This is a genomic window from Paenibacillus sp. MDMC362 (assembly GCF_003269305.1).
Classification (GTDB): domain Bacteria; phylum Bacillota; class Bacilli; order Paenibacillales; family Paenibacillaceae; genus Paenibacillus_AQ.
This window is the reverse complement of sequence record NZ_QLYT01000069.1, coordinates 1-57,671: the sequence shown is the minus strand read 5'-3', so window position 1 is coordinate 57,671 and position 57,671 is coordinate 1. Positions and strand designations below refer to the sequence as shown.

The following is a 57,671-nucleotide window of genomic DNA, read 5'->3' as shown; positions in this document are numbered from 1 at the left end:
GCAAGGACGCAAAGCTACAGGGTCTTCTTGACGAAACGTCAATGACAGCCAGCTACCGAACGAAGACGCTTTTTTTGTTTTTTTGGACAAACATCCACTGAATCCTGTGAAACTCTAATACGATAATGGCAAACTTGTCGAAAGACTAGGACGCAAAGCTACAGGGCCTTCTTGACGAAATGTCAAATGGCAGCCTGGCCACCGAAGGGGAGTTACAGCATGCGCAACGCAATGTTCGCGATAATTGGACTTTTTGCGTTACTGATATGGGCTCCGGTTGTACAAGCTGCACCATCTGAAGATTGGCTGGGCTTGGAGGAACTGGATCGTGGGGCAATCGTCATTCGGTATGACGTGAAAGCAGGCACCAAAACGAAGCTCATGATCGGAAAAGGTCAGGATCAATATACATATGGGCTTTCGAGGGCGAAGCAGCAGGAAGTTTTTCCACTGCAGATGGGCAACGGGAACTACAAGATTTCCGTGCTCGAACAAGTCAGCGGCAGCAAATACAAGATCGTACAGGAAGCGGCAGTTAAACTTCAACTGACGAACGGCAGCCAAGTATTTTTGAACTCTGTACAAAATGTCGATTGGAGCGAAGAGGGCAAGGCTGCTCAGCTTGCGAAAAAGCTAACCCGCACTGCTCACTCCGACAAGGAAAAAGTACAGGCTGTCTACGAATATATCGTCGGGACGGTTCGGTACGACAACGCTCTGGCATCCAGCAAGCTGACGGATTACCTTCCCGATAGCAACCGCACGATCGCTGGACAAAAGGGAATGTGCTACGATTACGCCTCCCTGTTCGCTTCCATGCTCCGAAGCCTCGATATTCCGGCAAAGCTTGTCATGGGAACCTCGGAATACGTCGATGTCTACCACGCCTGGAATGAAGTATATTTGAACGGGCAGTGGGTAACCATTGACACAACCGTCGATGCAAGCTGGAAAAGCAAAGGGGCCGGATACAAAATGATTAAAGATGCCTCCAGCTATTCAGCAACCAAATACTACTAATTAATGCGTAGCAATAAAACTAAGCTTTGGACGATTATGTCCAAGGCTTATTTCGGTTGTATAGAAATTGTATAGTTTTGGCCGATATAATGCAGGAAGCCCGCTGGGTTCTGAAGGAAAATACAGACACCAATGAATCGTGCGCCCGTAACAGGTCCTGAAGATGATGGCTCGTGAAGTCCATTATTGGCATGCATTTTGATAGAAGCATGGGACGAATCAGCGCACGAAAAAGTAAGATCGGAACCGAATATTACGAGGGTAATGATAAGATTGAGGGAGAGATTATGAAGAAAAAAGTAAGTGGAGTTGTTGTGGCGCTGCTGCTTCTGTTTCAAACCCTATTGGGCACATTTGCTTGGACGGCGAATGCGGCGGGTAGCGAGCAGCCATCAGCCATTACTGTGCAGGAATCAGAGACTGGCGTGCAGGAATTAGAAGTTAGCGAGCCAAAGACAGTCACGGATGACGTATATAACACGCCAGCACCAGCAGTCGACATGGAAGGAATACTCACCAAAGTCGTATTAACCGATGTGAACGGTACCGTGGTTGATGCGGTGTATAATCCGGACAGCAGCCTGGACATCGGTGCAGCGGTTAATCTCAGCTACGAATGGGAGCTACCGAACGGACACGGCTACAAGAAGGGGGATACATTCACTTTCGAGCTGCCGATGCAGTTTGAGATTTTTACGGACATTGACGCACCGCTCCTTGCCGGTCAAGGCGAAGTTGGCCGATTTACGGTTGATCGGAACGGGAAAGTTGTGATGACCTTCAACGATTACGTGGAGAATCATTCCAACATCAGCGGCAAGCTGGAAATTCGCACAGAATTTAAGAAGGAAGTTCTTAAAGGAAGCACTGAAATCATTATTGCATTTCCGATAAAGGGTGGGGTTCAGACCGTCGTCGTGAATCTGAAGCCGCAAGGCGGAAAGCTGATCGAGAAGCAAGGAAAAGCGATTGGCAAAGACCGGATCGATTGGACGGTACAGATTAACAAGTCGCTCAATAAGATCAAGCACGCGGTCATCACCGATGAAATGCCTGAAGGCTTGGAGCTCATCGGGGATTCCATTGAGGTATACAATCTGCAGGTTAACGGTGACGGCTCGGCGGTTCTTGGCGAACGGCTGGATGCCGGCAAGTACACCGTTCAAACAGGCGGTGGCGGCAAGCTGGAGCTTGCATTCCAGGATGAAACAATCAGCAAAGCTTACGAAATTCGCTTTTCGACGAAGCTTATCGGTCAACAGTCACGGTTTGAGAATACCGCCGTCCTGTCAGGCGAAGGGATGGAAAATGTGGAGTCGACGGCGACCGTAACGGTAGATCGCGGCCAATTCTTGAATAAGTCGTATCGCCAGGATAAGGATACCGGAGTCATTACTTGGACGGTGAAATACAATTTCAACGAAAAGAAGATTCCGAGCGCTCAAGCCGTAATTACGGATGAATTTAGTGAGAATCATACCTGGGTTGCCGATTCGCTGAAGGTGTATAACGGGAATTCGACGAATGCCAAAGACCTGGTTTCAGAAGAGGATTATAACGCTGTAGCGAAAGGCACGAACGGATTCGAGCTTCAATTCAAGCAGGATATCGATTCGCCTTATACGATCGTTTATCAGACGATGCCGGTTGACCGCTTGAGCTCCGAAGGTCAGGAGGTCAAGAACAGAGTTGTATCGGGCGAAGCATTCAAGGAAGTAACGGCTCCGGGCTACGGAAGCCGTGCCCTGGTAAAAGGATCCTCGAACGTCAATTTTGACACAAAAACCGCGAAGTGGAAAATTACGGTCAATGGCGATAAAAAGCCGGACGGCACCAAATACAGCATGGAGAAGGTAGTCATCACGGATACGTTCCCGCAAGGCGGACTCGAACTCGTTCCGGATTCAGTGACTGTAAAAGCGGACGGGAAAGTCGTTCCAGAGGGCGATTATAAAATCGTGATCGATGATGTACGCAGCGGGTTTGTCATCGAATTCTCCAAGATTGACGCCACTTATACGATTGAATATGAAACGAAGTTTAACATCGGCTGGCTGAAGGATCGCAAACGGGACTTTTTGAACAGAGCCTCGATGACATGGGTCGAAGAAGGCAAGAGCAGAGGGCCAATTGAGCGGGATGCTAGCTTCTCCGCTGACGATTATACGAAAAATAACGGCGGTAAAGGCGGCAGCTACAATCCTGTCGACAAAGAAGTGACGTGGAATATCAAGATGAATTATAATCTCGATTCGCTTAACGAAGCGATCGTAACCGATGCTCTGAAGCACCAGCAGAAGCTTGTGCCGAATTCGGTCAAGGTATACGAGATGGAGTTGACCGGGGGACGGAATGGCGCTCAGAAGGGCTCGCTAGTTCCAGCTGAACAATATGCAGTGACTGAACCATCAGAAGCTAACGGAAACCAGCTGTCCGTTCGGTTTACCAGCCCGATCTCATCGGCATACTGGATTGAATTCAAAACATCGCTGGAAGACACATTGATTGTCAACAAAATCGATAATACCGCCGTACTGCTGGATGGCAGCGCTAAAAAAGCGACATGGAACGCCAGCGTAACGATTCCTCACGGCGGCGAATATGTGAAGAAGAGCGGCTCCCAGAACGGAAACAAAATCGACTGGGAAATTCGCATCAATGAAGGTCAGTCGCATATTTCCAACGCAAAAATTATCGATAATCCAAGTCCGAACCAGATCTTGATCGAGGATTCCTTCCGCTTGTATGCGACCAAGATCAATGCAAACGGAAAAGCGGAAAAAGCCCAAGAGCTGACTAAAGGGAAGGATTATACCTTAACCATCCATAGGCTTGATGGTGATAAAGAGACATTCGAGTTGAAATTCACAAATGACATCTCGACGGCTTATATTTTGGAATATCAGTCGTTCATTATTGCTGAAGATAAAGAGGCTGTACAGAATAAGGTGGCTCTCGAAGGAGATCAGCTGAAGACGGAGATTCGGGAAACGACGGAAGAGGTTATTGTCCGTACTTCCTCGGGTTCAGGCTCCGGAGGCGGCGTAACGGGCAGCCTGGAAGTAACGAAGGTGGATCAGGACGATCAGACGAAGCCGCTGGCAGGAGCCAAGTTTGCGCTCTATGATAAGGCAGGCAAACGGACGCCGATCGTTAAAACCACGGATGATGAAGGCAAGATCCTGTTTACAAAGCTGCTGTACGACGACTATGTTTTGGAGGAACTGGCCGCTCCAGAAGGATATAAGATCGAGCAGGCGAAGTGGGACGTAACGATTGATTTCAGCATCAAGAATCAAGACAACGTTAAGAAAATGATCGTTACGAACCGCAAGGAAGAGCCTGTAATTCCTGGCGAACCGACGGATCCGACAGATCCGACAGATCCGACAGATCCAACAGATCCTGAAAACCCAACGGATCCTGGCAATCCGACCGATCCAGGCAACCCGTGGAACCCAACAGATCCTGGCAATCCGACGGATCCAGGAAACCCGTGGAACCCAACGAATCCTGGTAATCCGACGGATCCAGGTAATCCGGGGAACCCAACGAATCCTGGCAATCCGACAGACCCAGGTAATCCGGGGAACCCAACCAATCCGGACAATCCGACCGGTGAGGTAGAGGTGCCGGACGAGGATGTTCCAAGAGGTGAACCAACAACGCCTGAGACGCCTCAAGAACCTGAGACACCTCAAACACCTGAGACACCTCCAGCAGAGCCGGAAACACCTGCCATCGATATTGACGAAGAGGATATTCCGCGAGGAGGAGTCGATCCTGAGCCTCAAAAGCCGGATGCACCAACTCCGTCTGAGAACGCTTCGACACCGCAACCGACGGTTCCGATGCTTCCAAAAACGGGAGAATCGAGTCCTTATCCGTTCTATTTGGCGGGGCTCGGGCTGATCGCTTTCGGTGTATGGTTAGGTCGCAAACGGATAAAAATGAAACCATAACGTCTCACGCTATACTTCGGCTCTTCTTGTCCAATTACCTGGGCAAGGGGAGCCGTTTTCCATGTTGGGGATTCAATCCCGTCCATTAGGCTTGTTCGGAGATCAGATCATGGGGCGAGTTATATCCCCGTTTCTAAAATTGTCTCCGTTTGATTCAAACTGGTCAACGCTACACTAGCCTCCCATAACTGTTTCCTATTTTCATGGTTATAAGAAAGTTCGGATGATTTTATTTGTTTCGTACCTTCAAAATATTTCCCTGTCGTTTGGTTAAACCTGCTATCGGTTACTAGCGAAGCCAAAGCTTTCCCGGACTGACGCACCGTATTCACGTTAGGGTAAAATAGCGTTAAAACAGGCATAAGATAGTTCCAAACAAATCTCATAATCGGCGTATAGCTTTGAGCAAGTCCCGTGCCTGGCATCATTCCCGGATCGAAAGCATTAACGGTAATATTCAGGTAGCTCTCAAAAATAAGGAAGATTTGCTGGCGGCTGTTGCGGTTGAAAATTTTGAGATGCTGACCAGCACGATTCGAAAAACAATGGAGAGCATAAACGATTCGCGAAAACTTATATATGCTATTTTGTGCACGTATTTTGAATTTGGTAGTGTTTAGAAAAGGCAGAAAACATTCGGAAATCTCCAACCGAATTAACCGCCATCATGTATGCGTTCATCCATGGCTTGGTTGAATTGAATTCAGCCCAGCATACGGAATCGGAAAAGGGACTGGATCATCCAACCCATCTTCTCGATTCTTTTCTCGATCTGATTTTTATTTAGGAATCGTGTCTAAACCAATGTGCAGTAACATAAATACCAAAAGTACCTCTGATCGAGATCAGAGGTACTTAATGTGTGTTCATCTCACGCCGGGTTTAGTTTTATAAATCATGATCCTGCTGAAATGATTTCGTCAATTTTAATCCAACGTGATTCCTCTTCGGCCATGGATAGTTTGATCTCCCGTCTAAACGTATGGATCAGCACGACAATTCCTGTCAATTGCGTGTCCTCATATTCATCGAATAGCTTCACGGTAATCATGCGGTGTTCATGAAATGACTCGGCGAGCGCACCCTCGATTAATTCCATTTCTTGCGGATCCAGCGTCGGCCGACCTTTCCGTCCTTCTTCCAGTTGCCTGCGAATGATGGTTTCTTTGTGTTCCGGCAGCATCATCCGGCTGGATTCCCACAGCCCATTGCCCTCAAGCTTTTTTCGTGTTGTCATTTATAGTGTCCTCCTATCTTGGCTGATCGATCCAGCGCTTGGCCTGCGTCCGTTTTGGATACGGCTCGGATCACAATCGAATTCCCGTATTTATTTTTCAGGGCATCGGTCACCCGTTCCAGTGCCATCGACCGCTCCCGTCCGGTATCAAACAATGACAATTGGTATTCCGTATCCGGGGAAAACTGTGACAAGCTAATACCGACCCGCCGAATCGGCAGGCCGTCCCAATACGTTTCAAGCAGCCGGCATGCCCAGCGGTAAACCTGATTCGTAATATTCGATGGATCCTCCATCTTCATCTGTCGGCTAAATCCCGTAGGGCGGTCAAAGTCTGCCCCCATACAACCGACCGACACCACATGCCCCATAAAACCAAGACCGCGGCATCGCTGGCAAACCAACTCCGTCAGCTCCAGCAGCACGACCTTGATTTCTTCCAGCTTGGTATAATCGCGAGGGAGGGTCATCATATGTCCAACCGATTTAGGGTCAACCTGGTGCGTGCCTGGCCTTACCGGGCTATCATCGATTCCGTTGGCAATTCGCCAGTACATCTCGGCGGAGATATCGGAATTTTTACCGAATTTACGGCGCATCATCTGCTTCAATTTAGCAAGAGGCGTCTGAGCCACGCTGCCGATCGTGGGCAGGCCCATTACGTTAAAGTGGCGGGTCATCTTGCTGCCGGCCATAAACATGCAGCTAACGGGCAGTTTCCAGAGGGTCTCGGGAAGCGAGTCCTTGGACAACGTGTAGATGCCGGACGGATTTTTCTTGGCGTAGTTATCACAGGCGGTTTTAGCCAGGATTTTGGTTTCGCCGATGCCGAAGCGAGCGTATACACCCGTGGCATCCATGATATGACGCTGAATGGTTTTGGCTAACTCGTCCGGTGTGCCGAACAGATGCAGCGAACCGGTAACGTCTAAAAATTGCTCGTCGATACTGTAAGGCTCAACTAAATCGGTATAACTCTTGTATATCTCCGTGATTTGCATCGAAACGTCAATATACTTCTGCATCCTGGGTTTGATGACGACAAGATCCGGGCACTTGGATAGTGCCTCTCCTAATCGCTCTGCCGTCGTTATTCCTTTTGCTTTAGCAAGCGGACAAGCAGCCAACACGATGCCTGAACGTCTTTCCGGATCCCCTGCAACGACCAACGGGCGGTTTTTATACTCGGGGTGGTCTGCTTTCTCAACAGATGCATAAAAGGACTGGCAATCCCCTAACATGATCACTCGGTTAGATGATTTCACAGCGAACTCCCCTTATCTGCGATTTTTAGCCCCAGGTAGGTGTACGATCTCTGCTCGATCTCTGCCTCAATCAGCCCCCACAGTATAGACAGCTTGTGATGATACCCTCTGCAGATGAATTCAACCTCAATGCCAAGTTTTGTTTTTCGATCCTCGTAAACCTTAATGGCGTATTCACGCATTTTCCTGCGAGCCAGAGCTAAATCGGATAATGCAGCTGCCTGCAAGTGGTCGATCATCGCATTCGTTAGCTCCGGGGTCTTTAAATCTGCTCTGCATAGGACCGAACGGTCATGCTCTAACACATCAAGTAAAAGGGGTAATAAAATATAATCCTTCACCAGTTGGGTTTCATCTGGTTTCAACCCAATACTCAACATCGTTAACCACCTCATTGACGAGAACGTTTGTTTGTATTATATGCGAACATTCGTTCTTTTATCAATGTAAATTATACCCTTATGATGAGGAATCAGAAACTCACAAGCGGTACCTAGCATAATCAGTGATTAAAGACCCCCACCTGGAGCCTTTCAATCAACGGATGGTTTTTGTTCAGATTCACTTTCATTACAAAATCGGAAGGGATCTCTTGGATGCAAAACGAGATATCCTCCCGTAAAAATTCCGGTTTTTCAATATCGTAAAATTTTCCGGCCGCTTCTGACTTTCGAATTCGTTCAATGGTTTGCTCGGCAGATATACGATTAGTGTCTTGGAGAATCTCCGCTATATATTGTGCGCAGGCCAGATCATCATCCCCTGACGGATGCGAAGCAATTACATTAATCATCATGCCATCGTCTTTTAATAAATTCCTCTTTATAAACTCTGCGGTTGTTCTTGCATTTGTGAACCCGGTTACGAATAGATGCTCGGTGCTCAATGCGTTTAGGGTCGCTGTAACTCCATTGGTTGTCTTTTGGATCAGAAATTTCTCCCGAAGATCGAAGTCATGTAAACGCGCAGGCGAATTATCCAGCTCAAACCCCGGAATCGGCAGACCCCGTATCTCTCCCGCCAATAAAAAGTCAGGGTAGATTTTCTTTAGACGCAAGGCATCGTCCAGAGTTCCTGCCAGAATGATACCCTGAACCCCACGGATAAAGGCATAGTGCGCTACGGTAAAAGCCCTTATAACATCAATTACAACATTGATGTGTGATGCGCCCAAGGTGTGATGGTGTCCTTGAATAATCTGTATCGGCATGTCGTATCCCCTTTTAACCCGGTACAATGGGCTATTTTAGTAACAGTATATTTGCCCAAATCCAAGGAGTGCTCCAATCCTCTAATCGATTCGGCAGCTGATGGAATATTAAGTCCGGATGTGGTGATAATTAGGAAGCGTGGTAATAAAGATAATGTTCTCTTCTACACGAACTTCAAGTCCGAGGAGCGATACCATGGAGAAGACCAAAAAGCGAAAACTGAATATCAGCTTTCATAGCGATATCGACCTGCAGACCGGCTCCGCGGAGACACAAGACAGCGAATCCACCGGAAAATCGAAAAATTCTACCGGCTCAAAGGGTCAAGTGTGGGAATTTATCGCACTGGCGACGATCCCGATCGTGCTCGTTTTCGGCAATTCCATGCTAGTTCCCGGGCTTCCCGAAATGCAAAGGGAGCTGGGTATCAATAAATTCCAAAGCAGCTTGATCATCACGATTTTCTCCTTGGCAGCTGGCTTGTTTATTCCGATTATTGGTTATTTGTCCGATCGGTTTGGACGCAAAGTTATTATTATACCCGCCCTGATCCTATATGGAGGCGCCGGCATTCTGGCAGGATTCGGTGCCATTTGGAACTCTTTTGGGGTGATTATTACCGCGAGGGCGATTCAGGGGCTAGCGGCCGCCGGAACAGCGCCGATTGCCATGGCGCTCGTCGGCGATTTATACGATGGCGGGACAGAGAGCAAGGCACTGGGCCTAATCGAAGCCTCCAATGGCGCGGGCAAGGTACTGAGCCCGATCATCGGCTCCTTGCTTATGCTCATCGTATGGTATGCTTCCTTCTTCGCATTTCCCGTGTTCTGTGCACTATCGTTGTTGGCCGTCATTTTTATGATCAAGGAATCGAAACAACATTCAAAGCAAGAACTAAGGAAGTACCTCGGAAAAATCGGAGGCATCTTTAAAGAAAAAGGCCGCTGGCTCATCACTGCTTTTTTTGCCGGTTCGCTGGGGTTATTCATTTTGTTTGGCATACTGTTTTATCTGTCCAACATTCTTGAAGACAAGCCGTATAACATTGACGGGGTCGTGAAGGGCTTGATTTTGGCCATTCCATTACTCGGGATGGTTATCACTTCCTATACGACTGGAAGCCTGATCAAGAAGAATGGCCTGCTGATTCGTTGGCTGATGAATATCGGACTGATTGCCATGACCCTATCTTTGGCAGCTACACTTTTCTTTTTTAAGAACATTTACGTGTTTATCGGGTTACTGACAGTCAGCTGCATCGGAACCGGAATGCTTCTTCCTTGCTTGAATACGATGATCACCGGCGCTGTTGAGAAAAGTGAGCGAGGGATGATTACGTCCCTTTATAATAGCTTGCGATTTTTGGGAGTTGCAGCAGGGCCACCCTTGTTCGGGTGGATGATGGATAAATCGGATCAGGTTGTTTTTATAACCGTGTCTTCACTATCTTTGGTTACTCTAGGTTTGGTGTTCTTTTTGATTAAGCCGCCTCGGCAGATCGGATGACCGTGACAAATCCCTATGACAAAAGATGGGCACCTGTCAATGGGTATGAGCATATTATGCCAATGTCATTGGATTAAACGACTAAATCAAAAAGAATTGAGGAGATCCTAGAATGAACAGTTCCCTGCGAACAGTTTGGCCCATGGAGATATGTGATCCGAGCGGGCTGCGCGAAAATCCCGAACACGGCAAAAAAGACCACGACACCTACGGGGTCATGGAACGCGGGATGACAATGGTTATTGATAAAGGCCTGGGTAGAAACATGTTCTCGGATGTGATCGAAACAGCCTCGGATTACATCGATTGTGTCAAATTCGGTTTTGGGACGGCTCCGCTGTATAAAACGGAAATGCTGCTATACAAGATCAATCTAGCCAAACAACATGGAATCACGGTCATGCCCGGCGGGACCTTGCTTGAGACAGCCGTGCAGCAAGATGTCGTCCCCGCATTTTTTAATACCGTTTGCCGTCTCGGATTTAACGCTATAGAAGTATCTGACGGCACGATTGAAATGTCTCGAAAAAAACGAACGGAACTCATCCGGGAAGGTAAACAACGCGGACTTCGGGTTTATACGGAATATGGTAAAAAACAATCCGGTTCCCACATCGACGCCGAAATGCTCGCGTATACGATGGAAGCGGATTTGGACGTAGGCGCCGAGTTTATCATCGTTGAAGCGCGCGAGTCAGGACTGGGCATCGGTATTTACGATAAGCATGGCGAGTGTCAGGAAGAAATGATAAATAATATCATCGACAACGTGTCGGATGCAAGAAAGCTGATTTGGGAGGCACCTCTTAAGCAGCAGCAAGCGATGCTTCTCCGTAAATTTGGATCTCATGTACATTTGGGAAATATCCAACCCACCGAAGTGCTTTCCCTTGAAACGATGCGCCGGGGCCTTCGTCAAGATACGTTTGAACTTGGGGTGAGAGAGAATCAAACAGATGGATTTTGTTACGTGATTTAAAAACATAGACCAAACCACAAGAAGAATGATAAATACTAGCGGGCTGCTATGGATATCTCCAGAGTCAGCCTATACATATTTTCGTTAAAAAGATCTATCCCGGTATCCCCTTCAGGGAACAAGCATACACTTAAAAAAACAGGACTAGCTTGTTACTCTAATCGATGAAGGATGATTCCGTGTGAACTTACAGATCCTACCCGGGCGGAAGAGCCCCTTTTTCTATCGTCATGCTTCCAAGAAACTTTTCTACATTACCGCCGGCTCCATCATTCAAGGTTTTGCCATGGCCATGTTCTTGTTTCCTCACGCCATTCCTTCGGGGGGAGGAGCTGGAATCGCGGTGCTTCTGAACCATGCGTTCGAGATCCCGATGAGTCTCGGACTGTGGCTCGCTAATTTTATTTTCCTCGCCTTTACAGTCCCTTATCTTGATGGTGTCAGTGCCTTCGGGACCATATTTGTTATAACGGTGACGTCCGTTTCCGTTAATTTCTTCGAGGTGTTCCTAGAACCCCCGTTCGGCAACGTATGGATCGATCTTCTCTTCGGCTCGGTTATTCTCGGAACAGGTGTCGCCATCCTCATAAAGCAGAGGGTATCGAACGGGGGAATCGGTTACGTTGCCTTAGCCATCTATAAGTATAAAAGAATCAACCCGGGCACCTCATTGTTCTGGATGAATGGAATCATATTCGCCTTCGCTGCCTATGCGATCGATTGGAAAATTATTATCCTTGCAGTTATATGCCAGTGGATCTCAACCCGGATCATTAACTGGATTCACCAGTTCCCTCCCCCGAAATCGGTCTATCAACCCGCTTGGCGCAAAAAGTGATTCTGTATACGTGTAAGAGTGATTGACAAATATAACAAAAATATGGGAATTTGGGTCGTGCGACCTATATTAAATGAAAAACAATGTAAGTTATAGTTTGAATAAGTCACAATATGTTTGGATATTCGACAAATTCATACTCTTCGTACGACAATAGCAAACCCGCTGAAAAGCGGTGACGCAAAGCTACAGGGGCTAATGTGATCTTCTTCAGACCGCGATGCCAGCCAGTTGCCGAATACGACGGAAGCCTCCGTCACTTCTTACTAGTTTTGTTCACCTATGTCTTTAAGTTGATGGAGGTTATTTGTGTTGTTTATTAAATTTTTATAAAAGGGGGACCTGTACTAGTCTTAACGAGTCTTATCTACCTGAAAAGGGACTTTTTTAAATATATTGAAAGGCAGGTGAATCGTAGATATAATATTCGGTCACACAATCGAATCGTTTCGTACGATAATAGCAAACCCACTGAAAAGTGGCGACGCAAAGCTATAGGGGCTAATGCGGGTCTGCCTAAGACCGCGATGCCAGCCAGTTGCCGAATACGACGGAAGCCTCCGTCCTATTTTGCTATGGTTATCTTAATGGATGGTGGTTTTTTATTGTTTATTTTCGCTTATAAGCTACCGAATTAAGAAGCGGAGATGACTAGAAGATCGATTTCATTATTAATCACTTATTCTTAAAAGGAAGAAGGGAAAATAATGGGCCGTAGAACACTGCTGGAAGCAAACGATCATTTTCCTAATATCCTCAGTATATCTGAAATAAAAGGAAGGTTGATTGAACGGAAAGAAATTCTATATTTGCTGCAAGAGGAAACCAGGAATATGAACGATTTGCTGTCCATACCTTATTTATTTGTTATAACAGATACGGATGGTGCCGTTATCGATTATTGCGGAACAGGTTCTTTAAGAAGCTTTCTCGAGAGGAACAATATAAAAAATGGGACCTCGTTGGCAATGAAAGATGCAGGTAGCAATGCTATTTCATTATCTATGGAACAACAATCGCTTTCGGTCGTAGTCGGGGCCGAGCATAGTAATCGCGTGTTTTCAGAATTGGCGTGTGTTTGTACTCCCCTTCGAATAAAAAATGTGATCATAGGCTACCTTGGTCTTAGTTTTCATTATTTGCACGAGGTTACATTTGCCATACCGCTCATTGAACACCTGGCCAAGAATATTGAAGAAAAATTACCTCAAAAGGACCCCATTTTACAAAAAGAGCTGACTTATTCTCACTTTGACCAATATGAATTAACAAATCGGGAAAAAGAAATAGCCTATGGGTGGCTGGAAAATAAAAACGTACCTGAAATTGCAGGCATTTATGGGATTAGCCAAAGCACGGTCCGTACGTTTATAAAAAAGATATACGCAAAAACGAGAGTCAACCATAAAGGAGCATTTCTTAAAAAATTTACATAATCATCCTAAAACTTGTCTTAAAACAAAGATTACCCAATTCTGGGTATTTTTTTTATTGCTGTCGAAATTTATAATGATAAGTAAGTTATATAAACTGATTCGCGTTATCGATAACTGTGGCGACTGTCATCAATCACTTGTTACGACGGGGGTGGGTGAACAAGGTGATTTCTATCGAGAGTGAGCTCAAACAAGTATCGAAAAAACTCGAACTTCTCCGAAGAGAACTTGAGCGAGTGGCCAGCAGTTTCGAATTGGTGCATCAAGATGTTGTTGCAATTTCACAGTCGTTGGATAAGCTGATTATTCGTTACATGGAATTAAAAAAACAAGAGGAATATATCAAAAAAAAGTAGATTTTCTTCATATTTGACACATAAGGCACAGAAGATACCTTCTGTGCCTTATGTGTTTCTGTTTGGATTTCAAATGTCGGGGGAATAAGAGGGAAAACCCCTCGTTGTAGAGGGGGATTATAAAGTGGTTGATCATCGTACCGTAATGGAGTCTGGCAGATGTATGGAGTATGGAGCTAAGGAGATCGATGGGTTTTCATGCTATGAACTATTCGGTTTTCCGCTTGTGTGGGGAACTTTAGATCTATCAAAGCAAGAAGTAAAAAAGATGACCTCCGACATTCGGAGGTCATCTTCTGTTCATGGACGGTCTTCATGAATCCATGACCAGCACGCGAAGGGAGGTGCGGCGGAGCATTCGCGAAGCCAGCCAGCAGCCGCTGATGGCGATAACAAGCGCGATCAGAGTCAGCCCAATGACCAGCGGCCATTCCACGATGAGCGGCAGTTTGACAATCCCATAGGTAGAGAGCAGACCGCGCAGCACGGCTGGCAATCCGTAGACGCCGCAAGCGATGCCGGCCAGCGCACCGAGCGCAGCCAGTCCGGCAATGCCGCTTGTCAAGGCACGACGAATGTCGGTTGCGGTCAAGCCGAGCGAGGCATAAATGCCATATGTCTTCGTTTCCTTACGAATATGCAGCCGGCAAGTTGTATAAACAATAAGACAAGTGACAGCCATGAACAGTAGGGCCAGCATACTCATCGGAATGAGCAAAACCGCCGCGGCTTCTTTGAATACGGAATCGAGCAGCACTTCCTGCTTCAGCGCTTGAATGGAAGGGCTGTAACGTTCGTTCAACTGCTGCACAAACGCATCGCTGTCCGTATTGTTCTTAAGTTGAATAAACCCGGCGTCCGGATTCAACTGCTCGACAAGATCCGATGTGACCCTAGCGACGTTCGACATGTTGGAAATAGACTGAAAGGTGCCGGTGATCAGCAATTGATGCGGTTCTCCTTCGATGTAGACCGTGACTACGTCGCCGATGCCTTTTTGCAATTTACGGGCAATATTGATCCCGATGGAAATTTCATCAGGGAGTGCGGGATTACGGCCTGCAAGCGAGGCAAATCCGAGCTCGTCCATGCTGCCTTCCACGACCGTCAAAGGGAGACTGAATGTCTGTTGAGGATTGTCATCCTCTTTGGCCATGGCGATGACGCCGGTGGCTGATCCGGACCAGTTCAGACTGTGAACCCGTGGGTCGCTTTGGATATAAGATTGCATTTCCGCCCGATCTATACCTTCCGCATGGATAACCATAATCGCGATATCCGCATCGTCATAACCCCACTGGGCCGACGTTTCACTGATGCGATAGACGCTGGTTACCAGCACGGCGCCAAAGACGAGCACAGCCACCGTGATGCTCATCAACAGCAAGATCAGCGCTGCGCTTTTTTTGTTCCCGCTCACATGCTTCCAGCCGATAACCGTGGGTACGGACCATCGATCCAGCAGTCTTCTGCGGGCACCATGCCGATGAATGCGACTATGTGAAGACTCCGACATGCCGTAACGGATCGCTTGAATGGGCTCGATATGGCGTGTCTTGGAAGCATAAACAAGGACGCATAGAAGGATGATGAGCAGCAGGCCGCAGCCAGTCCAGATCGCAACGTCTGCCGCTTGAACGGGAACAGGAGCCGTGTCGGATTTGAGGAAAGACAGGGAATTCTGGATGATGACGCCTGAAAGGAAGTGACTTGCAATCAGTGCAGGGACCAAGGCGACAATCGTCATTAAACCGTACTGCAGCAAGTAGGTGCCGATGATGCGTTCGGAGGTCATGCCAATCGACTTGAGAATGCCGATCGTGCGGTAATTGGCAAGGATTGTGTCCGTGATCGTAAAGCCGATCGTGAGCAAGGCGACGAGGATCATCACCAGTCCGAGGAAACTCATCACAAAGCCGATCACCTTGTTCATGATGAAATAAAAGGCCGACAATTCGGCAAACGAAACGCGCTCCTCTAAAAACGGCGACCCGAGCGCCTGCTCAAAACGCTGCCAGTATTCCTCTGTTCAGGATACGCATAGCGAAGCGACAACATGTATTGCTCCTGAGTGGACAAGCTACCCATGGTTGACCGATAGTCGGCTTCGTTCATCCAGATGCGGGCAGTGGTCGAGAAAGGACCGCCATGGGATATGTCAATGACAATCGCACCGATCGTGAATTGTGCCGGTGCAGACCCTGAGGTGAACACCAATTCATCGCCGATCTGCATGTTGTATTTGTAGGCAAGCGAGGTGGGTATCCAGATTTCGCCGACTTCCGGAACCGTCAGATGCTCAGGGCCTGTACCGGGAAGAGGATTGTTGACCCCATGCGGCATCGGCGGGGTATTGATCATATACAGATAAAGATTGGGCAATTCTTCCCCGTTAAAGACCAGTCCGGTCCATGGCTTGTAAGGGATTAAGCTGGACGCGTCTACGCCTTCTTGGCTGGACCACCAGTCAGCTACCAACTGTTCGTCATGCAGTCCACGGGTCATATTTATGACTTCGTGCGCACCATGAGCAGCCGTATGGCGATCATTGAATACATTCTCCGTATTCATCAAGACCGTGAATGCGGTGCTGACGAGTAGAGCGGAGAGGGCAATAAGCAATGCGATCAGCGTATTTTGCAATTTTCTTTTGCGCAGGTTGCCCCAGCAGAGTGTGAATATGGCTCGCATCCCAGACTACCTCCTCCCGGTGACATAAGCGAAGATCATCGCTTCCCGCTCGGAGGCCTGTTCCGGATTGTAGGGCCCCATATCCAGCGCGCCACCGATCTTGCCGTCGCTAATGTAGATAAGGCGATTGCCCCGGCAGGCTGCCTTCATGTCGTGGGTGACCATGACAATCGATTGACCGTCCGCATGCATCCGGCTCAATATATCAAGCACCGTAACGCCTTGCTCGTAGTTCAGACTGCCGGTAGGTTCATCGGCGAAAATAATGTCCGGATTATTGATGAACGCCCTGGCGATTGCCGCCCGCTGCTGCTGCCCTCCGGATACTTGGGAAGGCAACCGGCTGCCCTGTTTATCGAGGGAGAGATTGACCATCAAGTCATTTGCCCGTTGCCGTACTTGTTCCTTGTCCTGATTTGCGATATATCCAGGGAGGGCAATGTTATCGAACAGCGACAGATCGGGTACAAGGTTGCTGTTTTGGTAGATAAAACCGATCCGATTCGCCCGAAAGCGTGCAAGCTCCTTGGCTGAAAATTGATCAAAGCGCTGTCCTTGCAGACAGACTTCTCCGGTTGTCACTTCATCAAGTCCGCTGAGCAAATACAGCAAGGTGGACTTTCCCGACCCCGAGTCGCCCATGATGACCGTAAAATCTCCTGCGTAAATCGACAGATCGACATTCCGAATGGCATGGTACTGCTCCTTGCCAGTGGTGTATGTTTTGCATAAATTTGCGGCTTGCAGCATGATGGTTTTGCTTGAAGGCATATTCTGATCTCCTCTCTTATCTTCCCATGCCACCAAATTATAGAGAACGATTCTTGCACATTTGTTATCAAATTATAAATAAAGTATGACAGGGGTCAACTGAGGGGCAGAGTCAAGTAGAAAGCCGTTCCCTGCTGCTGTTGGCTGTGAAAAGAGATCGTGCCGCCATGCGCTTCCATAATATACTTGCAAATCGACAACCCGAGTCCGACCCCGTGGCGCTCGGTCGGTTGGCTGGCCGTTCGTTGTGAAACGCTGCCTTGGTAGTACCGATCAAAAATAAAAGGCATATCCTGCGGGGAAATTCCGCTCCCTGTATCGGAGACGATGATCTGCAGGCAGGATGTTTCCGAGTGTTCTTCAACAGAGAGTCGAATCGTATCCCCGGGCTCCGTATGCTTCAGTGCGTTCGTGACGAGATTGGACAGAACTTGCTCGATCCGTATGGCATCGATAACGACAAGCACGTTGGGAATAGCAGAGGGTTCTTGGCAGCGTACGCCCATCGTACGGATATAATGGGCCATCGCCCGCAAGATCGGCTCCAGCGTTGGAGCGCTGTATTGCTCAATCGGATGTACGGCAATCTGCTCCAGATCACGCAGCGCGTGCAGCAGCAAATCGTCTACGAGCACGGTCATCTTGCTCGTATTCGCATGCACCACCTCAAGGTATGCCATCACACTCGGCAGATCCGGGCATATGCCTTCCCGAATTGCATCGATATAGGCTTTGATCGTTGCCAGCGGAGTTTTTAAGTCATGAGACAGATTGGAAATCAGCTCTTTGTGCGACTGGCTGTGCGCGGCTTGCTGCATATGTAAATTACGAATCTCTTCACGCATGAGATCAAATACGGCATAGAGCTCCCCGACCTCGTTATCGCTGGTCCATTCGGCACGCTGCTCGTAGTTGCCTTTCAATATGGCTTCGGCATAAGGCTTGAGCCCGGCGACAGGCTGAACCCAATCACGCTGCACCCGGCGTTTGATGGAGAAGAATAAATAAAGCAGCGTCAATAGGGCCAGAGATAGCAGCGCCCACGGCACATATAGCGGCAAGTCTGAGGAGGGGAAGGCTGCGGCTACGGCAGATGCAGGCACAGCAAACTGAGCGTAGCCCACAAAGCTCTTGCTGCCGGCGTCCAGCAGCGGAAAAGCCAGATGATAATAAGACGGTTCGCTGTCAGAAATACGCAGCGTGTAGTCGAGTTCAAAGCGCGGATGAATATGGCGCACGGATGAATCATCGCTGTCATAGATCATCGTTCCGTCAGGAAATACAACCTTGAGGCCGATCCCTGTCTCTTGACTCCAGCTGGTTAATTGCCGCCGAATCGGAGCATCGGCCAGCAGCAAGTCGGCATGCTCATTCTCAAGGTTATGGACAACCGTATTTGTCAGCACGCGAATAGGGTTGACAATGGATGACGAATCGGGCTGGTTTGAGGGCCAAACGAGCCAAACGACGGATAGCAAAATAACCATAATAGATAGGCAGGCTGCCCAGAGCCTTCTTGTTTGCCACGATTTCCAGTACATGGGAGCTACACCGTCTCATCGGGGGTGAATTTATAACCGACGCCCCAAACCGTTTGGATATAGGAGGAGTTGATCTCGGCCCGTCCCAGCTTCTCGCGGAGCCGCCGAATGTAGACCGTGATGGTATTATCCTCGACATAAGCTGAATACCCCCAGACCTGATCCAGCAGCTGCGACTTGGTAAACACTTGATTCGGGTTAGATGCCAGGAAGTAAAGCAGATCAAATTCTTTGGCGGTTAACGAAATTTCCTGCTGTCCGACCATGACCCAGCGGGCATTATTATCTATCGAAAGAGTGCCGAATTGCACTCGCTGCTGTAGGGACGCCGGGATTGCCGGGTCTGCAATTCTGCGCAAATGTGCCTGAACGCGGGCGACCAGTTCGCTGAGCGAGAAAGGCTTGGTCATATAATCATCGGCGCCGAAACCAAGGGCAAGCACTTTGTCCGTATCGCTGCTGCGGGCGCTTAAAATAAGAATGGGCGCAGTCGTCAACGTACGGAGCTTCCGGCATACTTCAATTCCGTCGGCATCAGGCAATGTCAGATCGAGAATAATAAAATCCGGCTGCCGGTTGCGGACTTCCTGCAATCCGTCGCCAGCATTTTCCGTGATGAATGTGCTGAATCCCTGAACGCGCAAATAGTCGTTCACGATGCGAGATATATCCTGCTCATCTTCAATGATCAGTACTGTTTTAGGAGAATTCATGAAATAGTCGCCCCTGTTCCGTATGCTTAAATAGTGAGTCCATTATAGCATGGGCCGGAATGAAGCATAGGGAAAATAAGGGGAACCTTACCAATTGAAAGGCTTGGTGTGAAGTGAAGTCATATCAGGAACACGGTTGCCTAAACTGTGGAGCACGCAGCCAGAGGGTAGCCTTATTAGATTCTTAGAAGAACAACAGCTATCGGGATATTCCCGATAGCTGTTTTCATAGTTTCGGATATCATTCTGCCGCTTTCGTTATTTTGTCCATGTACCGATCTTATGAGCTCCGTTTGAAAGACGTTCCGTTATAGCAAAATCAACCCCAGGTTGGTTTGTAGTCGGATCAAGAATAGCTATTGCCAGCTCATAGGTGCCGTTTGGCAGCACCGGACCCTTCCCTTAAGTAGAACTGCGTACGACCAAGCGGGTAGGCAAAATCACTTTCTTAGGCAGTAGTTGGTTTCCGTTCATTCTGTCGATCAGGTTGTCGACGGCAACCATGCCGATTTCTTTTGTCGGTACGTCGATCGTTGATAAGGGGGGATTGGAATATTTGGATACCTCAATATTGGATAGGCCTATGACAGCTACTTCATTAGGAACGGAAACGCCGTTGTTATACAAGCCGTTGAGGGCGGCCATAGCCATTAGATCGCTGCCTGCAAAGAAGGCGGTCGGGCAATTGTTGGTTTTGCATAAATGATTCACTTTTTCAATGCAGACCGCTTCATCCCACATGCAATCAATAACCCAATCGGGATTCACCGACATTCCGGCAGCATGCATGCTGGCGTAGTAGCCTCGATAACGGCGGCTGTCTTTCAAGTTATTGGTTAATCCGCTTCCCCCGATGTATCCAATCCGGGTATGACCTTTGTCAATGAGATGGTTGACGGCCATCGAAGCGACATTGTAATGATCATAGCCCACATTATCGATATCCCCGCGTTCGGTATCAATCCCCACGATATAAGGAACCTGCTTGCGGATATACTCATAGGTTTCACCGTTCAAGGATTCCATAAGAATCAGGCCGGTAATCGGTTCGCTGAATGTATGGAATAAAATCTTGCTGTCATTCAGTTCAATTCCAGTCCGAATAAAGGAAATGCTATATCCCGCACTCAGCAATCGCTCTTCCACGCCGGATAAAATCGACATGAAATAGGGATCGTTGTATTTATCCTTTGTAACGCTTAATACACACCCGATTTTGATGTGCGACTTGCTGTCGGGATGTTCCGTGGTTACCACTTTCCGCTTGGGACTTGAAGTGATTTTATAGTTGAGCTGCGTAACAGCCTGCCACACCCGCTCCCGAGTTTCGTCCGTAATTTTATATTTCGTATCATTGTTTAACACTCTGGATACGGTGGCGGTAGATACATTCGCTAATTTAGCAACATCCCGAATGGTACTCATAAATAAACACATTCTCCTTTTTAGTTACGAATAGTCACCATTACCATTTAGAGTTTATAGGAATGTTACATGGTAAACAATGATGGACTTGAAAAATGTATTGTTGCGTTATTTGTTGCGCGATTACGTTACGTTATTCAAGTGTATCTATATTCATGATTGAAATCAATCATAACATGTTAATGTCATGCTGTGTTACTACAAATTTTTTGAAAAATCAAAATTATTATTGCAAGAATATGCAAGGATGATATAACATGGAATCACGAAACAACACGAGTATTACGTGAAGTTGTTACGTTAAATTAACGTAACAAAACGGAGGTATTTGTTTAGCAGGCGACGGGGGGTGATATTAACATGAACAAGGCGGTAACGGTTTACCCCATGATGGTAGAAGACATCCTAAACAACCCGGGCATAGGTTTTACGGCAGCACCGGGGTTAATGGGAGACCTGGATCAGATCTGCGACAATCGAGGGGAAGAGCACAAGAAATATAAGTTCACGGAAGACAGCAGAACGTACAATCATCCCGACAGCAAAGTGTATTTCTGCAGCGTGCGCTGGCGGGACCTGGAAGTTCGCCAGGGAGAGTACAGGTGGGAAGTTCTTGAGGAGAGGCTGGACTACGCCAAATCGATAGGCTGTACGGCCGTGGTTCGCTGTTCCCCATACGCGTTAAGCGAAGAGGATGATATACCTGCCTGGTATCGTGAGGAGCATCCGGAGGAGCCAGACTTTCCGTTCTGGAGAGTAGACCCTGAGACAACACCCTATGTGTTGTATTGGTCTGACTTTATCAAAGCGTTTGCCGCACGGTTTGACGGACATCCGGTCATAAGCTCGGTTGATTTGACGATTGTAGGGGCCTGGGGAGAAGGCGGCGGAACGGAGTTTTTAAAGCCGGAGGCCATAAAACACATTACAGATGCCTACCTGGATGGGTTTAAAATAACCCCTCTCCAAGCATTGCTGCATGATGCCTTGTCGATCAGCATCATGAAGGGGCGCAAAGCCAAAGTGGGCTTTCGCGTCGATTGCTTGGGTGATATGGGCGGCTTTCATGGAAATGAGTGGTCACATATGACGGATTTCTATCCCCAGAATATTCAGAATTTCAAGATGGGCGAAGCCTGGGAGAAGGCTCCGGTTCTATTTGAAGCATGCTGGCACATGAATGATTGGTATCTTCAGGGCTGGGATATGGATTATATCATTCAAGAAACGCTGAAGTGGCATATTTCATCCTTTAACAATAAAGGAACGGTGGTCCCCGAACCGTGGAAAGAGAAGGTCAAGGCTTGGCTGAACAAGATGGGATACCGCTTTGAATTGAGAAAGTTCACGTACGATTCGTGGGTCAAGGCGGGCGGTCAGCTAAAAATCAGTGCATTGTGGGCTAATGTAGGAGTAGCGCCGATTTATAATCCTTATCCGCTGGTTGTGAGGCTTACTGGCCATGATCAAACCTATACGCTGCGCAGCAGAGAGGATATCAGGGAGTGGCTGCCGGACGAAGATATTGTGTGGGAAGAGTGTTTCGGTTTACCCGGTAATATGTCCGAAGGCGAATATCAGTTGGAGATAGGCATCGAAACCGGGGTTAAGGAAATCGGGAATATCCAGCTGGCCATCGAGGGGAACAAGGACGGCTATTACCCGATGGGCAAGTTAACAGTTGAACGGGGGAGACAAGGAAATGGAGAGCCTGTTGAAGTTTAACGAGTGTATCGCAATCTGCAACTTTGATTACCTGCCAGAAGGGCTGGAAGCTAAATATGATCGATATAAACCGGATGGCAAGCCCCATCTTATCCCGCGGGAGTTCTTGTCCGGAATTTTTGAGCAGTATCCAATTCCTGAACCTACCCGCCAATGGCTCGTTCATGGGATTGAGGCGATAGAAAAGGATGACGTACTATTTCATTTCACTCAATTTTTAGTAGAGGATATGTGCACTTTGCGCAATCGCTGTGACGAGACCCATTATACGAATATGACGCCAGGATGCATGGCGCAATACGGAGAATTATACTCCTTTCTATTGCTGCTGGCCTGCGTTGTTCCTTCCATGAACATGCTGGAGGCGCGTTCCATACCTAAAGCTTACTACGAGCAGATCCCTCAACAGCCCCTGAAGCTTCAATTGGAAAAGCTGGTGCAGCACGGCGATGCCAAGGTTCATGATTTTCCATGGGTGATGAATTTTTATACCTGCTCTATCTTTCTGTTAGACCGGTTTTATTTTATCCCCTACCGATTTGAGGATCCTTTCACCATGTTCCGTCATGTGAACACGCAGGAGGTTATTGCCCTTCGGCACGCAGGCGAAGAATTTCGCAGCGATGGTCAACGGAACGGAATCAATGATGTATATGATCTTCAAGGAAACTTCACCTCAGAATGGCACGAGAATGCCGAGTTTGTCATCGCAAATCGGATAAATCCCATGGGATTCGTTGAAAGAGAAACGATGCCGATCCTGAAGAAGGAATGGGAGCCGGTACTTCAAACAGGGGATGCGCTGTTAGCGCTCCACATTCCATCCGGCCCCGGGTACACGCCGGACAGGTTGAAGAATTCCATGAAGATGGCTGCTGCATTCTATGACCAGTACTTTCCGGAGTTACCCATCAAAGGCTTCTGGAGCTCAAGCTGGCTTTATGATACCAGGCTGTCGCTGATCCTGGATCATGATAGAAGCAATATTGTCCTCGTTCAACGACAATTCTATAATTATCCGACCATGGAAGGGGACGGCATGCTGCGTTATGAAGCCTTTGGGGACAGGGAGGCAGACCCGGTCCGAAACCCAGGCGAATATACAACCACCCTGCAAAAAGCAGCAGCGGCGTATATGGAGACGGGAGCCCGTTTTAACACATTAAGCATGATTGTATTGCGGGAGGATATCGACAAGATTGGCAGCCGGCCGTACATAACCGATGCAGACATCGAGCAATTCCATCGCACCGTTGACAGCCATTTGCAAGGGAGAGAAGAGGATGGGGAAATACTCGCTTGAAAATTACGAGAAGTATAAAACCGTGAAAATCCGACCCCAACCCTTATTGAACCGGGAGTTTGATGCAGGCCAGGGTCCATTCGAATACGTCTCCTTCTCCTGGAGAGCGCTTGAGCCGGTTCGAGGAGAATACAGGCTGGAAGCGATCAATGAAGCACTGCATACGGCCCATAATCCCATTCTTGTCCTGGTACCGGAATTGCCGATCTGGGTTCAGGGTTACGCACCTGGTTGTTTTGCGGCTTTGGTCCGAAAAGTCGGGAGTTATATCGACTTCGACAGACGCTTAACAGCCGTTCTGATATCAACCCTGGCTGACAGTAAGGAAGAGTGGAACGCTTATGTGGAATCGTTTGAGACGCAGACGCTGCTAGCCGAGCTGCAGGATGACAGATTGATTCAACATTTAAGAGACTGCGGCCGCGGATTTGGCCTGCTGGTGAAGTGCGGTGAGGAGAATTGGATCGAATGCTGTGAGGCTTTTGCCATACATAGGCTGCAGAAGGTGTGGAAACGCTGCCAGGTGGTCCTTGATGTGACCGATAACGTTTGCGGTCCTCATACCAGACGCGAGGCATATCGCTGGCACGCCGCTCTCTCCAATCTGAATATAGGACTTGGATATCATCTAACTTTACGCAGGCTGACGTATCCGGAAACGGTATATAGCCGTGGAAGCTTGCCGCTGCGATTCTGGTTTGTCAACGAGGGCAGTTCGAGAATTTACCAGGAGTTTCAGTTATGGGTGCAGTTAAAGCAGGGGGAGGTTTCCTGTGAATATCCCCTGCACGCCGCCACGCATTCCTGGTTAACCGGGGACCTTGTCCACAACGAGATGGTCCCCTTGAAGGATATGTTACCGGGAGAATATACGCTGAGTGTAGCACTCTTTTTCGAAGACCGGTCGTATATCCCTCTGCATATACAGAATTCGCAGCTGGATGGATATTATGAGGCAGGCGTGATTCGGGTCGAAATATGCGATGAGGATCCGCTTAGGCATATTTGGGATGACTATGATCCGGAAGGATATTATCCCTTGGAAGATCCCGTGATTCCCGAACAGCAATAGATGTTTCGAACAAGATGGTTAGGACAAATACGAGTTTGCTGGAGGTTATGGATTTGAAGTTAGCATTAATCGGCGCAGGACAAAGAGGCATGATCTACGCAAGGCATGCATACCCAAGCGAGGACATCGTTGCGGTCGTTGAACCGGATGACAGCAGAAGAAAGGCGGCAGCGGACGAGTTTCAGATTCCTTTGGAGAAACAATTTGAATCCGTAGATGAATTTTATCGGCTCGGCAAAATTTGCGATGCCGTCATTGTTTCTTCCATGGACCGCGATCATTACGCGCAAACGATGAGAGCGCTTGATCTTGGGTATGATATTTTGCTGGAAAAGCCCATTTCGCCAAGTCCGGAAGAAAGCTTGAGAATACAACGAAAAGCCAATGAAACAGGCCGGAAAGTGATTGTATGCCATGTGCTCAGATATACGAACTTCTTTGCGGAAATCAAGAAAATCATCGATAGCCAAGAGCTCGGCAAGATCGTGACCATACAGCACAACGAGAACATCGGCAATTTCCATATGGCACACTCCTTTGTACGGGGCAACTGGAGGAGAAGCGACCTGGCCAGCCCAATTATCATGCAGAAGTCCTGCCATGACATGGATATTCTGGCCTGGCTGGTGGACAGTCAAGCGAAACGGATCTCTTCCTATGGCAGCCTGACTTATTTCAAGGCGGAGAATGCACCGGCAGGCAGTGCGGAACGATGCCTCGACTGTAAGGTAGCAGCGAACTGCCGATTCGATGCAAGAAAAGCCTATTTGCCTATAAGGGGCCAATGGCCCGCTACCGTGATTTCGGCGGATCAGAGCGAGGAGGGACTGCTCCAAGCGCTCGCAACGAGTCCTTACGGACGCTGTGTTTATCGGCTTGACAATGATGTGTGCGACCATCAAGTCACCGTGATCGAGTTCAAGAACGGAGTAACGGCAACGTTTAATTTAAGCGGATTCACCAACAAAATGTACCGTACGCTCAAAATCATGTGCGAGCACGGGGAGATTCGAGGCGACGATAACATGAACATTATCGAAGTCACCCGGTTTAACTCCAATATGGCAGAACCCGTTCAGCAAACCGTCATTCGGCCAGCAGCGGTGAGCGGCGGACATAACGGCGGCGATACCGGTCTGATGAACGACTTTTTGGAGAATTTGGGGAATGCCGACTTCAGCAGCAGATCCTCCATCGACATGTCCGTCGAAAGCCATATCATGGCCTATGCCGCGGAAGAAGCGAGAATTACTGGTACCGTGGTCGATCTGGATCAACTTAAGGAGAGGCTGCAGAAGAGCATTTTGGCATAATCGTTTAATCACATTGCAAAGGTAGTGATGGAATGGGTTCCGTGGTTAAGGGGTTTCTATATGAAATAACGAAAAACCGAATACTGTATCTGATGTGCGTGCCTGCTCTGATCGTGCTGATCATGTTCTCCTATATCCCGTTTGCCGGGATATGGATGGCATTTACCGATTTTAATGTGGTTGATGGCATCTTCGGCAGTGAATTTGTGGGTCTGGACAATTTCAAATACTTTTTCTCGGAAAACAGCATGGGATGGAAGGTTACCTATAACACGCTGTACATCAACTTTTTCGGCCTCATCTTAGGCATTATCATTCCAGTCAGCATAGCCATTTTGATCAACGAAATCCGGCATAAAACCTACAAAAAGGTCGCTCAGAGCATGATGTTTTTTCCCTATTTCATCTCGTGGGTCGTCGTCGGGGCGATTCTGTATGGGATTTTCTCTACCGATGTGGGCGTTGCCAATCATATTCTGGAGTTCTTCGGAGCAGAGCCGATCAGATGGTACTCGGAGCCGAAGTATTGGAAATGGATCATCATTCTGTCGAGCGTCTGGAAATGGAGCGGGTACAGTTCCATTATCTATATGGCGGCGATGTCCAATTTTGATGGGAGCTTATACGAAGCGGCTAAGGTGGATGGCGCCAACAAATTGCAGCGGATATTTTACTTGACCGTGCCCATGCTGAAGCCGACGATCATCGTTTTGAGCTTGCTGAGCGTCGGACGAATCTTCTACGGGGATTTTGGGATGATTTACGGTATTGTCGGCAACAACCCGGTCCTGGCTGAAGAAGTCACGGTTATTGATACTTATGTTTACCAGTCGATGCGTACGCTGGGCTTTTCTTACTCTACGGCAATCGGGTTGTTTCAGTCCTTGATGGGATTGATCCTGATTACGGCTGCAAACCAATCGGCTAAGAAAATAAATGACGGAGAGGGTCTATTTTGATGAAACAAAAGAATAGATTGCTTGGCGATCAATTGGTGATAGCCTTTGCCTACGGTTTCATTGGCTTATTCGCGCTCGTGTGTCTGTATCCCCTGGTTTTAACGTTAAGCGTGTCCTTTTCTTCGGAGCAGGCCGTTGCGAGAAACGGGTATTCGATCATCCCACTGAGCCCCAGCTTGGATACCTATAAATATATCTTTGTTAATAGTGGAATGAAATTGCTCAAATCCTATGGCGTGACCCTGCTTGTAACGACCGTGGGGACGATGGGGGCGCTGCTGATTACCAGCATGATTGCCTTTTCCCTATCGATCAAAAAGCTGAAATACCGTAACGTACTCGCCTTCATTAGCAATTTTACGATTATTTTCTCGGCTGGCCTCATTCCGTGGTACATGGTCAGCGTCAATTATTATGGACTGAAGAACAGCATTCTGGCCTTGATCCTGCCGTCTATATTCAGCGTCTGGAACATGTTTCTGATGCGAACGTACTTTGCAAGCATCTCTCCATCTTTATATGAAGCGGCTGAGATGGACGGCGCCAATTATTTTACGATCTATGTAAAAATCGCTCTTCCATTAAGCAAGACCGCACTGTTGACGGTTGGTTTAATGTATGCGCTTCAATATTGGAATGATTGGTGGCATGCTCTGATTTTTATTAATGATCGTGATTTATTTCCGCTCCAGTATTTCCTCTACAACATCCTGTCGAACGTCAATGCGATAAGCTCCGGACGAATTCCATCAGGGGCATCAGGCAACATCACACTGCCTGCGGAGACCGTGAAGATGGCCATTACGGTCATTACGATCGGCCCGATCATGTTCCTCTACCCTTACATTCAAAAATACTTCGTGCACGGGATTATGGCGGGTGCCGTCAAAGAATAGACGCCTGCATGGGTTACTGGCCGATATCGGCTTTTAACATAGATAAACCATTTTATTAGGGAGGGTCTTTCATGAAAGCAAGGACAATGCTGATCTTGTTGGTCTTATTGTTGGCGTCCGTTTCGGTTATGACAGGATGCAGTGACAAAAAAGAGGGGGCAGCCAAGCTCGAAACCGTCACGATTCTGTATCCGGGGGAGCGAAGCGATCGCATGAGCGAATTTCTGGACAACGAGTTTGCCGAGAAGATGGCAGCCGATCTTGGTTTGAAGGTCGAAGTCACATTTGTGCCGTGGGCCCAGTATTGGGAACAAAAAGATATCATGCTGGCCGCAAATGAACCGATCGATTTATATTGGGACGGTCTCCCGGATCTGTCTACCATCGTCAACAAGAAACAAGCCATGGTATTGGATGATTTAATCGAGAAATATGGTCAGGATATGCTAAAGGTCCTGCCGATGGAGCAGCTTCAGGGGGCAACGATCGACGGGAAGATTCATGGCATTCCATCCGCTTATGCACCGTCCTCCGCCATGTACCAGCTGGTGGCCGTTCGTCAGGATATCCTCGAAGCGGTAGGGATGACGGATTTGAAGACAGCAGACGACTTAAAGGAATTCGCCACAAGGGCGAAAGAGAAATTTCCTGAAATGAAGGGACCCGCCGATATTGTCTTTAAACCGTTGACCCGATATTTTACCGATGAACAATATAACTGGATCGCCGTAGAAGATTTGGTCGTATTCGGGGAAGAGAGTAAAAAAGCATACAGCTACTATGAAACGGAAGCGTTCCAGGAAGTTGCGAAGTTTAATCACTCCATGTATGATGCAGGGTTGTATACTGAGGATTTGACCATCAAATATAACGAGAGAGACTCCCGCATGCAGACAGGCTTATACTTATGGGTTGAAGGATCTTTGGGCAAGGAAATGGAAATCGTTGATGCTATCAAAGCCAATGCGCCGGATGCCGAGGTGAAGACGTATCTGTTAGCCGAGGATAAACCGCGTTATGTGACAGCCGCAGGCGGAGAAGTGCTGGGCATACCTGTCAATGCTCCTAATCCGGAAGGCGCCATGAAGTTCGTGAATTGGATTTATAAATCCCAGGAGAATTATCTGTTTGCTCTCTATGGCGTCGAAGGCAAGGATTACGAGATTGTAGATGGAAGAATCAACAAGCTCACCGCTAGCGAATTTTTCTACGAATGGATGTTTAGAAACCAAAATTACCAATTGTTCGGGCCGAATGTGGCGCAAGAGTCCATCGATAAGTACAAGAGCTGGGATGAACAGGCTATCCGATCCGATTCATTGGGCTTCCGATTTAACAATGAAAAGGTCAAGTTAATCGAGACGGCCCTGAAAGAAGTCGCAGGCAAGGATTTAGCCGCTATACGTTCCGGTTTCGTCGATTTTGAGACGGAGTATCCTAAAGCCATCGAGAAGCTGAAGGCGGCTGGCATTGATGACTATGTCGCTGAGATCCAGCGTCAGCTGGATGAGTTTTTGGCGGGGAAATAACAGCGTGCTACTTTTGTTCCGTTTCTAACTCGGATAAGCTGTTAGCTTTGAGGCTGAGCTGAGATAAATGATGTGTAAACTCTAAGGGGTATTTTCTGAATAAGGAAATATCTCTTTTTTATATATGAGCACTTCATTCTTGCGAGTTATAACAAAAAAAGGATTCGTGCTGGGTCTGATCAAAAGCCTCCATTGACAATATGTGCCATCCTTGAGTACACTCTTTTTATTCCGACCGTTCAGTATAAATAAAATCAACAAAGATACAGGTGAAGAAATCATGCCCAAATTAGGAATGGGACCGAAGCGCAGGGCGGAGGTCATTAATGCCACGTTAACCTGCATCAGCATGTATGGAATTGACGGCATGACGCTGGATAAGGTGGCCGATCATGCGAACTGTTCCAAAGGAGTTGTCACATATTATTTCAAAAATAAGGATTATCTGACGGTTGAAGCCTTCAAATCGTTCTTGGCTTACTACGGACTGAAGATCGAATCAGGCATTGAGCATACGATGACACCGGGAGAAATGATGGATGTTACCCTGAAGTTTATAGTTCCCCCGCTCAGCGATGACGCCGATCGCACGATTAATGTGTCGCAGCTGGACGGGGTCGACAACATGTATATTCCGCTTGCGGATCAAGCCAAGCTCTTTGTCCAGTTTTACTCAAAGGCCATGCTGGATCGCAATTTGCAGGAAGTTGTATCGAAGAGCTACGAGAAGGATCTCCAAGGCATCGCCAAGATCATGGATTATGGTAATCGGGCGGGACAGATGTCCGTTGAGGATCCACGCAGCGCTGCCTATGGTGTGCTGGCGATGGCTATTGGTCTGAGTTTTTTTCGAGTTGCTAACGTTCCGCCAGCCAACGGCGACGACAATCGGTACATATGTGAGGATTATGTAAGAAGACTTACCAATACAGGAGAGTGACTATGAATATAGAGAAGATTGAAACAGATGGAGGAACGATAGCGGTCGTTAGCAGTAATGAAATAATAGTTAAGGATGTTCAGTCTGCATTGGATCTTATGGCAACCGTGCAATATGAAACAGGCAGCCATCGTATGGTAATGAATCAATCGATATTCAGCGAAGCCTTCTTCGATTTGAAGACCCGCCTTGCAGGCGAAATCCTTCAGAAGTATATCAATTATCATGTGAAGGTTGCGATCATCGGTGATTTTTCTGTGTATCCAAGCCAAAGCTTGCAAGATTTCATATATGAATGCAATAAGGGTAACGATTTCTTTTTCTTGCCGAGTGAGCAACAAGGAATTGAACGGTTAAGCAGGTTGAACTAAGAGACGGAAGAGGAGGAAGACGGTTGTCGGCACCTGGGTTTAATCCAAATGAATATCCGATGGTGAGCATTCCAGCAGGCGAGATTCAATTGAGGGACGACCGTATCCAATCTTCGTGGGCGGTCGAAGTGAACGCTTTTCAGCTTGCACCGGTTCCTGTTACAAAGGCTTTATATTACTCGCTCATGCCACAGTCAACCGGATTCGCTGAGGTTATGCAGGCTCCGGTCGTGGATGTATCATGGAATGATGCGATTCATTTCTGTAATGTGCTATCTCGACACTCAGGTCTGGACGAATGTTATTCGGTCACGAAGGATCGTGAGTGTGTTATATGGAATTGGGAGGCGGATGGATATCGCCTTCCGACAGAAGCGGAATGGCAATATGCGTGCAGAGCCGGGAGTGATGGCTATCGTTACGGAGAGCTTGATGACATCGCTTGGTATGAAGGGAATTCCGGGGGAGCCCTGCATGAGGTAGGCACAAAGCGTCCGAATGCGTGGGGCCTTTACGATATGCTCGGAAATGTGTGGGAGTGGTGCTGGGATGTATACGATCCGGACGTATACGGGTCGTACAGAGTATTCCGCGGCGGAAGCTGGGCGGAAGAGGCCAGGGGCTGCGGGGCGACATGCCGCCGCCGAAGCCACCCGACGTTTCGGATTGAAGATCTCGGATTTCGTCTGGCGAGATCGATTTCACGATAAAGCTGATCCTTCGGGATCAGCTTTTTTTGATCATGCAGCACCTAATGAATTTCCAATAAACGCATCGAAGCGCCGTCAATTTTCTCCAGATCGTCATAGGTGCTAGGCCAGCCATACTTCACTATAACTAGTTATGTCATATAATCTAACGCAATAAATATTGGTAAAATTGCATATAGACAAGGCTGGAAGACATCAGTAAGATGGGGTTTAACTTTTCGCGGGAGGTGTGAGGAGCTAAAGGGAGTCGAGGGTTGAATTGCCGTAGTGTTGATCAAAAAGCAGGAATTTCAAGGAAAAAGGGGGATAAGTAGATGGTGCATGGGCCAACATTCAACAATCCGATCGTAGAGCAAGCAGCCGATCCTTGGGTATGGAAGCATACGGACGGCTATTATTACTTTATGTCAACGAGACGCGGATATTTGGAACTGACGCAATCCGCTACCTTAACAGGCCTTGCGGAGGGCCGCAAGAAAACGATTTGGACTCCACAAGCCGGCGGACGTCATAGCTATAACCTGTGGGCGCCGGAAATTCATTATGTGGACAACAAATGGTACATTTATTTCACGGCAAATGATGGGGGAGGCGACGAGTCGCGCCAAATATGCGTGCTGGAGAACGCGGAGCCTGATCCGATGGAAGGCGAGTGGACATGGAAAGGTGCGCTGCCGACTCCCGTCCCCGGCCTGGATGGTACGGTTATGTCCATAGGGGGTCAGCTTTATTTCCTGTATGCCGGGTACGGTCACTTCCCGGATTATGGGTCCGCTATATACATCATGCGCATGACAAACCCTTGGACATTGACGGGAGATCATGTCTTACTTACTGCCCCGACCCTATCCTGGGAAAAACAAGGCGGAATGGCCATTAACGAAGGACCTGTCGTCCTTCAGCGAAACGGCCGCATCTTCCTGGTGTACTCGGCCAGCACAACCTGGTCCGAGGATTATGCGCTGGGGATGCTCACGATGGATGAAACTGCGGATCCGATGGACCCGCTTTCCTGGACTAAGTCCATGGAGCCTGTATTTTGCAAAAGCGTGGAAAACGGGGTGTATGCTACCGGCCATAACAGCTTCACGCAATCACCGGATGGCAAGGAGGACTGGATTGTCTACCATGCGCTTACAGCGCCTGGAGTAGATACGGTCTTGCGATCAACCCGCATCCAGAAATTCGGCTGGAAGTCGGATGGAACTCCGGATTTCGGCGTACCCGCCGGCGAGTCTGAGGCTCTGGCCAAACCATCCGGCGAATAATGTATGCGGATTCATAACAATCCAAGAGTAGATGGTAGTGGCAAGGGGCGGCAAATACCGCAAGGATGTAAGTGAATATTCATAGGATTCGATAAACCCCCATTTATTACAGATAATCTGTAATAAATGGGGGTTTATTACGAATAAGAGCAAAACGTGCACGACACACATATCCATAACGAGAATCGTGGATTTACAACGGAGACCCCTTTTTACATAAGGGATATAAGTCTATAAATCGTTTCTGATATCCAAGATTAAAAGTGCGGATTTTAAAAAACGAATAAATTTAGTTACGGAATTCGTGTATGAAAGCGTTGACAGAACAAAATTATATGCTTATACTTCGGTTAAAGATACAGGATAATTGTATTAAATGAGTGTGTAGGGATTGGCAATGCCGTCAATGACCATGTGAAAAAGGGGATCCATTGGAATGGCCATGAGAAGATTTGCATTTCAGACTGGGGGTGCTTAGACACTGCGAAGATGAAGGATGATAGATAGCGAGTTTTAAACGGGCACCCCTGAAAAACAACGGAATATAGATCCTCTGGGGCGCTAATGCGGAGGGTGCTCGTAATTATTCATATCATGGGAGGTTAAGCATGAACAGAACGATGAAGCGTTACTTCACTCTGTTATTCATATCCATATTGATCATTTCGACGGTAACCGCTTGCAGCGGCAAGGCAAGTAACGAGCCAGACAACACCGTAACCCAAGAGGAAAGCGTTGAGAAGAATGAGGTGACGTTCGAAGATATCAGCGGGGACATAAGAGGCAATAAAGCACCTACACAGGAACAAATCGATGAGGTCAACGGCACACTTAATGATACATACCTCGGCGATGTATTTGACGAAGTCATTCCCAGCGATTATTCTGCTTATCCCGTCAAAGGCGATGTGGTGCTGGATGTATGGATGCCTGCCAACTCCAACATCCCGGATATGAATAATCACTTGGTTCAGAAGCAGGTGGAGAAGCTCACTGGCATTAAAGTGAACTTCATTACGCCGCCCGTCGGGCAGGAAGCGGATGCCTTCACCTTGATGATCTCCTCCGGCGAGCTGCCGGATATCATCATTGACCCAGGCCGTTATCCGGGAGGCTTGGAAGCGGGGGTAAACGACGGCGCTTACCTCGATTTGACCGACCTGATGGAAAAGCATGCCCCGAATTATTCGGCATGGCGCAACTCGGACGAAACGAGAAGAAAAACGACCGTGACCGACGATGGCAGGCTGCTGGGCTTCTACGGAATCGCTCCATATTCCGAATGGATCTGGTTCGGCACGTTAATCAAGCAGGAAGCGCTGGATAAGACGGGACTTCCGGTCCCGACGACGATAGACGAATGGTATGAATTTTTGAAGAAATCCAAGGAAGTCGGATATAAAGCACCGCTGAATTACGGATCGACGTACGGCCAAATTTTTACCGGCATCATTAATGGCGCATATGGCGTCTGGGACTGGACCTTCCTGGATGAGAACGGCAAAGTCGCATGGGGGCCTGCACAGCCGAAAGCCAAGGAATATCTTGCGACCATGCAGCAGTGGAATAAGGAGGGCTTGCTGAATCGGGATTGGGCTACCGCCGATTTCAATCAACGGATGGCTAGCGCGATATCCGATGACACGGCCGTTATGATGGATTCCCCGGATACGATGTGGAGCTATTGGAAAGTGCAGAACGATATTGATTTCGTGGGGGCGCTGAATCCTGTTTTGAATAAAGGGGAAAAATCCGCAACCACCTATAAAAACTTCAAAAGAACCGGAACTGGTGCAGCCATCACTACTCAGAGCAAAAATGTCGAAGCTGCGATGGCATGGCTGGATTTCAACTTCAGCAAAAAAGGCTGGGAGCTCATTAACTTCGGCGAGTACGGGACGGTTCATTTGGTGGATGAACAAGGAATGCCTTATTATCCGGAAAACAGTTACATCTACAATGACCCGGACGGTCAGCCGGTAGACGTCACCCTTTGGAAATACCGCTGGCACAGTTGGCCGAACATTCGCGATGAGCATAATGCCAACCCGTTAATCTCGGCGAAGGGTAGCTATTCCGGAGATATCCGAAAGAATTGGACGGAAAACATGGATACCAGCATGGCGATGCCGCCGATCACGTTCACAAAAGAAGAAGCCTCTCGCGAAGCCGAGCTTGGAAACCAATTATCCACGCTGCGCGGAGAATACTTTGCAAAGATCATTATGGGCGAATTGCCGGTCGATGCTTACGATAAATTTTTGAAGGAAGCGCAGAGCATGGGGCTGGACGAATTCTTAAGTCTCCATCAGGCAGCCTTGGATCGGTATAACCAACGATAGTTTCCATAATAAGAACAGGTGGTTGATTCATGGAGATATTACAGAAAAACAAGGAACCAGGCCATGTTCGGACGCCCTCGGAGCCCAAGAATACCAAACGGTTGATTCAAAAAGATCTCAGAAAGAATTGGTTTGTCTATCTGATGGCCCTTCCCGTCGTGGCGTGGTTCTTGATCTTCTGCTATGGACCGATGTGGGGCGTGATGATCGCATTCAAGGATTTCAAGCCTTTGCTGGGCTTTGCGGACAGCGATTGGGTGGGCTTCAAGCATTTCATCGATTTTTTCTCCGGACCCTATTTTTGGAGAGTCGTCAAGAACACGCTCCTGCTGAATGTGTGGGGCATCGTGTTCGGATTTACGGCACCGATCATCCTGGCATTGCTGTTGAATGAAGTTCGTTCTTCCAAGTTTAAGCGGACCGTTCAAACCATTACGTATATGCCGCATTTTATTTCACTGGTTGTTGTGTGCGGGATCATTCACATCTTTACGGCCAATGAAGGGGTCGTTACGCAGCTGCTTTCGTTCATAACGGGAAAAGACTACTCATCCCTTCTCGGGTACTCCAATTTGTTCCGCCCGATTTATACCTTCTCCGGAATCTGGCAGAGCATCGGCTGGGACAGCATCATTTACCTGGCTGCGATGAGCTCCATCGATCCTTCATTATATGAAGCGGCCGATATCGACGGGGTCGGCAGGGTGAAAAAAATGTGGTACATTACGCTGCCTCAGATCAGTCCGGTCATCATCATCCTGTTTATCTTTGCAATCGGCGGATTGATGGCTTCCGGCTACGAGAAAATTATTCTGCTCTATAATCCTTTGATCTACGATACGGCGGATGTCATCGCTTCCTATGTTTACCGCAGGGGCTTGAGGGAAGCGAGCCTGAGTTATTCCACAGCCGTCGGATTAATAAGCTCCATCGTGAACTTCGGGCTGTTATGGATGACAAATACCATCGTGAAACGCAGATCTGAATCCAGCTTATGGTAAGAGAGAGGGAAGGTTATGGAGGATATCAAACAACTCAAAGTGAAACGAAGAAGGAAGCATAAAAGCATAGGAGACCGCGTATTCGATTTCACGAACTATACGCTGCTAACCGCCTTAACGTTGGTGTGTTTTTATCCCATATTGCATATCTTGTTTGCCTCCGTCAGCGATCCCAGCGCCTTGATGGCACATAAAGGGGTGTTGTTAAAGCCGCTGGGATTCACGCTCGACGGTTACAAGCTGGTGTTTAAAGACAACAGCCTGCTGAAGGGGTACATGAATACGATCATTTATGTTGGACTGGGCACCTTGGTCAATATGATCATGACGATATTGGGGGCGTACGTGCTCTCCAGACGGGATTTGTATTTCAAGAATTTTATCATGGTTCTGATTACGATCACGATGTTCTTTGGCGGAGGGCTGATTCCCTGGTTCCTGTTAATGAAGGATATCGGCTTGTACAACAATCTGTGGGCGATGATTCTGCCGACTGCTTTAAGCACTTGGAACATCATCATATTAAGGACCGGATTCCAATCGATTCCGAGAGAGCTGGAAGAAGCGGCATTGATTGACGGCGCAAGCCAGGCCAACATTCTGATCACGGTGATCCTGCCGCTGTCGAAAGCCACGCTGGCCGTTATCTTCCTGTATTATCTGGTCGGGAATTGGAACTCCTGGTTTAACGCAATGGTCCTGCTGAAGGACAGGGAATTGTTCCCGTTACAGCTGTTAATGAAGGAAATCCTGGTTGCCAATGATTCGACGGCCACCACGATCGGCAGCGCGGGCGGAGTCGTTATTAACAGCGCCCAGAGCTCGACCGCGTTCCGGGAGCTGGTTAAATATTGCGCGATCGTGGTTTCGACGGTGCCTATATTAATGGTGTATCCGTTCCTGCAAAAGTATTTCGTGAAAGGCGTTTATGTGGGTTCGATCAAAGGCTAGACGTTCAAACGAGCAGATAGAGAGACTGAATCATTAGGAGTGAGCAGCATCTTGACGACAGAAGTTAGCAAGGCACAAACGATTCGCAATGAATATCCGAGACCCCAGTTTCAGCGCAAAGAGTGGTTAACCCTCAATGGCGAATGGGATTTCAGTTTTGATGATGAAGCCATCGGCGAGGATGCAGGGTGGCATCGGGTGGAAGCGAAGGCTTCCTTCACGCGGAAAATCAACGTACCCTTTACGTTCCAAAGCAAGCTGAGCGGCATCGGCGACCCTTCCTTTCATGATGTGGTATGGTACCGCAGAACGTTCGACGTGCCGCAGGAATGGAACGGGAAGCGGATTGTGCTTCATTTCGGCGCCGTGGATTATTTCGCGAAAGTGTGGGTAAACGGGCATTTGGTGGCCATTCATGAAGGCGGGCATACGCCGTTCCAGGCGGACATTACGGCCGAGCTCGCGGAAGGAAGCAACACGGTCGTGCTGCGGGCGGAGGATTTCAGCCGCGACGTCACCCTGCCGCGAGGCAAACAATACTGGCTTGAGCATTCGGCAAGCATTTTCTATACCCGTACGACCGGCATCTGGCAGAGCGTGTGGCTGGAGCCGGTATCCCCGGTACATCTAAGCAAAATAAGGATGACACCCGACATTGACCGGAACGAAATTCGCATTCGGACCCTCCTTGAGGGTTACAAGTCGATGGAGAATCTCAAGCTGCAGATCACCGTATCGTATAAGGGTGAACGGGTTGCCGAAGATCAATATGCAATCCGAGACGGGGAGCAGCTGCGCACCATAGGTTTGAGTGATTTTACGGATCATGGTCTGGGACGTCTGTGGAGCCCTGAGCATCCGAACCTGTATACCATCGAATTCCGCCTTGTTCAGGATGAGAACGTCATCGATCTCGTATCCAGCTATTTCGGGATGCGCAAGGTATCGATCGAGAACGGCAAGCTATGCCTGAATAACCGTCCGTATTTTCAAAGGCTCGTGCTGGATCAAGGGTATTTCCCTGAGGGGATCCTAACGGCGCCGTCGGACGAGGCTTTGAAGCGCGATGTGGAGCTGGCGAAGGAAATGGGATTCAACGGCGTGAGAAAGCACCAGAAGACGGAGGACCCCAGATTCCTGTACTGGTGCGACAAGCTCGGCCTGCTGTTATGGAGCGAGGCGGCCAACGCATATGAATATTCCGAGTCGTATGTTCGCCGCTTCACAGCAGAATGGCAGGAGATCATTGAACGGGACTATAACCATCCTTGCATCGTTACCTGGGTTCCGCTCAATGAGAGCTGGGGAGTTCCGAATGTTCAGCTGGATAAGCGTCAGCAGCAGCACGGGCTTGCGATGTATCATTTAACGAAGTCTTTGGACGATAGCAGGCCGGTTGTTTATAACGATGGATGGGAGCATATGACCACGGACCTGGTCACTATTCATGACTACGAGAGCCGCCAGGAAGTGCTGGAGAAGCGGTATGCGACAGCCGCGTCGGCGGTGGAAGCCATGCCGGCCAACCGGAGGATATTCGTCGGCGGTGCTTCCTATGAAGGCCAACCCATCCTGGTGTCGGAGTTTGGCGGCATTGCCTTCAAGAAAAGCGATTGGGAAGGCTGGGGATATTCCGGAGCGGAGAACGAGGAGGACTTCCTGATCCGGCTCAAGGCCGTAGTGGATCCCATGTTCTCTTCCCCGGTGATCCAGGGATACTGCTACACGCAGCTGACGGATGTCGAGCAGGAGATCAACGGCTTGCTGACGTATGACCGCAAGCCCAAAGCGCCGCTTGAAACCATACGCAGCATCATGACGGGACAATAGGAGGTGGAGAAATGGACGGGACGAATGCTTATGAAGGGGTATACCATAACGAGAAAGCAGTTTATTTAAGAGCCGGGAGTTATGAGGCTATCATGCTTCCGGATATCGGGGGGAATTTGATATCGTTCCGGGACCTCGATAAGGGCTGCCGGTTTCTGCATGAACCGACGCTTGACGAAATGCCGGCGTTCAAAGCAAGGCCGATGATTCATGGCATTCCGGTGTTGTTCCCCCCCAACCGGTATCAGGATGGCCGGTTCAGGTGGAACGGCAAAGTCCATCAGCTGCCGGTTAATGAAGAGGCAACCGGTCATCATCTGCATGGATTTTTGTACAATATTCCATGGGAGGTTGATGAATACGGGCATTCCGGGCAGGAAGCTTATGTGACCGTGTCTGTCCGCGTGGATGAAGGGCATCCGGTATTCCGGAGCTTCCCGTTCCGTTTCCATATTCAGCTTCGGTACGGCTTAAGCCGGCAGGGGCTGTCCCAGCGGGTAACGATCACCAATACAGGCCAAGAAGCCATGCCGTGTCTGCTGGCGTTTCATACGTCCGTTAACGCGCCATTTACCAAGGGAGGCGACGCCCGGGATTACCGCTTAAAGCTGACCGCCGGGAAACGATGGGAGCTGGATGGCCGAATGCTGCCCACCGGCTCCCACCAGGAGCTGTCGGCGAACGAGCAGGCCATGCAAGGAGCAGGCGTTTATCCCTTCTTCGAAAGGATGGACAATCATTATACCGCCGTGGCCCAAAACGGAAGAAACCGGATGGAGCTCACCGATGGGGCGAAGAAACTGACGCTGGTCTATGACGTAGGCACCTCCTATAAACAATGGATGATCTGGAACAACGAAGCGACCGAGGGTTTCTTTTGCCCTGAGCCGCAGATCAATCTGGTCAATGCACCGAATATGGACATGGAAGCTGAAGAGATCGGATGTTTCAGCCTTGAACCGAATGATATCTGGGAAGAGACCAGCAGGCTGTATGTGAAGGAAAGTCGAGGCTAACAGCCGCGGGTGACAGTCGGCAGAAAGATAATTGCCGACAAATTAAACATAATGAAGGAGTTAAACATGACTGAATTAACACTGCCGCGTCCGGAGTACCCCCGTCCGCAATGGGTAAGACCCGACTGGATTAATCTGAACGGTTCTTGGCAATTCGAAATCGATCATGGAAAAAGTGGGAAGGAGCGCGGATTTCATGAGCCGGGACATGATCTGTCCGGAACGATCACCGTTCCTTTCTGTCCCGAAAGCAAGCTGTCCGGCGTTGAATATAAGGATTTCATGGCAGCCGTATGGTATAAGCGGGATTTTACCGTCCCTGAAGCATGGAAAGGCAGCATCCTGCTTCACTTCGGGGCTGTGGATTACGAGACGGAAGTATGGGTAAACGGTGTATTCGTAGGATCGCATCGCGGGGGATATACGTCCTTTAGCTTTGATATCACCTCGCATGTGATACCGGGGAAGAACGTAATTACCGTCTATGCGGAGGATGACGTCCGTTCCGGACGCCAGCCGCGCGGGAAACAAAGCGGACGCTTCCACTCGCATGGCTGCGATTATACCCGTACGACGGGGATTTGGCAGACGGTATGGCTGGAGCAAGTGCCGCAGGTCTATATGTCCGACATGAAGCTGGTGGGTGACCCGGATAATGGCTATGCCCACCTCGAGATTAAGATCAACGGGAACGCATCAGGCCATAAACTGACCGCATCCGCCCTGTATGAAGGGAAAGCGGTAGGGAATGCGAGTGCCGTCGTATCCGGGCCGTCCGTCAAACTCACCATTCCATTATCGGAGGTTCACTTGTGGGAGGCGGGTCAGGCCAGGCTGTACGATCTGGAATTATCCCTGCAAGGACGGGATCAGGTGTGCGACACCGTCCAATCCTATTTCGGGCTCCGAACCGTCATGCTGGACGGAATGGCCTTCCGCATCAATGGCAAATCCGTATTTCAACGACTTGTGCTGGACCAAGGCTTCTATCCGGATGGGGTCTACACCGCGCCAAGCGATGAGGATCTCCGCAAAGACATCGAAATTTCGATGGGACTCGGCTTTAACGGCGCAAGGCTTCACGAGAAGATGTTTGAACCGCGCTTTCTGTATTGGGCGGACCGGTTAGGGTATCTGGTGTGGGGAGAGCATGCGAATTGGGGATTGGACATTACCACATCGGAGGGGCTGTCACATTTTCTCCCGGAATGGCTCGAGGGCATGGAACGCGATTTCAATCACCCGGCCCTCATCGGCTGGTGTCCTTTCAACGAGACGTGGGACCGGGACGGCGCCAAGCAAAATAACGACGTGTTGCGCATTGTATACGAGGTCACGAAGAAAATGGATCCCACGCGTCCCGTGATTGATACGAGCGGCAACTTCCATGTCGTGACGGATATTTTCGATATCCATGATTACGACCAGAACCCGGAGACGTTTCAGCAGCGATATGAGCCGATGAAGAGCGGTGGAGAGGTGTACAACAGCTTTCCGAATCGGCAGCAGTATGAAGGCCAGCCTTATTTCATCAGCGAATATGGCGGCATATGGTGGAATCCGGACCAAAAAGACGAGAAGTCCTGGGGTTACGGCGACAGGCCGACATCCGAAGAAGCGTTTCTAACGCGTTATGCGGGCTTAACGAATGTGCTGCTGGATCATCCGATGATGTTCGGTTTTTGTTATACCCAGCTGTACGACGTGGAGCAGGAAGTGAACGGATTGTATACCTATGACAGACGTCCGAAATTCGATCCCGACGTGATTCGCCGCATTAATTCCCGTAAGGCCGCGATTGAAGATTGAGCCATTATTATGACCGTTATCGAAGCAGGCGGTTCATTTCTGCATGGTGTATGATTGCATATTATCCGAAAGGAACGTGACGAAGGATGAAGGTGAATTACCGGAATAAATTATTGCTCACGATATGCGCATTCCTTATTCTTCCTATGGGCCAGGCGACACATGCGGCTACGCTTCAAAATAACTTCTACAACGTGGTCATGCAGGAGGGCGCGGATCCATGGGTATATAAACACACCGACGGCTTTTACTACTTCACAAAAACGACCGGCGGAAATGTGACCATATGGAAGTCCGCGCAGCTTACGACGATTGATGCAGCTCTGACGAGGGTCGTGGAAACGGGCTGCTGCAACATCTGGGCTCCCGAATTGCATTACATCAATGGCGCCTGGTATATCTACTATGCCAAGGATGACGGGGATAACGTCAACCACCGCATGTATGTCATGGAGAACACGTCGGCGGACCCGACGCAGGGAACCTGGCAGTACAAAGGCCAGATTACGGACCCGACGAATAAATGGGCGATTGACGGCACGGTGCTGCAAACAGGCGGTCAGCTGTATTTTATATGGTCCGGCTGGGAAGGCGACACCAATGTCCGGCAGAATTTGTATATCGCCCGCATGAGCAATCCCTGGACGATCGATTCGAATCGCGTTGAAATCGCAAGGCCTACCCACAGCTGGGAAACGAACCATTCCCCGCACGTAAACGAAGGGCCTCAGGTGATTGTGCGAAACGGTCTCATCAATCTGGTATACTCGGCAAGCGGAAGCTGGACGAACGACTATTGCCTGGGCCTCATCACGGCCAGCGCAACCAGCGATCTGCTGAATCCGGCATCATGGACCAAGCGCAGCCAGCCTATATTCAAGTCCGGTAATGGTTTGTACGGACCAGGTCATCATTCGTTCACCAAGTCGCCCGACGGTACGGAGGACTGGATGCTCTATCATGTCGCCAAATACCATAATGCCGGGTGGAACCGCGAGGTTCGAATGCAGAAATTCACGTGGCATGCCGACAACACGCCAAATCTCGGCGTCCCGGTGAATCCGAATGCCCCGATAACGTTGCCTTCCGGCGAAGCAGCGCATATCCGTTACGAAGGTGAGGAAGGGACATTCGGCGGTGTCGCCTATGCATCTCAGAGCCCTAACGGCTCGGGGGGCATGAAGGCCGGGCATATCGATACGCCGGAGAGTTATGTGGAATTCACAGTTCATGCCGCGTCGGCAGGCGAATACATTCTGCTCGCCCGCACGGCGAACGGAACGGCCGGAGGGAATTGGTCCCATCTCATGCTCAGCGTAAATGCCGGTACGGCAAGCAAGTTCCATATCTCGAATAAAGGATGGGAGAACTGGGGACTGTCCACGGCGCGGATTCAGTTGAAAGCCGGCGTGAACACGATACGTTTTTCAAAAGGCGAGGGATACGGTGAAATCGACTTTATTGACATCAAGCCGTCGAATTAGGATACAACCGACGATATGGTGGGCTGATAAATAAAGAGTTGTTAGCTTGATCATGGATGGCTTCCGGTTCTCCCGGAGGCCATTTCTGGTTATGAAAGTCATGGTTTATTGTGTCCGGCTATATGATGCCTTATGGCAAGAGGCAGGAAAATGGATGGTGTAAGCCTTTCCAGCGTGATTGTTTTTCATTTCATTAAGAAGTAAAATTATTGTAATGAATATGTTTAAAGGAGAGCAGATTTGTGCTGGAACTTGGTTTTAACGACCCGGAAAGATTGGTCACGGTAGCCCATGCCTTGTCAACACGTTCTCGGGTTGATATTCTAAGGCTCTTGAATTCCAAGAACTTGAATATCATTGAAATCGCCGAGAAGCTCAAACTCCCTGTTTCAACGGTAGCGAGCAATATCAAAGTGTTGGAAGCGGCTGAGTTAATTAATACGGAATTGCTTCCGGCGTCACGTGGGGCCATGAAGGTCTGCAGCCGGAATTATGATGATATTCATATTGCGTTGAATTTGAGAAACTCGGTGCCCAAAGGAGTAACGCATGTCTATGAAGTAGAGATGCCGATTGGCCATTACAGCGATTGCGAAGTATCGCCGACATGCGGAATGGCGAATGCCGACGGGTACATCATAAAGGAAGACGAGCCGGCGAGCTTTTATCATCCCAAGCATGTTAATGCCCAGATCATCTGGCTGCGCAAGGGATATTTGGAATATTTGATGCCGATGGATATTCCGGCCGGAGCTCGCATCGAATCGCTTGAATTGTCCATGGAGATGTGTTCCGAGGCGCCCAATTATGATCATAACTGGCCTTCGAATATTTCTGTCTGGGTCAATGGCGTTGAAATCGGCATGTGGACAAGCCCCGGCGATTTCGGGGATCGGCGCGGCAAGCTGAACCCGAATTGGTGGTATGATTGGGCAACGCAGTACGGGTTTCTCAAGACTTGGCGGGTCGATCATGAGAAGACGACGCTGGATATGGAGAAAGTGTCGGATGTTACATTGGCAGAGCTGAATCTTTCCGAGAGTCCCAAATTGCGGCTGCGCATCGGCATTAAGCCCGATGCCGTCAATCAAGGAGGGCTGAATCTGTTCGGTCGCCAGTTTGGAGATCACGAACAGAATATCATCATGCAGTTGAAATATACGATGGATCAGGATGGGGAAGACCTTTAATCAAGACAAGCTTGTCTAAGTGGCCGAAGGCTTAGCTGTTGACGAAGAAGAGGCAAGTCCAGCGGCAGCTTGTTGGCGAAAGAGGTTTCCCGTTTAGATAAAGGAAAAAGTGGCAGTGCAGAAGGGATTTCTGTGCTGTCGCTTTTTTTTGTTTACCGTCAGAAGTATCTGGAGTAACACGCGAATCCTTATCGAATGAGGATCTCATAAAATAGAGCCTTTTCTTTTCCCGGTTTACATTCCGTTTAAATAGGGGTGCTACGATTCAATCATCATCCATTAGCGAAGAGGAGGAAATCATAATGGAACATGCATACAAAAAGAAAATAGAACCAAAGCCTGGCGACTTGGCCGTTGAGGCTTACGGACTGATCAAAACATTCGGCGATAACCGCGCCGTGGATGGCGTGGATCTGAGCGTGCGTACCGGAACGATCTACGGTGTGCTTGGCCCGAATGGGGCAGGCAAGACGACCACCATCCGGATGCTGGCCACCTTGCTAAGACCGGATGCGGGTTCGGCCAGAATCTTCGGACATGACGTTCAGGCGGAATCGCAGATTGTCCGTCAGTTGATCGGGGTAACCGGGCAATACGCTTCGGTGGACGAATCGCTCAGCGCTACGGAGAATCTGATTATATTCTCACGTTTGCTTGGTTTGGGGCGCAAGGAGGCAAGGCGCAAGGCGGAAGAGCTGCTTGAGGAATTCGGTTTGTCGGAAGCCGCGAAGCGGCCGCTAAAAAATTTCTCCGGCGGCATGCGGAGAAGGCTGGATCTGGCGGCAAGCCTCATTGCCCAGCCGCCGCTCATCTTCCTCGATGAACCGACGACGGGGCTGGATCCAAGGACGCGTTCCCAGATGTGGGATACGATCCGCCGATTGGTGAATACCGGTTCAACGGTATTGCTGACCACGCAGTATCTCGAGGAGGCGGACCAGCTGGCAGACCGCATCGCCGTTATCGATTACGGCCGGGTTGTGGCCGAGGGTACGGCCGATGAACTGAAGATGTCGGTAGGCACTTCCTCGCTGCATTTGACTGTCCAGGATTCGGTTGACATGGATCGCGCCCGCCATACTGTGGAACATGTGTTAGGCGTCCATGCCAATGTATCGCCGGAAGCCGGAAAGATAACGGCGCCGATGGCAAATGCGGGTCTTGTTACAGACCTGTTGATCGAGCTGCGAACGGCAGGGATCGACTTGTCCGAGATGAGTGTGCAGAAGCCGACCTTGGATGAGGTATTCCTGACGATCACCGGCCACGGCGTGAAGGAAGACGCTGCCCAAGGGTCTTATGAATCCAATGATCGAGAGGTGGCACGGGTATGAGCAGCAACATCATTCAGCCTGGAAAGGAACGTCAGCTTAAAAACCGCACGAGTTTGGGTCAAACGGTGCGAAATTCGTTGACAATGGCTTACCGCGGGCTGCTGAAGCTCCGGCGCACGCCCGAGCAGTTGTTTGACGTCACGTTTCAGCCCATTATTTTTACGTTGATGTTCACCTATATTTTTGGGGGAGCCATCTCCGGTGACGTGGCGAGTTATTTGCCCGTCATCATTCCCGGCATCCTCGTCCAGACCGTGATTACGACCTCCGTCGTCACAGGCGTTCAGCTGCGCGAGGATATGGATAAAGGCGTATTCGACCGTTTCAAATCGCTGCCGATTGCACGCATCGCGCCGCTGGCTGGTGCCCTGCTGGCAGACACGATTCGGTATACCATTGCGACGGTGCTTACCTTTACGATGGGATATATTATGGGGTACCGGCCCGAGGGCGGCTTGGGTTATGTTGCGCTTGCGGGGTTGGTCGTTATTTTGTGCTCATGGGCCATTAGCTGGATTTTTGCTTTCTGCGGCGTGATTGCAAGATCCGCCTCCGGCGTGCAGGGGATATCGATGATCGTGCTGTTTCCGCTCACGTTTCTCTCCAACGCGTTCGTGCCGGTGGACACGATGCCGGGCTGGCTGCAGTGGTTCGTCAATATGAATCCGATCTCGCATCTTGTGACAGCCGTTCGGGATCTCACCAACGCTGGCACCATGGGCTGGGATCTCACCATATCCTTGGTTGGCGCTGCGGTTATCGTGGCGATCTTTGCTCCCATTACGGTTCGTGCGTACATGCGCCGCACTTGATACCAAGGGGGCTCGCCTAACGGCGTCTCCCTATCCTGCCGGGGAAAGCAGGACTTCCGTCCGAAACGCAGGTTGACATCGATTTATTAATTCACTATACTGTCTGTAATCTTATAAGCGACATACGTTGAAAGAGCCCAGTAGCAGCTTGGTCCCTGTTCTAGAAAGCCGGGGGATGATGGAACCCGGTACACACCAAGGCGGCGAATTACACTCTGGAGTATCTCGGGTAATGCCGAGCGGAAACGACGAACGATATCTCGTCTAATGAGCGGCAGGAATGATGCGCGGCAGCGTGCAGATCATTCGTGCAATCTGGGTGGTAACACGGTTAACAATCGTCCCTATGTCTATAACAGACAAGGGGCGATTGTTTGTTTTTCAACGAGTTGGACGTTTCGTTATAAGGCAATTACTGAACTAAAAGGAGTGTTAATACTGTGAACATTATCGACGAACTGGAATGGCGCGATGCGATCAACCAACAGACGGATGCCGAAGGCCTCCGGGAGCTTACGAATGAAAAATCCATCTCGCTGTACTGCGGCGTGGACCCAACGGGCGACAGCATGCATATCGGTCACCTGATTCCCTTTATCATGCTCAAACGCTTCCAGCTTGCCGGCCATCGTCCGGTCATTCTGATCGGGGGCGCGACAGGCACCATCGGGGATCCAAGCGGACGTCAAACCGAGCGTTCCCTGCAGACGCTGGAGCAGGTCCAGGCTAACGTTGACGCGCTGACCGGACAAATGAAAAAACTCTTCGTAACCGAGGGTGACAATCAAATCCGCATGGTTAACAACTACGACTGGACGCATAAAATCAACATCATCGAATTCCTGCGCGATTACGGCAAGAACTTCAGCATTAACTCGATGCTGGCGAAGGACGTGGTTGCGAGCCGTCTTGACAGCGGGATTTCGTTTACGGAATTCTCATACCAAATCCTGCAGTCGGTCGACTACCTGCATCTGTACCAGCATGAGGACGTGCAGCTGCAAATCGGCGGATCGGACCAATGGGGCAACATTACAAGCGGCCTGGATCTGATCCGGAAGAAGGAAGGACCCGAAGCAAAGGCATTCGGCCTGACCATACCGCTCATGCTGAAGGCCGACGGCACGAAGTTCGGCAAAACGGCTGGCGGCGCGATTTGGCTCGACCCGAACAAAACGACGCCGTTCGAGTTCTACCAGTTCTGGGCGAACACCGACGATCGCGACGTTGTGAAATACCTGAAGTACTTCACCTTCTTGACCAAAGAGCAAATTGACGAGTTGGCCGAAAAGGTGCAGAGCGAGCCGCATAAACGCGAAGCGCAAAAAATGCTGGCTGAGGAAATGACGAGATTCGTGCACGGCGAAGAGATGCTGGAGCAGGCCAAGCGCATTACGGCGGCTTTGTTCAGCGGCGATATTAAATCCCTTACGGCCGATGAGATCGAGCAGGGGTTTAAGGAGATGCCGACATTCGAAGCCAAGCCGGAAACGAAGAATATCGTGGACTGGCTTGTGGATCTGGGCATCGAGCCTTCCAAGCGGCAAGCTCGTGAGGATATTACCAAAGGCGCCATCTCGATGAACGGCGAGCGTATCAGCGACGTCGGTCACGAGGTGACAGCCGACCAAGCGATCGGCGGCCGGTTCATCATCATTCGCAAAGGCAAGAAAAACTACAGCTTGGTGAAAATGTCCTAGAAGAAAGACGTTGTAGTCATCATGGAGAAGGGTCTCCCGAGCGAAAATACCCGCAAAAAGCCGCTAAACACGTTTCAAGTGCTTAGCGGCTTTCACATTATCAGGTTAGCCAGAATCTTCTGGTTGGCCTTTTTACTAGAGATGAGGAAGAATAACTTCGGAGGCTTACCCTCCTGATCTCGCCACAATAACATTTTGCTATACATTTAATAGGATGGATAATATCTGTAGTGTTAAAGGAGGTAGATGATATCATGAACATTCAACTGCAGACCGAGCTGTGCGAGCTGTTCCAAATCCGTTATCCGCTCTTTCAGGCAGGGATGGCCGGGGGACCGACGACAGTAGAACTGGTCGCCGCCGTATCTAACGCAGGCGGACTCGGCACGCTGGGTGCGGCTTATATGGAGCCGGATGCCATTCGAGGCAGCATTCAGGAAATCCGCAAGCGGACGGATCAGCCTTTTGCCGTCAACCTTTTTGTTCCCGGCGCCCGGGATCGCCATGAGCGAATCGGAGAGGTTCAACAGGAGTTAAACCGGATGCGGGATGATCTTGGCATTCCCCATGCGGGCAACGACCACGTAGCAACCCCGGATTGGTTCGAGCAGCAATTCGCGGTTCTGATCGAAGAGAAGGTGCCTGTCATCAGTACGGCATTCGGGATTCTGGATGAGCCTCATATGCAGCAAGCGAAAGCGGCTAAGCTTCGGGTTGTTGCGATGGCTACCACGGTCCGCGAAGCCATGCTGGCTGAGCAGGCAGGGTGTGATGCCGTCGTTGCCCAAGGCAGCGAAGCGGGCGGACACCGTGGAACGTTTGATATTACGGAGCATCCGATGGGGGCCCAGATCGGGACGTTTGCCTTGGTACCGCAAATCGTGGATCGCGTCAAGATCCCTGTTATTGCCGCCGGAGGCGTGATGGATGGACGGGGACTCGCAGCTTCGCTTGTTCTTGGAGCCCAAGGCGTTCAGATGGGGACGCGATTCCTGACCGCAGTCGAATCGGGTGCGCATGAGGTTTACAAGCAAGCGCTCCTTCAGAGTACGGAAGAGAGCACGGTGATCACCAAAGCGTTCTCGGGACGGCCTGCAAGGGGAATCCGCAATGCATTCATCCGGCAATGGGACGAGAGCCGCATAGAGCCGCTGCCTTTTCCTACGCAGAATACGGTGACTCGCGACATCCGAAACGCGGCTAATCGCCAAGACAACCCGGAGTATATGTCGTTATGGGCGGGGCAAGGCACCAGAGGCCTGACTTCGGGACAAACGGCAGCGGATATTGTGGCCGAGACGATCCGGGAAGCGCTGTTGATCTGCTCATTTTCTTCGTGAATCCGATCATTGGAGATGAGAGCGGTTATCCTATTTCGTTTTGGAAAACATGAAGCAGCAGGCCGCCTGAAGAAAACCCATAAGGTGGCCTGCATATCTTTTTGCTAGAAGCCGTAAGTATCTCCGCCTTCGCCGCTCCACGTCATCTCCACGAAGGATGGATTGGAAGAAGTCGCTGTTTTTTCGAATCTGATCCGTTCCTGGAGGTTGCAATGGTTCCATCCGACGCCGAGTAGGTCCCGGATACTTCAATAATGTCACCGGGATTCGCGCTGGCCAGGTAGCTCCGCAGCGTCGCGACGTCACCGGACGGGACCGTTTTGGTTGCCGCCTTTACGATATGACCAGGGTAGAATGCAAATACAAGCATGAAGCAAAATAAGGATACGATGCCAAACTTGATTGATGGCTTGATCATCATGAAACCTCCTCGCTATTTTGGACACGATTCACCGTACTGTCGCATGAATTGCCTTACAATTTTTTCTGTGGCGAAGCACATCACCTCACTTAACCAGGATCAGAATCATTGTTTAAGCGCTCTAATTATAACCCAATCCCCATACCACATTGCTGCTTGAAAATATCATAATTTCGTCTGCATTCGATACTGAAGAGGCGTCAAACCGTACTTTTTTTTGAACATGGCGATAAAGTACGAGGGGTAGTTGAATCCGGTCTGTTTACTGACGTCTTCGATTGTCAGAGAAGGCAAGCCAAGAAGCGCTCTGGCTTCCTCCAAGCGCTTGTTGTTCGTATATTCGATGATGGCCATGCCCATCTGCTCTTTGAACAGCTTGGACAAATAATTGGGAGAGAAATGAAGCTCCGCAGCCATTTCGTTAATCGTGAAGGATAGATGATAGTGCTTGCCGATCTACCTTACCATGGCGCCGACAGGCTCGATCGAAGCAGCGGGAGCAGGATACTTGAAGCCCCCGCTACGATCCGGCGGGTAAATAGGGCTATTGAAAACACCTGATTGGACCACGGGTGCTCCAGCAATTGTGAAACCGCGGTTGTTAACTGTGGGAGTGCGGTGAAGAAACGCTCGATGACGGAGGTTTTGATTTTCAGCAGGCTGCGGATGTAATTCGGCGGTACGATGAATTTAATATGGTGAATTTGAAAAGGTTTAATCAACACCAAGGTGCCGGGCTTCAGCGAGTACGTTTGATTATCGACGATATATCTTCCGGCGCCTTCGTGAATGTACAGCATCTCCAACCCTTCATGATAATGAAAATATTCTACCGGCTCGGTATGCACGCTTCGATAGTTGAACAGATACAGATTGTCACGCCAGGGAATTGAATGGTGAATTTTCATCTGAAACCTCCTTTTGTATGAATGATGGGTTCAATTACAGGCCTTCCAGCACTTCGGATACATCGTATGCCTAACCCTGCAAATCATGCTTCAGCGTTTGACCGCAGCGAGCGAATATCGCGCACAAGAGGGAGAAGGGAAAACCGGGAGGCTGTCGAACACTTTAGCATAATATATTTGTTAAAAAATGCTGCAATGACGGCATAACGGGGGTTATGATGTCCACGCCTATTTTGTCTACAAAACTGTATATGCCTTCTCCCCGATCGAGGGCGGTTGTTCGCCCCCGCCTGATCGAGCGTTTGAACGAGGGGCTGCGTCTGCAGCGCAAGCTGACCATGATTTCAGCCTCTGCAGGCTGCGGTAAAACTACGCTGCTCGGCCAATGGATCAAAGACTCCCCGCTGCCCGCCGCCTGGTTGTCTTTGGAGGAGGGGGATCGTGAGCCAGCAAGATTCCTGGCTTATCTTGTGGCCGCCCTGCAAACCGTCGGGGTTGAAATCGGAGAGGGCGTCATGAACAAACTCCAAGCGCCGTCCCCTCTTCCTCTGCCGCTCGAAAGTATCGTCACGGCCATCCTCAACCACGTATCGGCCCTGCCGAATCGGTTCATTCTGGTTCTTGACGATTACCACCTGTTGGATTCCAAAGCGATAGACAGCGCTCTTGATTTTCTCATCGAGCACATGCCGCCGCAGATGCATGTGGTTATCGCCAGCCGCCAGGATCTCGCTCTGCCCTTGGCCCGGCTGCGTGTCCGGGACCAGTTGACGGAAGTGCGGACATCAGACTTGCGCTTCACATCCGATGAAGCCTCTGAATTTCTGCGCCTCTCCATGGGACTGGATTTGTCAGCGGAGGATGCAGCGCTTCTCGAGTCGCGCACGGAGGGCTGGATTGCCGGCCTGCAATTAGCGGCGCTGTCCTTGCAGGGCCATCACGACGCTGCCGCCTTTATCCGATCCTTCGGCGGCAAGCACCGGGACGTACTGGACTACCTGGTTGAAGAAGCACTGCAGCAGCAGCCCGAGGGGGTTCAGGATTTTCTGCTTAACACCTCCATTCTTGAGCGGTTGTGTGGTCCATTGTGTGACTATGTTCTTCGGAGCGAAGCTCGTGATTCTCCGCCGAACGCTATCTCCGGGCAAGAAACCCTGGAGTACCTGGAGCGCGTCAACCTGTTCATCGTTCCGCTGGACAAGGAGAGGCGCTGGTACCGATATCACCACCTGTTCTCGGATGCGCTTCGGCAGCGTCTGGCCCGAACAGGTGCTTCTGCGGTTGGCGGAGAGAGGAACGTGTCCGAATTGCATCGTCGTGCCAGCGAATGGCATGAACGTCAAGATCTTCTGCTGGAAGCTTTCCAGCATGCAATTGCCGCGCAGGATGTGGATCGCGCCGCACGCCTTATTGAAGGGAAGGGGATACCTTTGACCTTCCGCGGAGCAATAGGCCCTGTGCTCCATTGGCTGGATTCCTTGCCTAAGGAGGAGATGGATGCAAGGCCCGCGCTACATGTCATGCATGCTTCCGCCATGTTAATGGTCGGTCAAATGACCAGTATCGAACTTAAACTTCAAGCTGCCGAAACCTATTTGCAACCTGCGGAGGACGATTATACCCGGGATCTTATAGGGCATATCGCCTCCATACGTGCTACGCTTGCTGTCAGTCAACATCAGACGGAAACCATCATGGCGGAATCGCGCCGGGCCTTGGAATTTTTGAGTCCGCATAATCTGCCCGTGCGCACAGCGACGATATGGACGCTGGGATATGCCTACCAGCTGCAGGGGGAGCGGGCCGCTGCTGGCAAGGCGTATCGGGAAGCCGTGACCATCAGTCAGAAGATTGGGCACATCATGATCAACATGATGGCGACGCTCGGACTCGGAATGATTCAGGAAGCGGAGAATCAATTATATGCAGCGGCCGAGACGTATCGGCGCGTTCTGGATTTGGCGGGCGATCCTCCGCTGCCGGCAGCATGCGAGGCGTATCTGGGACTGGCCCGAGCATGCAGCGAGTGGAATGATCTGGATGCCGCGGAACAGCATGGGCAGCAGGCCCTCCGCTTGGCCGGGCAGTTCGAGCATATCGACAGGGGCGTGGCCTGCGAGGTGTTCCTCGCAAAGCTGAAGCTTGCACGGGGAGCGGTGAACGAAGCGGCTGCCATGTTAGACAAGGCGGGTCACTCCGCCCGTCAGCATCATTTCACGCATCAGCTGCCCCATATTGCCGAGGTACGGGTGCTTGCCCTGCTGCAGCAAGGGGATTTCAGTTCAGCGTTGCAGCTTGCCCAGAAGTTTGAGCTCAAGCTAAGCCTAGCCAGAGTGCTGCTGGCACAGGGGGATACGGCGGCAGCGCTGGTGATCCTCGAACAGCTGCGGACGGATATGGAAGTTAAGGAATGGGTGAACGAACAGCTTAAGGTGATGGTGCTGCAGGCTTTGGCCTTTCACGCCCATGGGGAAAAACGGAGAGCGGCACAGGTTATTGCGGATGTGCTGGAGATGGGCGAGCCGGGTGGTTTCATCCGGATGTTTATCGATGAAGGGGAGCCGATGCGGGAATTAATAAGCGCAGCAGCTTTGAGCAAAACGAGGCAGAAGATAGATAAGCCGAAGCAGTGGCCATTAAGTGAGGTTGTAAACAAGCCGAAGCAGAAGTTGTTAAGTGAAGCTGTAGACGAACCGAAGCAGCTGCCCTTAAGAGGAGCTGTAGACAAGCCGGAGCAGAAGCTGTCATGGCCCATCCATGACTATCTGGAGCGACTGCTGCATGCATTTGAGGCTGAAGGACTGGAACGTGGAGTCACATCCGTATTCGTTCCCGGGTTTGTTCAACCTGCGAATTCTCTGATTGAGCCGCTAAGCCGGCGGGAAATGGAGGTTCTGCGTCTCATTGCCGAGGGGCTATCGAATCGTCAGATTAGCGAGAGGCTTTTTATTACGCTCAGCACCGTGAAAGGGCATAACCGGATAATTTTCGATAAACTCCAGGCCACGCGCCGTACCGAAGCAGTAGCGCGAGCGCGAGAGCTGGGTTTACTATAAGGTGACAATCGTAGTATAGATACTCATCTATAGCTACCTCCTTTCCAATACCGCTATTCATGAGAAAACCATACTGCTATTCATGAAAAACCGTACTTAAGTATCTACGTTCCGGTACCTGAAGGCAGATATACTGATTGCAAATGCCAGTTTGGAGGAAACCCATGAAAGCAATGGTATGCACCGCATACGGAGCACCGGATGTTTTACAGTTGCAAGAGGTAGAGAAGCCGATCCCAAAGGATCGCGAAATTCGGATCAAAATTTATGCAACCACCGTCAATTCGGGGGATTGCCGCGTGCGGGGATTTCGCAGCCCTCTTTTGTACAGGATTCCCATGCGGCTGGTGCTGGGTCTGAGAAAGCCAAGACAACCGATACTCGGGGTAGAGCTGGCGGGGGAAGTCGAAGCGGTTGGCAGGGATGTTTCGAGATTCAAGGTAGGCGATCAGGTCTTGGCATTCAGGGGAATGCGATTCGGTACGTATGCCCAATATATCTGCATGCGTGAAGATGCGTTATTGCTGTTAAAGCCCGATCATGTGACTTATGACGATGCCGCCGCCGTATCTTTCGGAGGAACGACCGCCCTGCATTTTCTTAGAAAAGGGAATATCCGGCAGGGGCACAAGGCTCTGATTTATGGAGCGTCCGGTGCGGTTGGGACGTTAGCCGTTCAGCTTGCTAAGCAACATTATGGAGCAGAGGTAACCGGCGTTTGCAGTGCCGTGAATGTGGGGCTGGTGAGGTCGCTCGGAGCCGATCGGGTTCTTGATTATACAAAAGAAGACATTACGACGACCGGTGATCGATACGACATTATACTGGACGCGGTCGGTAAACTGCCGAAATCCAGATGCAAGCATTTGCTCACCCCGGGCGGGAGCTATGTAACCGTTGAAGGGCAGGGGGTGGCCAAGGTGCTGATGGAGGATCTGAGATTGCTGGCGGAGCTGCTGGGAACGGGGAAGATCAAGCCGGTCATCGACAGAAGGTATGCATTGGAGCAAATGGCCGAGGCGCACCGGTATGTGGATGAAGGACGCAAGAGGGGCAGCGTTGTCATCACGGTGGACCATGATCATTGAGACAAAGTCATCATTCACGTCGGGGCATGGTGTTAAGACAGCTGATGGCTGATAAATCAAGGCATCAATCAAGGTTATTGACAACCATTAAAGGATATAGACAGAGCCATTAAAGGATATAGACAGACATTCAAGCATGCTCTGGCCCACTCACCGTGCGGACACAGGCAGCAGTGCCGCACGATGTACTCATTTACTAGCCGATCCTGCAGAGGGTCGGCTTTTCTCATCGGAATGTGGGAGATCGATTACCATTCGGATTAGAGCGGGAAGAAAGCTCAAAACCTTCTACTAGAAATTGATATATAATGTGATCATATATATGAATTCCAAGGGAAGGGCTGCTGCATAACGATGTCTAAAGCCGATAATATGCTGGCGATGCTATGGCTGCTGAAATCGCGAAGAAAAATGACCGCTAAACAACTATCGGAGGAACTGGGCGTACATATCCGGACGGTTTACCGGTGCATTGACGCGAGATTGGGCGCGATGGAGGCTACTCCATCCCGGAGCATATCAAGCTGGAGCCGCTGTTTTTTGAGGCCGATGAGCAAAAGGCGCTTCTTCACGCCGCCGCATTCGCGCGGGAAGCGGGTTATCCATTCGAAGAGCCGCTTAATCGAGCCGTTTCCAAAATAAAACGATATACGAATCCCGAGCAGCTGGAGCGTTTGGAGCGCCACGAAAGCAGTATGGAGGCCATCCATCCTCCTACAGCATCTTCGCTTACGAGGATACTGCATGAGATCGAGGCGGGGATCGACCGGCAATCCAGCCTCGAGATCGACTACACTACAGGCTATGACGGTATAACACAACCACGCACCCTGGATCCTTACGGACTCGTTCATTGGAAAAGCAAATGGTACGCGGTAGGCTATTGCCATCTGCGCGGTGAAATTCGCTGCTTCCGTGTCGACCGTATGCGCGATATCCGGCATACCGACAACGCGTTTGACCGTCCGGCGTCGTTTTCCCCGCGGGAATACGTATTGGACAGCTTGCTATCGGGGCAAGGTTCCGAATCCAATCCTCATTTGGTTTCCGTACATATCCAAGGCCTCCCTCAAGCTTTGGACGATTTATGCGCGCATTGGCTGCTCAGTCAAGCCCTCGTCGAACGTACGGCGGAGCATGCGGTGTTCAGGCTGGATGAGCATGCGTTATATACGCAAGTTGCCTATTACCTATTGTCATTTGGCGGGAAGATTCGAATCATCGGGCCCAAGGAACTGAAATCAGGCATGATCGACATTGCGGAATCCCTCTTAACATATTATCAATCCTGAAGATAAACACTGACCTTCTTTGTCAGTGTTTGTATTATATAATAAACTCCATCAGATAGTGTAGGGAGGGGAGAGCACGGTGGCAGGCACGATTTTTAAACAAGAAGTGATGAAGGCAACCGAACGTTCGTGGGAGGAATGGATTGTGGCCCTTGGGCAGAAAGTGGGCCCGCTCTGGTCACACGAGCAGATCCGAAACCATATCGTTGAGCAGCATCAGGTATCCGGGGAATGGGGCGAGTGGATCGCCGTCATGTATGAGCAGGTCATGGGGCGGGTGCCGGTCGGCTTATCCAAAGATGCCGGGGTGCAGATCGGGGTCAGAAAGACGATGGCGGTGGCAAAAGAGAGCGTTTGGGATTTCCTCATGTCTTCGGAGGGACTGTCGTTATGGATCGGTGATGTCCCTTCTCTGGAGCTGCAGGTCGGGCATGAGTATGAATCGAAGGAAGGCGTGTCCGGCAAAATAACGGTGGTCGTACCCTACCATAAGCTGCGCTTGACTTGGAAACGCAAGGAGTGGGACAACCCGTCCCGGCTGCAAATCTATGTGTTGTCCACAAATACCGGAAAAACAACCATCGCGATTCACCAGGAGATGCTGGATGACGTTTATATGAGAGAGATCATGAGGCGTTATTGGGATGAGATGTTGACGACACTGCAAAACCGGGTGATGGGCCGAACTGAATAGACTCCACTATATGGACCTTAGGGTTTATCAACAGGATTGAATTGAGGGGCAGATTGTATCGATCATCGGATTAGAAGGGCAAATTGTATCGATCATCGGATTAATTGAAGGGCATATTGTATCGTTAGGGGTACGCATGTTGCCCGAGGAATATCAGGCCGCTGTATGAGTGTGTTGGGTATCTGAAGGAACCGATGCATGCTCACGTTAGGTACTGCCATTACAAGCGGAGTTTAGAGATGTTTAGGGGATGAGCGGCGTTTAGAGATGTTTTAGATGAGGCGTGGTCTCGCGGTTGGCTAGTGCAACATTATGAGGACAGAGGTTCCGCTATTACGTCTGGATGGGTGGGTTATGAGTAATATG

Annotated in this window: 49 protein-coding genes, 4 riboswitches and 1 other annotated feature (1 of these 54 running past the window's edge); of the genes, 35 read left to right on the top strand and 14 right to left on the bottom strand. The window is 49.7% G+C overall.

Annotated features, from left to right (window positions below; genetic code table 11):
* Positions 1–60: riboswitch (cyclic di-GMP riboswitch) on the top strand; it begins 27 nt to the left of the window's first position.
* A 57-nt stretch (positions 61–117) separates the two neighbouring features.
* Positions 118–206: riboswitch (cyclic di-GMP riboswitch) on the top strand.
* A 13-nt stretch (positions 207–219) separates the two neighbouring features.
* Both DP091_RS28160 and DP091_RS28155 read left to right on the top strand, forming a co-directional pair.
* Positions 220–1,020, top strand: coding sequence for a transglutaminase-like domain-containing protein (locus DP091_RS28160; RefSeq protein ID WP_113061367.1), 801 nt, complete (start codon positions 220–222; stop codon positions 1,018–1,020).
* A gap of 287 nt (positions 1,021–1,307) precedes the next feature.
* Positions 1,308–4,982, top strand: coding sequence for an LPXTG cell wall anchor domain-containing protein (locus DP091_RS28155; RefSeq protein ID WP_113061382.1), 3,675 nt, complete (start codon positions 1,308–1,310; stop codon positions 4,980–4,982).
* A gap of 119 nt (positions 4,983–5,101) precedes the next feature.
* Here the strand turns inward: DP091_RS28155 and DP091_RS28150 are convergent, their stop codons facing one another.
* From DP091_RS28150 to DP091_RS28130, 5 genes are all read right to left on the bottom strand, one after another.
* Positions 5,102–5,632: a Rossmann-fold NAD(P)-binding domain-containing protein gene (locus tag DP091_RS28150; protein WP_113061366.1), complete on the bottom strand. Its 531-nt coding sequence runs from the start codon at positions 5,630–5,632 to the stop codon at positions 5,102–5,104.
* A gap of 245 nt (positions 5,633–5,877) precedes the next feature.
* Positions 5,878–6,219, bottom strand: coding sequence for a YolD-like family protein (locus tag DP091_RS28145; protein WP_113061365.1), 342 nt, complete (start codon positions 6,217–6,219; stop codon positions 5,878–5,880).
* A complete protein-coding gene (locus tag DP091_RS28140; protein ID WP_113061364.1) occupies positions 6,216–7,484 on the bottom strand; it encodes a DNA polymerase IV in 1,269 nt (422 codons plus the stop codon). The genes DP091_RS28145 and DP091_RS28140 overlap by 4 nt, the downstream gene beginning before the upstream one ends.
* Positions 7,481–7,864, bottom strand: coding sequence for a YhjD family protein (locus DP091_RS28135; protein ID WP_113061363.1), 384 nt, complete (start codon positions 7,862–7,864; stop codon positions 7,481–7,483). The genes DP091_RS28140 and DP091_RS28135 overlap by 4 nt, the downstream gene beginning before the upstream one ends.
* Before the next feature lie 122 nt (positions 7,865–7,986).
* Positions 7,987–8,694 (bottom strand): 2-phosphosulfolactate phosphatase, encoded by a 708-nt coding sequence (locus tag DP091_RS28130; RefSeq protein ID WP_113061362.1) that lies wholly within the window; start codon positions 8,692–8,694, stop codon positions 7,987–7,989.
* A 196-nt stretch (positions 8,695–8,890) separates the two neighbouring features.
* Here DP091_RS28130 and DP091_RS28125 point away from each other — a divergent pair, with 196 nt between their 5' ends.
* From DP091_RS28125 to DP091_RS28105, 5 genes are all read left to right on the top strand, one after another.
* Positions 8,891–10,201: an MFS transporter gene (locus DP091_RS28125; protein ID WP_113061361.1), complete on the top strand. Its 1,311-nt coding sequence runs from the start codon at positions 8,891–8,893 to the stop codon at positions 10,199–10,201.
* A 112-nt stretch (positions 10,202–10,313) separates the two neighbouring features.
* Positions 10,314–11,180: a phosphosulfolactate synthase gene (comA, locus tag DP091_RS28120; RefSeq protein WP_113061360.1), complete on the top strand. Its 867-nt coding sequence runs from the start codon at positions 10,314–10,316 to the stop codon at positions 11,178–11,180.
* Positions 11,181–11,373: 193 nt separating this feature from the next.
* Positions 11,374–12,018: a YitT family protein gene (locus tag DP091_RS28115; RefSeq protein WP_373456959.1), complete on the top strand. Its 645-nt coding sequence runs from the start codon at positions 11,374–11,376 to the stop codon at positions 12,016–12,018.
* A gap of 145 nt (positions 12,019–12,163) precedes the next feature.
* A riboswitch (cyclic di-GMP riboswitch) is annotated at positions 12,164–12,257 on the top strand.
* Between the two features lie 212 nt (positions 12,258–12,469).
* Positions 12,470–12,564, top strand: a riboswitch (cyclic di-GMP riboswitch).
* 161 nt (positions 12,565–12,725) lie between these two features.
* Complete coding sequence (locus tag DP091_RS28110) at positions 12,726–13,454, top strand: helix-turn-helix transcriptional regulator (protein WP_113061359.1); 729 nt, start codon at positions 12,726–12,728, stop codon at positions 13,452–13,454.
* 164 nt (positions 13,455–13,618) lie between these two features.
* Positions 13,619–13,810 carry a Spo0E family sporulation regulatory protein-aspartic acid phosphatase gene (locus DP091_RS28105; protein ID WP_181469939.1) on the top strand — a complete coding sequence of 64 codons (192 nt, stop codon included), beginning with the start codon at positions 13,619–13,621 and terminating at the stop codon, positions 13,808–13,810.
* A 313-nt stretch (positions 13,811–14,123) separates the two neighbouring features.
* Here the strand turns inward: DP091_RS28105 and DP091_RS28095 are convergent, their stop codons facing one another.
* The 6 genes from DP091_RS28095 to DP091_RS28075 all read right to left on the bottom strand — a co-directional run bounded on the left by DP091_RS28095 (position 14,124) and on the right by DP091_RS28075 (position 20,951).
* Positions 14,124–15,719 (bottom strand): FtsX-like permease family protein, encoded by a 1,596-nt coding sequence (locus DP091_RS28095; RefSeq protein WP_258394721.1) that lies wholly within the window; start codon positions 15,717–15,719, stop codon positions 14,124–14,126.
* A 68-nt stretch (positions 15,720–15,787) separates the two neighbouring features.
* Positions 15,788–16,501 carry a hypothetical protein gene (locus DP091_RS32160; RefSeq protein WP_258394720.1) on the bottom strand — a complete coding sequence of 238 codons (714 nt, stop codon included), beginning with the start codon at positions 16,499–16,501 and terminating at the stop codon, positions 15,788–15,790.
* Positions 16,502–16,507: 6 nt separating this feature from the next.
* A complete protein-coding gene (locus DP091_RS28090) occupies positions 16,508–17,272 on the bottom strand; it encodes an ABC transporter ATP-binding protein (RefSeq protein WP_113061356.1) in 765 nt (254 codons plus the stop codon).
* 95 nt (positions 17,273–17,367) lie between these two features.
* Entirely contained in the window at positions 17,368–18,813 is a 1,446-nt protein-coding gene (locus DP091_RS28085) for a HAMP domain-containing sensor histidine kinase (RefSeq protein ID WP_113061355.1), read from the bottom strand.
* A gap of 5 nt (positions 18,814–18,818) precedes the next feature.
* Complete coding sequence (locus DP091_RS28080) at positions 18,819–19,526, bottom strand: response regulator transcription factor (protein WP_113061354.1); 708 nt, start codon at positions 19,524–19,526, stop codon at positions 18,819–18,821.
* A 402-nt stretch (positions 19,527–19,928) separates the two neighbouring features.
* Positions 19,929–20,951, bottom strand: a complete 1,023-nt coding sequence (locus DP091_RS28075) for a LacI family DNA-binding transcriptional regulator (RefSeq protein ID WP_113061353.1) — start codon at positions 20,949–20,951, stop codon at positions 19,929–19,931.
* Positions 20,952–21,311: 360 nt separating this feature from the next.
* Between DP091_RS28075 and DP091_RS28070 the strand changes: the two genes are divergently transcribed.
* The 23 genes from DP091_RS28070 to DP091_RS27960 all read left to right on the top strand — a co-directional run bounded on the left by DP091_RS28070 (position 21,312) and on the right by DP091_RS27960 (position 49,846).
* Positions 21,312–22,676, top strand: a complete 1,365-nt coding sequence (locus DP091_RS28070; protein ID WP_113061352.1) for a DUF4832 domain-containing protein — start codon at positions 21,312–21,314, stop codon at positions 22,674–22,676.
* Complete coding sequence (locus tag DP091_RS28065) at positions 22,654–23,979, top strand: acyltransferase domain-containing protein (protein ID WP_113061351.1); 1,326 nt, start codon at positions 22,654–22,656, stop codon at positions 23,977–23,979. Before DP091_RS28070 ends, DP091_RS28065 begins: the two co-directional genes overlap by 23 nt.
* Positions 23,960–25,051 (top strand): DUF4832 domain-containing protein, encoded by a 1,092-nt coding sequence (locus DP091_RS28060; protein ID WP_113061350.1) that lies wholly within the window; start codon positions 23,960–23,962, stop codon positions 25,049–25,051. Before DP091_RS28065 ends, DP091_RS28060 begins: the two co-directional genes overlap by 20 nt.
* A gap of 47 nt (positions 25,052–25,098) precedes the next feature.
* On the top strand, positions 25,099–26,364 hold the full coding sequence (locus DP091_RS28055; protein ID WP_258394719.1) for a Gfo/Idh/MocA family protein: 1,266 nt from the start codon (positions 25,099–25,101) through the stop codon (positions 26,362–26,364).
* A gap of 32 nt (positions 26,365–26,396) precedes the next feature.
* Positions 26,397–27,323: an ABC transporter permease gene (locus DP091_RS28050; RefSeq protein ID WP_113061348.1), complete on the top strand. Its 927-nt coding sequence runs from the start codon at positions 26,397–26,399 to the stop codon at positions 27,321–27,323.
* Positions 27,323–28,219: a carbohydrate ABC transporter permease gene (locus DP091_RS28045; protein WP_113061347.1), complete on the top strand. Its 897-nt coding sequence runs from the start codon at positions 27,323–27,325 to the stop codon at positions 28,217–28,219. Before DP091_RS28050 ends, DP091_RS28045 begins: the two co-directional genes overlap by 1 nt.
* Positions 28,220–28,290: 71 nt before the next feature.
* On the top strand, positions 28,291–29,748 hold the full coding sequence (locus tag DP091_RS28040; RefSeq protein ID WP_113061346.1) for an ABC transporter substrate-binding protein: 1,458 nt from the start codon (positions 28,291–28,293) through the stop codon (positions 29,746–29,748).
* A 280-nt stretch (positions 29,749–30,028) separates the two neighbouring features.
* Entirely contained in the window at positions 30,029–30,688 is a 660-nt protein-coding gene (locus DP091_RS28035; RefSeq protein WP_113061345.1) for a TetR/AcrR family transcriptional regulator, read from the top strand.
* Between the two features lie 2 nt (positions 30,689–30,690).
* Positions 30,691–31,059: a DUF4180 domain-containing protein gene (locus DP091_RS28030; protein ID WP_113061344.1), complete on the top strand. Its 369-nt coding sequence runs from the start codon at positions 30,691–30,693 to the stop codon at positions 31,057–31,059.
* A gap of 59 nt (positions 31,060–31,118) precedes the next feature.
* Positions 31,119–31,769: a formylglycine-generating enzyme family protein gene (locus tag DP091_RS28025; protein ID WP_113061380.1), complete on the top strand. Its 651-nt coding sequence runs from the start codon at positions 31,119–31,121 to the stop codon at positions 31,767–31,769.
* A gap of 314 nt (positions 31,770–32,083) precedes the next feature.
* Positions 32,084–33,037, top strand: coding sequence for a glycoside hydrolase family 43 protein (locus DP091_RS28020; RefSeq protein ID WP_113061343.1), 954 nt, complete (start codon positions 32,084–32,086; stop codon positions 33,035–33,037).
* 608 nt (positions 33,038–33,645) lie between these two features.
* A complete protein-coding gene (locus DP091_RS28015; protein WP_113061342.1) occupies positions 33,646–35,379 on the top strand; it encodes an extracellular solute-binding protein in 1,734 nt (577 codons plus the stop codon).
* 29 nt (positions 35,380–35,408) lie between these two features.
* Positions 35,409–36,380 carry an ABC transporter permease gene (locus tag DP091_RS28010; RefSeq protein ID WP_113061341.1) on the top strand — a complete coding sequence of 324 codons (972 nt, stop codon included), beginning with the start codon at positions 35,409–35,411 and terminating at the stop codon, positions 36,378–36,380.
* A 15-nt stretch (positions 36,381–36,395) separates the two neighbouring features.
* Positions 36,396–37,331, top strand: a complete 936-nt coding sequence (locus tag DP091_RS28005; protein WP_113061340.1) for a carbohydrate ABC transporter permease — start codon at positions 36,396–36,398, stop codon at positions 37,329–37,331.
* A 51-nt stretch (positions 37,332–37,382) separates the two neighbouring features.
* Positions 37,383–39,161 (top strand): glycoside hydrolase family 2 protein, encoded by a 1,779-nt coding sequence (locus DP091_RS28000; protein ID WP_113061339.1) that lies wholly within the window; start codon positions 37,383–37,385, stop codon positions 39,159–39,161.
* Positions 39,162–39,172: 11 nt separating this feature from the next.
* Positions 39,173–40,177, top strand: coding sequence for an aldose 1-epimerase (locus DP091_RS27995; protein WP_113061338.1), 1,005 nt, complete (start codon positions 39,173–39,175; stop codon positions 40,175–40,177).
* A gap of 66 nt (positions 40,178–40,243) precedes the next feature.
* Positions 40,244–41,986: a glycoside hydrolase family 2 protein gene (locus DP091_RS27990; RefSeq protein WP_113061337.1), complete on the top strand. Its 1,743-nt coding sequence runs from the start codon at positions 40,244–40,246 to the stop codon at positions 41,984–41,986.
* Positions 41,987–42,072: 86 nt separating this feature from the next.
* Positions 42,073–43,470 (top strand): family 43 glycosylhydrolase, encoded by a 1,398-nt coding sequence (locus tag DP091_RS27985; RefSeq protein WP_113061336.1) that lies wholly within the window; start codon positions 42,073–42,075, stop codon positions 43,468–43,470.
* A gap of 242 nt (positions 43,471–43,712) precedes the next feature.
* Positions 43,713–44,660 carry an ArsR/SmtB family transcription factor gene (locus tag DP091_RS27980; protein WP_113061335.1) on the top strand — a complete coding sequence of 316 codons (948 nt, stop codon included), beginning with the start codon at positions 43,713–43,715 and terminating at the stop codon, positions 44,658–44,660.
* 302 nt (positions 44,661–44,962) lie between these two features.
* Positions 44,963–45,994, top strand: a complete 1,032-nt coding sequence (tetA(58), locus tag DP091_RS27975) for a tetracycline efflux ABC transporter Tet(58) subunit A (RefSeq protein ID WP_113061334.1) — start codon at positions 44,963–44,965, stop codon at positions 45,992–45,994.
* The gene (tetB(58), locus tag DP091_RS27970) at positions 45,991–46,806 is read left to right on the top strand and encodes a tetracycline efflux ABC transporter Tet(58) subunit B (protein WP_113061333.1); all 816 of its coding nucleotides are present in this window, start codon (positions 45,991–45,993) and stop codon (positions 46,804–46,806) included. Before tetA(58) ends, tetB(58) begins: the two co-directional genes overlap by 4 nt.
* A 118-nt stretch (positions 46,807–46,924) precedes the next feature.
* Positions 46,925–47,155, top strand: a binding site (T-box leader).
* 91 nt (positions 47,156–47,246) lie between these two features.
* A complete protein-coding gene (gene tyrS, locus DP091_RS27965; RefSeq protein ID WP_113061332.1) occupies positions 47,247–48,506 on the top strand; it encodes a tyrosine--tRNA ligase in 1,260 nt (419 codons plus the stop codon).
* Positions 48,507–48,760: 254 nt separating this feature from the next.
* Positions 48,761–49,846 carry an NAD(P)H-dependent flavin oxidoreductase gene (locus DP091_RS27960; RefSeq protein ID WP_113061331.1) on the top strand — a complete coding sequence of 362 codons (1,086 nt, stop codon included), beginning with the start codon at positions 48,761–48,763 and terminating at the stop codon, positions 49,844–49,846.
* Between the two features lie 142 nt (positions 49,847–49,988).
* Here DP091_RS27960 and DP091_RS27955 read toward each other — a convergent pair whose 3' ends face one another.
* The 3 genes from DP091_RS27955 to DP091_RS27945 form a co-directional block, all read right to left on the bottom strand.
* On the bottom strand, positions 49,989–50,264 hold the full coding sequence (locus tag DP091_RS27955) for a hypothetical protein (RefSeq protein WP_113061330.1): 276 nt from the start codon (positions 50,262–50,264) through the stop codon (positions 49,989–49,991).
* Positions 50,265–50,432: 168 nt separating this feature from the next.
* Entirely contained in the window at positions 50,433–50,723 is a 291-nt protein-coding gene (locus DP091_RS27950) for a helix-turn-helix domain-containing protein (RefSeq protein ID WP_258394724.1), read from the bottom strand.
* Between the two features lie 5 nt (positions 50,724–50,728).
* Complete coding sequence (locus DP091_RS27945; RefSeq protein ID WP_113061328.1) at positions 50,729–51,175, bottom strand: cupin domain-containing protein; 447 nt, start codon at positions 51,173–51,175, stop codon at positions 50,729–50,731.
* Between the two features lie 218 nt (positions 51,176–51,393).
* On the opposite strand from DP091_RS27945, the gene DP091_RS27940 reads away from it, so the two are divergent.
* The 5 genes from DP091_RS27940 to DP091_RS27925 all read left to right on the top strand — a co-directional run bounded on the left by DP091_RS27940 (position 51,394) and on the right by DP091_RS27925 (position 57,305).
* The gene (locus DP091_RS27940; protein ID WP_373456958.1) at positions 51,394–54,231 is read left to right on the top strand and encodes a winged helix-turn-helix domain-containing protein; all 2,838 of its coding nucleotides are present in this window, start codon (positions 51,394–51,396) and stop codon (positions 54,229–54,231) included.
* 164 nt (positions 54,232–54,395) lie between these two features.
* Positions 54,396–55,319 (top strand): NAD(P)-dependent alcohol dehydrogenase, encoded by a 924-nt coding sequence (locus DP091_RS27935; RefSeq protein WP_113061327.1) that lies wholly within the window; start codon positions 54,396–54,398, stop codon positions 55,317–55,319.
* A gap of 354 nt (positions 55,320–55,673) precedes the next feature.
* Positions 55,674–55,961: an HTH domain-containing protein gene (locus tag DP091_RS32155; protein WP_258394717.1), complete on the top strand. Its 288-nt coding sequence runs from the start codon at positions 55,674–55,676 to the stop codon at positions 55,959–55,961.
* 32 nt (positions 55,962–55,993) lie between these two features.
* Complete coding sequence (locus DP091_RS27930) at positions 55,994–56,611, top strand: WYL domain-containing protein (RefSeq protein ID WP_258394716.1); 618 nt, start codon at positions 55,994–55,996, stop codon at positions 56,609–56,611.
* Between the two features lie 79 nt (positions 56,612–56,690).
* Entirely contained in the window at positions 56,691–57,305 is a 615-nt protein-coding gene (locus DP091_RS27925; RefSeq protein ID WP_113061326.1) for an SRPBCC domain-containing protein, read from the top strand.
* The last annotated feature ends 366 nt before the right edge of the window (positions 57,306–57,671 follow it).

Excerpts from the sequence above, each read along its gene's own strand:
- DP091_RS28160 (WP_113061367.1), top strand. The coding sequence starts at position 220 with ATGCGCAACGCAATGTTCGCGATAATTGGACTTTTTGCGTTACTGATA.
- DP091_RS28155 (WP_113061382.1), top strand. The coding sequence starts at position 1,308 with ATGAAGAAAAAAGTAAGTGGAGTTGTTGTGGCGCTGCTGCTTCTGTTT.
- DP091_RS28145 (WP_113061365.1), bottom strand. The coding sequence starts at position 6,219 with ATGACAACACGAAAAAAGCTTGAGGGCAATGGGCTGTGGGAATCCAGC.
- DP091_RS28135 (WP_113061363.1), bottom strand. The coding sequence starts at position 7,864 with ATGTTGAGTATTGGGTTGAAACCAGATGAAACCCAACTGGTGAAGGAT.
- DP091_RS28130 (WP_113061362.1), bottom strand. The coding sequence starts at position 8,694 with ATGCCGATACAGATTATTCAAGGACACCATCACACCTTGGGCGCATCA.
- DP091_RS28125 (WP_113061361.1), top strand. The coding sequence starts at position 8,891 with ATGGAGAAGACCAAAAAGCGAAAACTGAATATCAGCTTTCATAGCGAT.
- comA (WP_113061360.1), top strand. The coding sequence starts at position 10,314 with ATGAACAGTTCCCTGCGAACAGTTTGGCCCATGGAGATATGTGATCCG.
- DP091_RS28110 (WP_113061359.1), top strand. The coding sequence starts at position 12,726 with ATGGGCCGTAGAACACTGCTGGAAGCAAACGATCATTTTCCTAATATC.
- DP091_RS28095 (WP_258394721.1), bottom strand. The coding sequence starts at position 15,719 with ATGAGTTTCCTCGGACTGGTGATGATCCTCGTCGCCTTGCTCACGATC.
- DP091_RS32160 (WP_258394720.1), bottom strand. The coding sequence starts at position 16,501 with ATGCGAGCCATATTCACACTCTGCTGGGGCAACCTGCGCAAAAGAAAA.
- DP091_RS28090 (WP_113061356.1), bottom strand. The coding sequence starts at position 17,272 with ATGCCTTCAAGCAAAACCATCATGCTGCAAGCCGCAAATTTATGCAAA.
- DP091_RS28085 (WP_113061355.1), bottom strand. The coding sequence starts at position 18,813 with ATGTACTGGAAATCGTGGCAAACAAGAAGGCTCTGGGCAGCCTGCCTA.
- DP091_RS28080 (WP_113061354.1), bottom strand. The coding sequence starts at position 19,526 with ATGAATTCTCCTAAAACAGTACTGATCATTGAAGATGAGCAGGATATA.
- DP091_RS28075 (WP_113061353.1), bottom strand. The coding sequence starts at position 20,951 with ATGAGTACCATTCGGGATGTTGCTAAATTAGCGAATGTATCTACCGCC.
- DP091_RS28070 (WP_113061352.1), top strand. The coding sequence starts at position 21,312 with ATGAACAAGGCGGTAACGGTTTACCCCATGATGGTAGAAGACATCCTA.
- DP091_RS28065 (WP_113061351.1), top strand. The coding sequence starts at position 22,654 with ATGGAGAGCCTGTTGAAGTTTAACGAGTGTATCGCAATCTGCAACTTT.
- DP091_RS28060 (WP_113061350.1), top strand. The coding sequence starts at position 23,960 with ATGGGGAAATACTCGCTTGAAAATTACGAGAAGTATAAAACCGTGAAA.
- DP091_RS28055 (WP_258394719.1), top strand. The coding sequence starts at position 25,099 with ATGGATTTGAAGTTAGCATTAATCGGCGCAGGACAAAGAGGCATGATC.
- DP091_RS28050 (WP_113061348.1), top strand. The coding sequence starts at position 26,397 with ATGGGTTCCGTGGTTAAGGGGTTTCTATATGAAATAACGAAAAACCGA.
- DP091_RS28045 (WP_113061347.1), top strand. The coding sequence starts at position 27,323 with ATGAAACAAAAGAATAGATTGCTTGGCGATCAATTGGTGATAGCCTTT.
- DP091_RS28040 (WP_113061346.1), top strand. The coding sequence starts at position 28,291 with ATGAAAGCAAGGACAATGCTGATCTTGTTGGTCTTATTGTTGGCGTCC.
- DP091_RS28035 (WP_113061345.1), top strand. The coding sequence starts at position 30,029 with ATGCCCAAATTAGGAATGGGACCGAAGCGCAGGGCGGAGGTCATTAAT.
- DP091_RS28030 (WP_113061344.1), top strand. The coding sequence starts at position 30,691 with ATGAATATAGAGAAGATTGAAACAGATGGAGGAACGATAGCGGTCGTT.
- DP091_RS28025 (WP_113061380.1), top strand. The coding sequence starts at position 31,119 with ATGGTGAGCATTCCAGCAGGCGAGATTCAATTGAGGGACGACCGTATC.
- DP091_RS28020 (WP_113061343.1), top strand. The coding sequence starts at position 32,084 with ATGGTGCATGGGCCAACATTCAACAATCCGATCGTAGAGCAAGCAGCC.
- DP091_RS28015 (WP_113061342.1), top strand. The coding sequence starts at position 33,646 with ATGAACAGAACGATGAAGCGTTACTTCACTCTGTTATTCATATCCATA.
- DP091_RS28010 (WP_113061341.1), top strand. The coding sequence starts at position 35,409 with ATGGAGATATTACAGAAAAACAAGGAACCAGGCCATGTTCGGACGCCC.
- DP091_RS28005 (WP_113061340.1), top strand. The coding sequence starts at position 36,396 with ATGGAGGATATCAAACAACTCAAAGTGAAACGAAGAAGGAAGCATAAA.
- DP091_RS27995 (WP_113061338.1), top strand. The coding sequence starts at position 39,173 with ATGGACGGGACGAATGCTTATGAAGGGGTATACCATAACGAGAAAGCA.
- DP091_RS27990 (WP_113061337.1), top strand. The coding sequence starts at position 40,244 with ATGACTGAATTAACACTGCCGCGTCCGGAGTACCCCCGTCCGCAATGG.
- DP091_RS27985 (WP_113061336.1), top strand. The coding sequence starts at position 42,073 with ATGAAGGTGAATTACCGGAATAAATTATTGCTCACGATATGCGCATTC.
- DP091_RS27960 (WP_113061331.1), top strand. The coding sequence starts at position 48,761 with ATGAACATTCAACTGCAGACCGAGCTGTGCGAGCTGTTCCAAATCCGT.
- DP091_RS27955 (WP_113061330.1), bottom strand. The coding sequence starts at position 50,264 with ATGATCAAGCCATCAATCAAGTTTGGCATCGTATCCTTATTTTGCTTC.
- DP091_RS27945 (WP_113061328.1), bottom strand. The coding sequence starts at position 51,175 with ATGAAAATTCACCATTCAATTCCCTGGCGTGACAATCTGTATCTGTTC.
- DP091_RS27940 (WP_373456958.1), top strand. The coding sequence starts at position 51,394 with ATGTCCACGCCTATTTTGTCTACAAAACTGTATATGCCTTCTCCCCGA.
- DP091_RS27935 (WP_113061327.1), top strand. The coding sequence starts at position 54,396 with ATGAAAGCAATGGTATGCACCGCATACGGAGCACCGGATGTTTTACAG.
- DP091_RS32155 (WP_258394717.1), top strand. The coding sequence starts at position 55,674 with ATGTCTAAAGCCGATAATATGCTGGCGATGCTATGGCTGCTGAAATCG.